Origin of the sequence: Actinomycetospora rhizophila (assembly GCF_042657905.1) — a bacterium.
GTDB lineage: Bacteria > Actinomycetota > Actinomycetes > Mycobacteriales > Pseudonocardiaceae > Actinomycetospora > Actinomycetospora rhizophila.
In genome coordinates, this window is sequence record NZ_JBHSKG010000025.1 from 1 (window position 1) to 56386 (window position 56386).

Annotated in this window: 59 protein-coding genes; 47 read left to right on the forward strand and 12 right to left on the reverse strand. The window is 74.9% G+C overall.

All coding sequences use genetic code 11. From position 1 onward, the window contains the following. The 21 genes from ACFPK1_RS30175 to ACFPK1_RS30275 all read left to right on the forward strand — a co-directional run. Nucleotides 1–767, forward strand: a 767-nt coding sequence (locus tag ACFPK1_RS30175) for a cell division protein FtsQ/DivIB (RefSeq protein WP_378024645.1), incomplete at its 5' end; no start/stop codon positions are given. 414 nt (nt 768–1181) lie between these two features. Next, nucleotides 1182–2543, forward strand: a complete 1362-nt coding sequence (ftsZ, locus tag ACFPK1_RS30180) for a cell division protein FtsZ (protein WP_378024646.1) — start codon at nt 1182–1184, stop codon at nt 2541–2543. Nucleotides 2544–2628: 85 nt separating this feature from the next. Further along, complete coding sequence (gene pgeF, locus ACFPK1_RS30185; protein ID WP_378024724.1) at nt 2629–3321, forward strand: peptidoglycan editing factor PgeF; 693 nt, start codon at nt 2629–2631, stop codon at nt 3319–3321. Continuing rightward, entirely contained in the window at nt 3318–4049 is a 732-nt protein-coding gene (locus ACFPK1_RS30190; protein ID WP_378024647.1) for a YggS family pyridoxal phosphate-dependent enzyme, read from the forward strand. The genes pgeF and ACFPK1_RS30190 overlap by 4 nt, the downstream gene beginning before the upstream one ends. Nucleotides 4050–4130: 81 nt before the next feature. Continuing rightward, a complete protein-coding gene (locus ACFPK1_RS30195; RefSeq protein WP_378024648.1) occupies nt 4131–5018 on the forward strand; it encodes a cell division protein SepF in 888 nt (295 codons plus the stop codon). A 514-nt stretch (nt 5019–5532) separates the two neighbouring features. Further along, entirely contained in the window at nt 5533–6468 is a 936-nt protein-coding gene (gene wag31 / locus ACFPK1_RS30200) for a DivIVA-like cell division protein Wag31 (protein WP_378024649.1), read from the forward strand. A 68-nt stretch (nt 6469–6536) separates the two neighbouring features. Then, complete coding sequence (locus ACFPK1_RS30205) at nt 6537–7952, forward strand: hypothetical protein (protein WP_378024650.1); 1416 nt, start codon at nt 6537–6539, stop codon at nt 7950–7952. 120 nt (nt 7953–8072) lie between these two features. Further along, on the forward strand, nt 8073–9638 hold the full coding sequence (locus ACFPK1_RS30210) for a potassium/proton antiporter (protein ID WP_378024651.1): 1566 nt from the start codon (nt 8073–8075) through the stop codon (nt 9636–9638). Further along, nucleotides 9635–10198 (forward strand): signal peptidase II, encoded by a 564-nt coding sequence (gene lspA, locus ACFPK1_RS30215; RefSeq protein ID WP_378024652.1) that lies wholly within the window; start codon nt 9635–9637, stop codon nt 10196–10198. Before ACFPK1_RS30210 ends, lspA begins: the two co-directional genes overlap by 4 nt. Then, nucleotides 10195–11124: an RluA family pseudouridine synthase gene (locus ACFPK1_RS30220; RefSeq protein WP_378024653.1), complete on the forward strand. Its 930-nt coding sequence runs from the start codon at nt 10195–10197 to the stop codon at nt 11122–11124. Before lspA ends, ACFPK1_RS30220 begins: the two co-directional genes overlap by 4 nt. Nucleotides 11125–11201: 77 nt before the next feature. Then, nucleotides 11202–11822, forward strand: a complete 621-nt coding sequence (locus ACFPK1_RS30225; protein ID WP_378024654.1) for a hypothetical protein — start codon at nt 11202–11204, stop codon at nt 11820–11822. Between the two features lie 153 nt (nt 11823–11975). After that, nucleotides 11976–13256, forward strand: coding sequence for an NAD(P)/FAD-dependent oxidoreductase (locus tag ACFPK1_RS30230; RefSeq protein WP_378024655.1), 1281 nt, complete (start codon nt 11976–11978; stop codon nt 13254–13256). Nucleotides 13257–13355: 99 nt separating this feature from the next. Further along, entirely contained in the window at nt 13356–14336 is a 981-nt protein-coding gene (locus ACFPK1_RS30235; RefSeq protein ID WP_378024656.1) for a malate dehydrogenase, read from the forward strand. 13 nt (nt 14337–14349) lie between these two features. Beyond that, nucleotides 14350–14730 carry a cupin domain-containing protein gene (locus ACFPK1_RS30240; RefSeq protein WP_378024657.1) on the forward strand — a complete coding sequence of 127 codons (381 nt, stop codon included), beginning with the start codon at nt 14350–14352 and terminating at the stop codon, nt 14728–14730. Between the two features lie 34 nt (nt 14731–14764). Continuing rightward, the gene (gene dapA / locus ACFPK1_RS30245; protein WP_378024658.1) at nt 14765–15607 is read left to right on the forward strand and encodes a 4-hydroxy-tetrahydrodipicolinate synthase; all 843 of its coding nucleotides are present in this window, start codon (nt 14765–14767) and stop codon (nt 15605–15607) included. A 152-nt stretch (nt 15608–15759) separates the two neighbouring features. Next, entirely contained in the window at nt 15760–16404 is a 645-nt protein-coding gene (locus ACFPK1_RS30250; protein WP_378024659.1) for a hypothetical protein, read from the forward strand. An 85-nt stretch (nt 16405–16489) separates the two neighbouring features. Next, entirely contained in the window at nt 16490–16936 is a 447-nt protein-coding gene (locus ACFPK1_RS30255) for a hypothetical protein (protein ID WP_378024660.1), read from the forward strand. 293 nt (nt 16937–17229) lie between these two features. Then, nucleotides 17230–17808 (forward strand): hypothetical protein, encoded by a 579-nt coding sequence (locus ACFPK1_RS30260; protein ID WP_378024661.1) that lies wholly within the window; start codon nt 17230–17232, stop codon nt 17806–17808. A 337-nt stretch (nt 17809–18145) separates the two neighbouring features. Then, the gene (dnaE, locus tag ACFPK1_RS30265) at nt 18146–21694 is read left to right on the forward strand and encodes a DNA polymerase III subunit alpha (protein WP_378024662.1); all 3549 of its coding nucleotides are present in this window, start codon (nt 18146–18148) and stop codon (nt 21692–21694) included. A gap of 28 nt (nt 21695–21722) precedes the next feature. Continuing rightward, nucleotides 21723–22109, forward strand: a complete 387-nt coding sequence (locus tag ACFPK1_RS30270) for a VOC family protein (RefSeq protein ID WP_378024663.1) — start codon at nt 21723–21725, stop codon at nt 22107–22109. Beyond that, nucleotides 22102–22917: an SGNH/GDSL hydrolase family protein gene (locus ACFPK1_RS30275; RefSeq protein ID WP_378024664.1), complete on the forward strand. Its 816-nt coding sequence runs from the start codon at nt 22102–22104 to the stop codon at nt 22915–22917. The genes ACFPK1_RS30270 and ACFPK1_RS30275 overlap by 8 nt, the downstream gene beginning before the upstream one ends. A 2-nt stretch (nt 22918–22919) precedes the next feature. Here ACFPK1_RS30275 and ACFPK1_RS30280 read toward each other — a convergent pair whose 3' ends face one another. Then, nucleotides 22920–23384, reverse strand: coding sequence for a group II truncated hemoglobin (locus tag ACFPK1_RS30280; RefSeq protein WP_378024665.1), 465 nt, complete (start codon nt 23382–23384; stop codon nt 22920–22922). A gap of 93 nt (nt 23385–23477) precedes the next feature. On the opposite strand from ACFPK1_RS30280, the gene ACFPK1_RS30285 reads away from it, so the two are divergent. The 5 genes from ACFPK1_RS30285 to ACFPK1_RS30305 all read left to right on the forward strand — a co-directional run bounded on the left by ACFPK1_RS30285 (nt 23478) and on the right by ACFPK1_RS30305 (nt 28698). Further along, a complete protein-coding gene (locus tag ACFPK1_RS30285; protein ID WP_378024666.1) occupies nt 23478–24302 on the forward strand; it encodes a class II aldolase/adducin family protein in 825 nt (274 codons plus the stop codon). Nucleotides 24303–24325: 23 nt separating this feature from the next. After that, on the forward strand, nt 24326–25180 hold the full coding sequence (locus ACFPK1_RS30290) for an amidohydrolase family protein (protein WP_378024667.1): 855 nt from the start codon (nt 24326–24328) through the stop codon (nt 25178–25180). Nucleotides 25181–25267: 87 nt separating this feature from the next. Then, nucleotides 25268–25873, forward strand: coding sequence for a TetR/AcrR family transcriptional regulator (locus ACFPK1_RS30295; RefSeq protein ID WP_378024668.1), 606 nt, complete (start codon nt 25268–25270; stop codon nt 25871–25873). Beyond that, nucleotides 25870–27309: an MFS transporter gene (locus ACFPK1_RS30300; protein WP_378024669.1), complete on the forward strand. Its 1440-nt coding sequence runs from the start codon at nt 25870–25872 to the stop codon at nt 27307–27309. Before ACFPK1_RS30295 ends, ACFPK1_RS30300 begins: the two co-directional genes overlap by 4 nt. Nucleotides 27310–27318: 9 nt before the next feature. After that, on the forward strand, nt 27319–28698 hold the full coding sequence (locus ACFPK1_RS30305) for an NAD-dependent succinate-semialdehyde dehydrogenase (RefSeq protein WP_378024670.1): 1380 nt from the start codon (nt 27319–27321) through the stop codon (nt 28696–28698). 1 nt (nt 28699) lies between these two features. Here ACFPK1_RS30305 and ACFPK1_RS30310 read toward each other — a convergent pair whose 3' ends face one another. Further along, nucleotides 28700–29557 (reverse strand): PaaX family transcriptional regulator, encoded by an 858-nt coding sequence (locus ACFPK1_RS30310; RefSeq protein WP_378024671.1) that lies wholly within the window; start codon nt 29555–29557, stop codon nt 28700–28702. A gap of 49 nt (nt 29558–29606) precedes the next feature. Between ACFPK1_RS30310 and ACFPK1_RS30315 the strand changes: the two genes are divergently transcribed. Together ACFPK1_RS30315 and ACFPK1_RS30320 are read left to right on the forward strand one after the other, a co-directional pair. After that, on the forward strand, nt 29607–30890 hold the full coding sequence (locus ACFPK1_RS30315) for an adenosylmethionine--8-amino-7-oxononanoate transaminase (RefSeq protein ID WP_378024672.1): 1284 nt from the start codon (nt 29607–29609) through the stop codon (nt 30888–30890). A 419-nt stretch (nt 30891–31309) separates the two neighbouring features. Beyond that, nucleotides 31310–33637 (forward strand): SulP family inorganic anion transporter, encoded by a 2328-nt coding sequence (locus ACFPK1_RS30320; protein WP_378024673.1) that lies wholly within the window; start codon nt 31310–31312, stop codon nt 33635–33637. Nucleotides 33638–33687: 50 nt separating this feature from the next. On the opposite strand, the gene ACFPK1_RS30325 is transcribed toward ACFPK1_RS30320, so the two are convergent. Beyond that, on the reverse strand, nt 33688–34782 hold the full coding sequence (locus tag ACFPK1_RS30325; RefSeq protein ID WP_378024674.1) for a TIGR03617 family F420-dependent LLM class oxidoreductase: 1095 nt from the start codon (nt 34780–34782) through the stop codon (nt 33688–33690). Between the two features lie 69 nt (nt 34783–34851). Between ACFPK1_RS30325 and ACFPK1_RS30330 the strand changes: the two genes are divergently transcribed. Then, nucleotides 34852–36009, forward strand: coding sequence for an 8-amino-7-oxononanoate synthase (locus ACFPK1_RS30330; protein WP_378024675.1), 1158 nt, complete (start codon nt 34852–34854; stop codon nt 36007–36009). Here the strand turns inward: ACFPK1_RS30330 and ACFPK1_RS30335 are convergent. Further along, nucleotides 35986–36615, reverse strand: a complete 630-nt coding sequence (locus ACFPK1_RS30335; RefSeq protein WP_378024676.1) for a hypothetical protein — start codon at nt 36613–36615, stop codon at nt 35986–35988. The two genes, ACFPK1_RS30330 and ACFPK1_RS30335, sit on opposite strands and share 24 nt — an antisense overlap. Nucleotides 36616–36695: 80 nt before the next feature. Here ACFPK1_RS30335 and ACFPK1_RS30340 point away from each other — a divergent pair, with 80 nt between their 5' ends. From ACFPK1_RS30340 to ACFPK1_RS30375, 8 genes are all read left to right on the forward strand, one after another. After that, nucleotides 36696–37304: a TetR/AcrR family transcriptional regulator gene (locus ACFPK1_RS30340; RefSeq protein WP_378024677.1), complete on the forward strand. Its 609-nt coding sequence runs from the start codon at nt 36696–36698 to the stop codon at nt 37302–37304. Nucleotides 37305–37407: 103 nt separating this feature from the next. Continuing rightward, nucleotides 37408–38280: an STAS domain-containing protein gene (locus tag ACFPK1_RS30345; RefSeq protein ID WP_378024678.1), complete on the forward strand. Its 873-nt coding sequence runs from the start codon at nt 37408–37410 to the stop codon at nt 38278–38280. Further along, nucleotides 38277–39179, forward strand: a complete 903-nt coding sequence (locus ACFPK1_RS30350; protein ID WP_378024679.1) for an ATP-binding protein — start codon at nt 38277–38279, stop codon at nt 39177–39179. Before ACFPK1_RS30345 ends, ACFPK1_RS30350 begins: the two co-directional genes overlap by 4 nt. Before the next feature lie 22 nt (nt 39180–39201). Next, the gene (gene bioD, locus ACFPK1_RS30355; protein WP_378024680.1) at nt 39202–39912 is read left to right on the forward strand and encodes a dethiobiotin synthase; all 711 of its coding nucleotides are present in this window, start codon (nt 39202–39204) and stop codon (nt 39910–39912) included. A gap of 72 nt (nt 39913–39984) precedes the next feature. Continuing rightward, nucleotides 39985–41019 carry a biotin synthase BioB gene (gene bioB / locus ACFPK1_RS30360; protein WP_378024681.1) on the forward strand — a complete coding sequence of 345 codons (1035 nt, stop codon included), beginning with the start codon at nt 39985–39987 and terminating at the stop codon, nt 41017–41019. Then, nucleotides 41016–41261: a biotin synthase auxiliary protein BsaP gene (gene bsaP / locus ACFPK1_RS30365; protein WP_378024682.1), complete on the forward strand. Its 246-nt coding sequence runs from the start codon at nt 41016–41018 to the stop codon at nt 41259–41261. The genes bioB and bsaP overlap by 4 nt, the downstream gene beginning before the upstream one ends. After that, a complete protein-coding gene (locus ACFPK1_RS30370; protein WP_378024683.1) occupies nt 41258–41860 on the forward strand; it encodes a DUF2567 domain-containing protein in 603 nt (200 codons plus the stop codon). The genes bsaP and ACFPK1_RS30370 overlap by 4 nt, the downstream gene beginning before the upstream one ends. Further along, the gene (locus ACFPK1_RS30375; RefSeq protein ID WP_378024684.1) at nt 41857–42918 is read left to right on the forward strand and encodes a M20 family metallopeptidase; all 1062 of its coding nucleotides are present in this window, start codon (nt 41857–41859) and stop codon (nt 42916–42918) included. The genes ACFPK1_RS30370 and ACFPK1_RS30375 overlap by 4 nt, the downstream gene beginning before the upstream one ends. A gap of 29 nt (nt 42919–42947) precedes the next feature. Here ACFPK1_RS30375 and ACFPK1_RS30380 read toward each other — a convergent pair whose 3' ends face one another. The 3 genes from ACFPK1_RS30380 to ACFPK1_RS30390 form a co-directional block, all read right to left on the reverse strand. Next, nucleotides 42948–43373: an ester cyclase gene (locus ACFPK1_RS30380; RefSeq protein ID WP_378024685.1), complete on the reverse strand. Its 426-nt coding sequence runs from the start codon at nt 43371–43373 to the stop codon at nt 42948–42950. Nucleotides 43374–43496: 123 nt separating this feature from the next. Next, entirely contained in the window at nt 43497–44198 is a 702-nt protein-coding gene (locus ACFPK1_RS30385) for an LON peptidase substrate-binding domain-containing protein (protein WP_378024686.1), read from the reverse strand. Between the two features lie 10 nt (nt 44199–44208). Beyond that, on the reverse strand, nt 44209–44949 hold the full coding sequence (locus ACFPK1_RS30390) for an NUDIX hydrolase (protein WP_378024687.1): 741 nt from the start codon (nt 44947–44949) through the stop codon (nt 44209–44211). Between the two features lie 227 nt (nt 44950–45176). Here ACFPK1_RS30390 and nadA point away from each other — a divergent pair, with 227 nt between their 5' ends. From nadA to ACFPK1_RS30420, 6 genes are all read left to right on the forward strand, one after another. Continuing rightward, on the forward strand, nt 45177–46181 hold the full coding sequence (gene nadA / locus ACFPK1_RS30395) for a quinolinate synthase NadA (protein ID WP_378024688.1): 1005 nt from the start codon (nt 45177–45179) through the stop codon (nt 46179–46181). Continuing rightward, nucleotides 46178–47776, forward strand: a complete 1599-nt coding sequence (locus ACFPK1_RS30400; RefSeq protein ID WP_378024689.1) for an L-aspartate oxidase — start codon at nt 46178–46180, stop codon at nt 47774–47776. Before nadA ends, ACFPK1_RS30400 begins: the two co-directional genes overlap by 4 nt. After that, entirely contained in the window at nt 47773–48648 is an 876-nt protein-coding gene (gene nadC, locus ACFPK1_RS30405) for a carboxylating nicotinate-nucleotide diphosphorylase (RefSeq protein WP_378024690.1), read from the forward strand. Before ACFPK1_RS30400 ends, nadC begins: the two co-directional genes overlap by 4 nt. 36 nt (nt 48649–48684) lie before the next feature. Next, nucleotides 48685–49821, forward strand: coding sequence for an NAD(P)/FAD-dependent oxidoreductase (locus ACFPK1_RS30410; RefSeq protein WP_378024691.1), 1137 nt, complete (start codon nt 48685–48687; stop codon nt 49819–49821). A 10-nt stretch (nt 49822–49831) separates the two neighbouring features. Next, nucleotides 49832–50695, forward strand: a complete 864-nt coding sequence (locus ACFPK1_RS30415; RefSeq protein WP_378024692.1) for a GH12 family glycosyl hydrolase domain-containing protein — start codon at nt 49832–49834, stop codon at nt 50693–50695. Between the two features lie 92 nt (nt 50696–50787). Continuing rightward, a complete protein-coding gene (locus ACFPK1_RS30420) occupies nt 50788–51579 on the forward strand; it encodes a GH12 family glycosyl hydrolase domain-containing protein (protein WP_378024693.1) in 792 nt (263 codons plus the stop codon). A gap of 24 nt (nt 51580–51603) precedes the next feature. Here the strand turns inward: ACFPK1_RS30420 and ACFPK1_RS30425 are convergent, their stop codons facing one another. After that, a complete protein-coding gene (locus ACFPK1_RS30425; protein ID WP_378024694.1) occupies nt 51604–51981 on the reverse strand; it encodes an RNA-binding S4 domain-containing protein in 378 nt (125 codons plus the stop codon). Between the two features lie 44 nt (nt 51982–52025). Here ACFPK1_RS30425 and ACFPK1_RS30430 point away from each other — a divergent pair, with 44 nt between their 5' ends. Then, complete coding sequence (locus ACFPK1_RS30430) at nt 52026–52865, forward strand: LLM class F420-dependent oxidoreductase (protein ID WP_378024695.1); 840 nt, start codon at nt 52026–52028, stop codon at nt 52863–52865. A 2-nt stretch (nt 52866–52867) separates the two neighbouring features. Then, a complete protein-coding gene (locus tag ACFPK1_RS30435) occupies nt 52868–53287 on the forward strand; it encodes a TIGR03668 family PPOX class F420-dependent oxidoreductase (RefSeq protein WP_378024696.1) in 420 nt (139 codons plus the stop codon). Here ACFPK1_RS30435 and ACFPK1_RS30440 read toward each other — a convergent pair. Further along, nucleotides 53284–54204, reverse strand: a complete 921-nt coding sequence (locus tag ACFPK1_RS30440) for an alpha/beta hydrolase (protein WP_378024697.1) — start codon at nt 54202–54204, stop codon at nt 53284–53286. The two genes, ACFPK1_RS30435 and ACFPK1_RS30440, sit on opposite strands and share 4 nt — an antisense overlap. A 276-nt stretch (nt 54205–54480) precedes the next feature. On the opposite strand from ACFPK1_RS30440, the gene ACFPK1_RS30445 reads away from it, so the two are divergent. After that, complete coding sequence (locus tag ACFPK1_RS30445; RefSeq protein WP_378024698.1) at nt 54481–54684, forward strand: type II toxin-antitoxin system HicA family toxin; 204 nt, start codon at nt 54481–54483, stop codon at nt 54682–54684. After that, nucleotides 54681–54899 (forward strand): type II toxin-antitoxin system HicB family antitoxin, encoded by a 219-nt coding sequence (locus tag ACFPK1_RS30450; protein ID WP_378024699.1) that lies wholly within the window; start codon nt 54681–54683, stop codon nt 54897–54899. Before ACFPK1_RS30445 ends, ACFPK1_RS30450 begins: the two co-directional genes overlap by 4 nt. A gap of 19 nt (nt 54900–54918) precedes the next feature. On the opposite strand, the gene ACFPK1_RS30455 is transcribed toward ACFPK1_RS30450, so the two are convergent. The 3 genes from ACFPK1_RS30455 to ACFPK1_RS30465 are packed head-to-tail and all read right to left on the reverse strand — an operon-like array spanning nt 54919 to nt 56385. Continuing rightward, on the reverse strand, nt 54919–55596 hold the full coding sequence (locus tag ACFPK1_RS30455) for an MBL fold metallo-hydrolase (RefSeq protein WP_378024700.1): 678 nt from the start codon (nt 55594–55596) through the stop codon (nt 54919–54921). 10 nt (nt 55597–55606) lie between these two features. After that, nucleotides 55607–55798, reverse strand: coding sequence for a hypothetical protein (locus tag ACFPK1_RS30460; protein ID WP_378024701.1), 192 nt, complete (start codon nt 55796–55798; stop codon nt 55607–55609). Beyond that, on the reverse strand, nt 55795–56385 hold the full coding sequence (locus tag ACFPK1_RS30465; protein ID WP_378024702.1) for a TIGR03086 family metal-binding protein: 591 nt from the start codon (nt 56383–56385) through the stop codon (nt 55795–55797). The genes ACFPK1_RS30460 and ACFPK1_RS30465 overlap by 4 nt, the downstream gene beginning before the upstream one ends. Between the last annotated feature and the right edge of the window lies 1 nt (nt 56386).

Here is a 56386-nt window from a genome sequence, read left to right on the forward strand (position 1 = left end):
CCGGCGGTGCCGGCGCCCGCCCCGAGGGCGCCGCGGCCGGGTCGTCGCGGTGCGCGCGGCGGCCGCGTCCCGCGGTCGGCGGGCCCGCCCGGCGGCGTCGCGGGATCTGGATCGGGCTCGCCGTCGGCGTCCTGCTCGTCGCCGCGCTCGTGTACCTGACGGTGTGGTCGCCGCTGCTCGACGTCCGCGAGGTCCAGGTGGTCGGCGCGGCGCCCGACCAGGTCGAGGCGGTGCGCGACGCCGCGGCGGTCGCGCCCGGCCGGTCCCTGCTCTGGCTCGACACCGACGACGTGGCCGACGGCGTACGCGAGCTGCCCCGCGTGGCGACGGTCGACGTGTCGCGCGAGTGGCCCGGCACGCTGGTCGTCACCGTCGCCGAGCGCGAACCGGTGCTCGCCGCGCCCGCCCCCTCCGGCGGCGTGGTCCTCGTCGACGCCACCGGCTTCGGCTACCGCACCATGCCCGTGCGCCCGCCCGGCGTCCCGGTGCTGACCCTCCCGCCCGGGATGCTGCCCTCGCCCGACGAGCCCGGGACCCGCGCGGCCGCCGACGTCGTCGTCGCGCTGCCGGCGTCGCTGCGCGCCGACCTGCTCGAGGTGCGCGCCAACGGTCCCTACGACGTCGGATTCGTGCTCACCGGCGAGCGCGAGGTCCGCTGGGGCGCCGACGCCGACAACGAGCGCAAGGCCGCCGTGCTCGCCGCGCTGCTGACCCGCCCGGGCTCGGTGTACGACGTGTCGACCCCGGACCTCGCCGTCGTCCGCTGAGCCGTCCGGGATTTTCGAGCGAAGGGTCCCTTCGCGCAGAAGAGCCGCCCAGGGGCGCCCCTCGCCGGATCCCGCGGCGCCGGGCGCATTCCGGCGAGGGGCACCCCTCGGCGATCTGGACGATCGAAGGTGCCCTCCGCTCAGAACCCCCGAGCTCAGAACCCCCGAGCCGGAACCCCAGGCCAAACCGTCGACCGGCACTCGAGGGTTCGCGGCCTGCGACGACCGTCCGGCGAGCGGGTGACGCGAGGTCGGGACACGCCCGGCGCGCCTCGTGGAAATGCGGCGTGGGGCCTGCCTACCGTGCGCGTGTCGCCAGGAATCCTCACCGTAAACCTCCACTCGAGGTCGAGGGTCGCGACACGCCGGACCCGGACGACCACGTCGCCTAGACCCAGCTCGAAAGGCGGATCCATGACGCCCCCGCACAACTACCTGGCCGTGATCAAGGTGGTCGGCATCGGTGGTGGCGGCGTCAACGCCGTCAACCGCATGATCGAGGTCGGCCTCAAGGGGGTCGAGTTCATCGCGGTGAACACCGACGCCCAGGCCCTGCTGATGTCCGACGCCGACGTCAAGCTCGACGTCGGCCGCGAGCTCACCCGCGGGCTGGGCGCCGGCGCCGCGCCCGACGTGGGCCGCCGCGCCGCCGAGGACCACCGCGAGGAGATCGAGGAGGTCCTCAAGGGGGCCGACATGGTCTTCGTGACCGCGGGCGAGGGCGGCGGCACCGGCACCGGCGGCGCGCCGGTGGTCGCGAGCATCGCCCGCAAGCTCGGCGCGCTCACCATCGGCGTCGTCACCCGGCCCTTCAACTTCGAGGGCAAGCGCCGCGCCACCCAGGCCGAGAACGGCATCACCGAGCTGCGCAACGAGTGCGACACGCTCATCGTCATCCCCAACGACCGGCTCCTGCAGCTCGGCGACGTGGGCCTCTCGCTGATGGACGCCTTCCGCAGCGCGGACGAGGTGCTCCTGTCCGGTGTCCAGGGCATCACCGACCTCATCACCACGCCGGGCCTGATCAACCTCGACTTCGCCGACGTCAAGAGCGTCATGTCCGGGGCGGGCAGCGCGTTGATGGGCATCGGCGCCGCGCGGGGCGAGAACCGCGCGGTCGAGGCGGCCGGGAAGGCCATCAACTCGCCCCTGCTCGAGGCGAGCATGGACGGCGCCTACGGCGTGCTGCTCTCGATCGCCGGCGGTTCGGACCTCGGCCTGTTCGAGATCAACGAGTCGGCGTCGCTGGTCCAGGAGGCCGCGCACCCCGAGGCCAACATCATCTTCGGGACGGTCATCGACGACTCGCTCGGCGACGAGGTGCGCGTCACCGTCATCGCCGCCGGCTTCGACTCCGGCTCGCCGACCCACAAGAAGCTCGAGCCGCAGGCGCTCGCGTCGGGCTCGGGCAGCGCCACGGCCTCCGCGCAGGCCGGGCAGGTGCACCGCCCGGAGGCCGGCAACGGGCACGGGAACGGCCACGGCAACGGTGGCGCCCACGCCGGAGGCCCGACGCCCGCGGTGTCGGCCGCCCCGACCATCCCCGCCGCGCCGGCGGTCGACCGCAGCGCCGTCGAGCGCGCGCCCGCCGCCACCCCGGCCGGGTCCGCCGCGCCGGCCGCCGAGACGTCGGGGTCCTCGGGGTCGTCCACCGAGAGCACGACGTCCCTCCCGCGCACGGACGGGGAGCCGTCCGGCGGTGCCGCGCCCAGTTCACCGGCGGCCCGCGCCGGCGACGAGGACGACGTGGACGTCCCGTCGTTCATGAGACGCTGAGGACGTGGCTGCCGGCTCCCGATCCGCGACCGCGCACGACACCGACGGCGGCGCTCCCGCCCCGTCGGTCCGTGTCCGGCGTGTCCTGACCACCCGCGCCGGGGGCCGGTCCGCGCCGCCCTACGACCGGTTCAACCTCGGCGACCACGTCGGCGACGACCCGTACGCCGTCGCCGCCAACCGCCGGCGTCTCGGCGAGGGCATCGGGCTGGGCCCGGAGCGCGTGGCGTGGATGAACCAGGTCCACGGCACCGACGTCGCCGTGGTCAGCGGGGCCGGCGGCGAGACGCCCACCGCCGACGCGCTGGTCACCGACCGCCCGCGCCTGGCCCTGGCCGTGGTCGTCGCCGACTGCGTGCCCGTGCTGCTCGCCGACCCGGGCGCCGGGATCGTCGCGGCCGCGCACGCCGGGCGCCGCGGGGCCGCCGACGGCGTCCTCGAGCGCACGCTGGAGGCCATGGCGGATCTGGGCGCGGAGACCGGGCGGGTCGAGGTGCTCCTCGGCCCGGCGATCTGCGGCGAGGACTACGAGGTGCCCGCCGCGATGCGCGACGAGGTCGAGGCCGCGCTGCCGGGCAGCGCGGCCACCACCCGCATCGGGACGCCGTCGCTCGACCTGCGCGCCGGCCTGCGCCGCCGCCTGGCCGACCTCGGCATCACGCGGGTGGACGTCGACGCCCGCTGCACCTTCGAGGACGACCAGCTCTTCAGCCACCGGCGCGCGCAGCCCACGGGGCGGCTCGCCGCGGTGACCTGGTGGGAGTACCCGCGCCCGTGACGGAGTCGCCGGACGAGGAGAGGCGTCGCGCCGATCTCGCCGACGCCCTGGCCGCCGTGCACGAGCGCGTGGCCGACGCCGCCCGCGCGGCCGGCCGCGACCCCGCCGAGATCGGGCTGCTCGCGGTGACCAAGACCTGGCCCGCGACCGACGTCGCGCTGCTCACCGACCTCGGGCTCGCCGCCTTCGGGGAGAACAAGGAGCAGGAGGGCGCCGCCAAGGCCGCCGAGCTCGCCGCCCTGCGCCCCGACGCCACGGCGCGCTGGCACGTCGTGGGCCGGTTGCAGCGCAACAAGGCCCGCAGCCTCGTGCGGTGGGCGCACGCCGTCGACTCGGTCGACTCGCCCCGCCTCGTCGACGCCCTCGAGGCCGCGGCGGGCAAGGCCGTGGACGCCGGCGAGCGCGTCGACCCGCTGGAGGTGCTCGTCCAGATCAGCGTCGACGGCGACCCGGACCGCGGCGGCGCGCCCGTCGACGAGGTGCCCGCCCTCGCCGACCGCGTCGCCGGCTGCGCCCACCTGCACCTCGGGGGCGTCATGGCGGTGGCGCCGCAGGGGATCGCGCCGGCGGAGGCCTTCGCCACGGTGTGGGAGCTCGCGCAGCGGGTACGCGCGGCGCACCCGCGCGCCACGACACTGTCGGCGGGGATGTCGGGGGATCTCGAGACCGCGGTCGCGTACGGCTCGACGTGCGTGCGTGTCGGAACGGCGCTGCTCGGCCGACGGTAGCTAGCGTTCCGTGTGAGTGAACGACACGGATGTGACTCACCGCGGGCGGCGCGAGGGGTCTCGTCGGACAGGGGAGAGGCCATGACCACTCTGCACCGGGTGAAGGCGTACTTCGGCATGGTCCCGGCCGACGAGCTGGACGACTACGACGGCTACGGCGACGACCGCTACGACCGCGACCGGGTCCCGGCCGAGCGCCACTCCGGCGACCGGCACCGCTACGGCACCGACCGGTACGACGAGCGCTTCGACGACCGCTACGACGGCCGCGACTCCTACGAGAGCGGCTACTACGGGCGCAGCCGGGCCGGCGAGGACGTCCGCGACGTCCGTGACGCGCGGGAGGCCCGCGAGTCCCGGTACGACCGCTACGACCGCTACGAGGACTCCCGCGAGCGACGCACCCCCCGGCCGCGCGACCCGGAGGTCACCGAGATCCGCCGCGACGACGACGCGACCGACGCGGTGTCGCGCGCCGGCCGCGGCCGCAACTGGGCCCCCGCCGGCGGTGCGGGCCACACCTCGGTGCGCCCCACCACGCCGCGCACCCCGCCGTCGCTGTCGTCCGCGTCGTCGGCCGGCTCCTCGGCCTCCCCGTCGGCGGGCACGGCGGCGACCTCGACGCCGGCCGCGTCCGCGCCGGCCGCGCCGGCCAAGGCCGCCGCGGCGGAGCAGGACCCCCAGAGCGGCCCGGCCGAGATCACCTCGCTGCAGCCCAAGAGCTACAACGAGGCCCGGGTCATCGGCGAGCGCTACCGCGACGGCATCCCCGTGATCATCAACCTGACGGAGATGGACGACGTCGCGGCCAAGCGCCTCGTCGACTTCGCCGCCGGCCTGGCCTTCGCGCTGCGCGGGTCGATCGAGAAGGTCACCAACCGCGTGTTCCTGCTCTCACCGCCGAACGTCGAGGTGTCCGCGACCGAGCGCCGGAAGCTCGCCGAGACCAACTACGCCTCCACGTCCTGACGGTCGGCGCACCCGGAGCACTTCGCTCCGCTGACATCCGCTACGTTTCGCGTCCTCCTCGCGTGCTCGGCCCACGGCGGTGGGCCGGCGAGCGACGGACGTCACGACGGGTCGACGAGAGTGATCGTCAGGGGTCCGAGCGGTGCGCCGCGCGGCCGATCGGGCGACGACGGGCGCGGCGCGCCGGATGGGCACCCCCGTGCGCCGAGCGTGTCCCTCCCGCTACCCGGAGCCCGGCCGGCCCGGGATCCCCTCCTGTCACCGCATGTAGAGGGTCACGGATCGTCACGACCCGACCGGCGGATCGCCGTCCGGCCCGGGGATCGGTAGGTGTGTGGGTTTCCGCGGGCCCGCTCGTGGCGCTGCGTCACCATTCGGGCGGCGAGGGCAGCGCGTCACTGGACCCGTCCATTATGGTTCTGTCGCCCGCAGAGGTCATACTCTGCGGGTGGCGGAGCTCGAAGAGCCCGAGGTACCTGGGGTTCCGCAGCCGAGGAGTGCTTGAGGAGATCCGATGCCGCTGACCCCCGCCGACGTTCACAACGTCGCGTTCAGCAAGCCACCGATCGGGAAACGGGGCTACAACGAGGACGAGGTCGACGCTTTCCTCGACCTCGTCGAGGCCGAGCTCGGCCGGCTGCTCGAGGAGAACAACGACCTCCGCGAGCAGGTGGAGCAGCTCGAGCAGCAGCTCTCGTCGGCGCACGCCGACCTCGATGACGCGCGCAGCAAGGCGAGTGCGGCCCCGAGCAGTTCGGGCCCGCAGACGCAGGTCTCGGCCCCGCCGCCGAGCCGACCGGTCGAGGACGCTCCCCGCACCGTCCAGCAGCCGATGCCGCCGCAGCAGCCCCAGCAGCCCCCGATGCCCGCCCAGACGCAGCAGGCCGTCGTGCCGCCGCCGTTCGGGATGTCGGAGCAGAGCCAGGGCGGCGCCAACGGTGGTGACCACCACGTCCAGGCCGCGAAGGTCCTGGGGCTCGCCCAGGAGATGGCCGACCGGCTCACCGCCGAGGCCAAGTCCGAGGCCGACGGGATGCTCGCCGACGCGCGCACCAAGTCCGAGCAGCTCCTCTCCGAGGCGCGCACCAAGTCGGACAGCATGGTCAACGAGGCGCGCACCCGCGCCGAGACGATGCTGAACGACGCGCGCACCCGCGCGGAGACCCTCGAGCGCCAGGCCCGCGACAAGGCCTCGACCCTCGAGCGCGACGCGCAGCGCAAGCACAACGAGACGATCAGCCTCATCGAGCAGCAGAAGGGCGGGCTCGAGAAGAAGATCGACGAGCTGCGCACCTTCGAGCGGGAGTACCGCACCCGGCTGAAGACCTACCTGGAGTCGCAGCTCCGCGACCTGGACGGACGCGGCTCGGCCGCGCCCGACAACGGCCGCAACGGCTCCGGCGGGTACGCCACCAGCGGCTACGGCTCCCGCGCCGAAGCCGGCAGCTGACGGACGCCGCGCAGCCCGTCCCGCCCTGTGGCGGGGCGGGCTCGTGGCCCTGATCGGGGGTCCGACCGTTGCTGCTCCTCGTCCTGCTCTGCGTCCTGATCGCCTTCGGGCTCCTGGCCGTCGCGGTGGTCACCTCGGTGGCGACGTGGGCCTGGGGGTCCGTGGTCGCCAGCCTGCTGGCCGCCGCGCTCCTCGTCGCCGACGTCGTCCGACGGCGCCGGCGCGAGCGCGAGGGCCGCAGCCAGGCCGCCGCCGCACCGGCGGCGTCCGGCTCCTCGGGACCGATCGCGTCGAGCTCGTCGCCCTCCGGGTTCGCCCCGGGTCCGCACTCCTCGGGTCCGGGACAGGGCTCCCCGGAGGCGGCGCCGACGTCGGTCACCGCGGGGTCCGGACCGCCTCCGGGCGGTCCGGGCGCGCAGGGTCAGACGGGTCAGCCGGGCCAGCCGGGCTCCCCGCCCCCCGGGGCGCAGGGTCCCGGTGGCCCGCCGCCGGGGCAGGGGCCGGGCGCACCCACCGAGACGGCGGGTGCCGCCGCCTCCCGGGCCGGCACGGACGGCCAGCGCCCCGACGCACACGCCGGTCCCGACGGCCAGGGACCGCCGCCCGGGCAGTCCGGCTCCGGCGACCGCAACGGTGACCGCTCGGGCGGCGCCGCGGCAGCCGTCGGCGGTGCCGCCGCTCTCGGGGCCGCGGGCCTCGCCGCCGGTGCGGCCTCACGCCCGTCCGGACCGCCCGCGTCCGGAGCACCGGCCGGTTCGTCCCCTGCCGGCTCCCGCTGGGCCACCACCACCGCCCGTCCCGGGGCCGACCCCTCCCGCGTGGCGGGCGCGCCCCAGGGCTCGCGTCTGCTCGGGATGCTGCCGATGCCGGGCACGCCCGCGGAGGCCCGCCTCGGCGGCGCGGCCGCGGCAGGGCCGGCAGCGGCGGCAGCGTCCGCACCGACCGGCGCCCCGCCCGCGGGACGCCCCGGCGGCGAGGGCGGCGACGACGCGGCCACCACCCGCATCGACATGAACGACATCTCCCGGATGCGTCACCAGGGTGGGTCCGCGCAGCAGGCCCCCGCCGACGCCGCCGCCAACGGGGCGCCCGGTCGGCCCCCGCACGGCGGGCCCGGGCAGCCGCCGCCCGGCGGACCGGCGATGGGGCAGGTCCCGGGTGGACCCCCACCGGGACAGCCTCCCGGCGGCCGTCCCCCCGGCGGGCCGCCGCCCGGCGCCCCGCCGCCCCCGCCTCCCGCGGCCCAGCCGGAGGAGGAGGTCGTCGACGACGCCACCCGCCAGGCGGTGGCCGGCCTCGACGACGAGGTCCTCGTCATCGACGAGGAGCCGCTGTTCCACCTCGGGCGCTGCAGCTACCTCTACGGCCGCGAGGTGATCCCGCTGCCCGTCGGCGAAGCCGTCGATCTCGGGTTCACGGGGTGCTCCTGGTGCACACCGGTCGGGGCGCTCACCGGCGCGCAGGGCGCCGACAGCCGCCGCTGACGTCCCGCCCGTCCACGCCGGGCGAGCGGTGAGCAGGATCATGGACCGGAGATCCCGGGCCGTTCCGGGCGCGTCCGCTCGCTAGGGTCGTCCCCTCCACCAGGGGAGGGGGGACGACGCATGGACCAACTGCCCTTCCTGCTCGGGATCGGCGCGGCCGTCGTGCTCGTCTCCGTCCTCGCCGTCCGGGTGTCGACGCGGGTCGGGCTGCCCTCGCTGCTGATCTACCTCGGGATCGGCGTGGCGCTGGGGGAGTCGGGGCTCGGCATCCGCTTCGACGACGCGGGGCTCACCCAGGCCCTCGGCGTGGCCGCGCTGGTGCTCATCCTCGCCGACGGCGGTCTCTCCACCCGGTGGACCACCGTGCGGCCCGCGCTGGGCCTGGGCATCGCGCTGTCGACGATCGCGGTCGCGGTGAGCATCGGCGTCACCGGCCTCGCGCTCTGGGCACTGCTGGACCTCGACCTGCGTGTCGCGTTCCTCTGGGGCGCCGTCCTGTCGTCCACCGACGCGGCCGCGGTGTTCAGCGTGCTGCGCAACCTGGGGCTCAGCGGGCGGCTGGTCGGCTCGCTCGAGCTGGAGTCCGGGCTCAACGACGCGCCGGTGTTCCTCGCCGTCGTGATCCTGTCCTCGACCGCCGCCCTGAGCTGGCTGGACCCGCTGCTCGTGGTCTACGAGCTGCTCGTCGGCGGCCTGCTGGGCGCCGCGCTGGGCCGGGTCGGCGCGCTCGGGCTGCGCCGCGCGGCCCTGCCCGCGACCGGGCTCTACCCGCTGGCCACGCTCGCCGTCTGCATCCTCTCCTTCGCCTCGGCGCAGCTGCTGCACGCCTCGGGGCTGCTCGCGACCTACGTCGCCGCCCTCGTGCTCGGCAACTCCACGCTGCCCCACCGCGAGGGCTCCCGGTCGTTCGCCGAGGGTCTCGGGTGGCTCGCCCAGATCGGGCTCTTCGTGCTCCTCGGGCTCTACGTGTCGCCCGAGCGCCTCACCGACGCCGCGGTCCCCGCCCTCATCGCCGGCGCCGTCCTGCTCTTCGCCGCCCGGCCGCTGTCGGTGGCCGCGGCCGCGATCGGGTTCCGGGTGCCCTGGCGCGAGCAGGTGTTCCTGTCGTGGGCGGGCCTGCGCGGCGCGGTGCCCATCGTGCTCGCCCTCGTCCCGCTCACCTCGGGGCTGCCGGGTGCGCAGGCGCTCGTCGACGCCGTGTTCGTGCTGGTCGTGGTGCTGGTGCTGATCCAGGGCACGACCCTGCCGTTCGTGGCGCGCCGGCTCGGGCTCGCCGGGGACTCGAAGGTCGAGCAGATCGAGGTCGACGCCGCGCCGCTGGACACGCTGCGCGCCGACCTCCTGCAGATGACAGTCCCCATCGGCTCGCGGATGCACGGCGTCTACGTCCGCGAGCTGCGCCTGCCCGAGGGCTCTGGGCTCAGCCTCGTCGTCCGCGACGGGACGAGCTTCACCCCGCAGGGCGAGAGCCGGATCCAGGAGGGCGACCAGCTGCTCGTCGTCACCACCGAGACCGCCCGCGACGCCGCCGAGGAACGTCTGCGCTCGGTCGACCGCTCCGGGCGCCTGGCCCGGTGGCGCGGCGACACCGGCGGCACCCCGCCGCTGCGTTCCGGCGACGGGCGGACCGGCGAGCGCGGCACCCCGCCGAGGGACGGCGGCGGCCCTGGGACGATGGGACGGTGAGCAGCGCACCCACCGAGCCCGAGAGCGCCCCCGAGGCGCCGGGGGGCCCCCCGCCCAAGCGCATCGGGATGCTGGTGGCGATCGCGGTGACGATCGTGCTCCTCGACCTCGTCACCAAGATCATCATGGTCTCGTGGCTGGCCGACGGCGAGCGGGTGCCGCTGATCGGCGACCTGGTGTCGTTCACGCTGATCCGCAACCCCGGGGCGGCCTTCTCCTTCGCCACCGGCATGACGTGGGTGCTGACGCTGGTGGCGCTGGCCGTGGTCATCGGGATCGCCCGCTTCGCCCGCCGCCTGCGCTCGAAGGGCTGGGCGCTCGCGCTCGGGCTCGTGCTCGGCGGGGCGCTCGGCAACCTCGTCGACCGGTTCTTCCGCGGTCCCGGCCCGCTGCAGGGCCACGTCGTCGACTTCGTCTCGGTCGGCTGGTTCCCGGTGTTCAACGTGGCCGACTCGGCGATCACGGTCGGCGGCGTGCTGCTCGTGCTCCTGGCCCTGCTCGGTCGTGACCTCGACGGCACCCGTGCCGGCGCCCGGACCGAGGAGGAGGACGCCGCATGAGCCTGCGCACGCTGCCCGTGCCCGACGGGCTCGACGGGATGCGCCTCGACGCCGGCCTGTCGCGGATGCTGGGCCTCTCGCGCACGGTGGTGGCCGAGCTCGCCGCCGGCGGCGCGGTGCGCGTCGACGGCTCGACGGCGGGCAAGTCGGACCGGCTCGTGGCCGGCGCCTGGCTCGAGGTCGAGCTGCCCGAGCCCGCCGACGCGACGCCGATCGTCACCGCCGAGGCCGTCGAGGGCCTGGTGGTGCTGCACGAGGACGAGGAGATCGTCGTCGTCGACAAGCCGGTCGGCGTCGCCGTGCACCCGAGCCCCGGCTGGTCGGGCCCGACGGTCGTCGCCGGCCTGGCCGCGCTGGGCATCCGCATCGCCACCAGCGGCGCCGCCGAGCGCCAGGGCATCGTGCACCGCCTCGACGCGGGCACCACCGGCGTCATGGTGGTCGCCAAGTCCGAGCGCGCCTACTCGGTGCTCAAGGACGCCTTCCGCGCGCGCACGGTGTCGAAGGTCTACCTCGCGACCGTGCAGGGCCACCCGGACCCCAGCGAGGGCACGATCGACGCCCCGATCGACCGTCACCCCAAGCACGACTGGCGCTTCGCGGTGATGCGCGACGGCCGGCCCAGCGTCACCCACTACCGCACGCTCGAGGCGTTCCGGGCCGCGTCGCTGCTCGAGGTGGAGCTCGAGACCGGGCGGACCCACCAGATCCGCGTGCACTTCTCGGCCGTGCGCCACCCCTGCGTCGGCGACGTCACCTACGGCGCCGACCCGGTGCTCGCCCGCAGCCTCGGGCTGACCCGGCAGTGGCTGCACGCCCACCGGCTCGGCTTCCACCACCCCGCCGACGGCCGTTGGGTGGAGTTCGTCAGCGAGCCGCCGGCCGACCTCGCACAGGCGCTCGAGACGCTGCGGGCGGCGAGCTGAGCACGCCCGACGAAGAGCCGCGCCTGCGCTGGCCGACCGTCGCGATCGTCCTCGCGGTCGTCCTCGTCGTCGCGCTCGTGACGGCCTGGGTGGCCGGGTCCGGCTCGTCGGGGCCGTCGGACGGCGTCCCCGGGAGCACCGACGCGACGCGCCTCGGGCCGGCGCCGGGGGAGTCGGTGGCCGGCTACCTGGCGCGTACGCGGGACGTGCCCCCCGGGCCGGGTCCGCGGCCGGTGCTGGTCACCTTCGCCGCGGAGCAGGACGTCGCCGGGGCCGCCGCGCTGGTGGCGGGCGCGACCCCGCGCGAGGCGGTGTTCCGGGTGCCGCTGCCGCGGGTGCAGACCGCGCTGCGCACGGTGACCCTGGGACCGGTCGCCCCGGCCGAAGCCCTGCGCCTGGCCGAGGCGCAGGCGGCCAACCGGGCCGGTGAGCAGGCCCGGACCACGGCGGGACGGCCCGCGGCCATCGCGGCCACCGAGTCGGCGCGGCTCGCGGCGGGCTGCGCGTGCGTGCTCGCGGTGGTGGTGGAGACCGACCCGGCGACGGCACCCGCGCTCGCCGCGCGGCCCGGGGTGCGGGCCGTCGAGGTGGCGCCCGCCGGCGCCCGGTTCGCCGCGCTCGCGGTGTCGCCGCTGCTGCCCGAGCAGACGGGGACCGTCGGTCCCGTCCCCGACGACGGGCCCGTCCCCCCGCCGTGACCGACCCGACAGGTCACGCAGCGGGGTCGGCTCCCCGGGCGCGGCGTGGGGGAGGACGATGGCGGGTAGGACGGTGAGGAACCGCCCGCCGGGCCGGCCCTGAATCGTCACGGCCAGCACCGACGAGTCCGACGCGAGAGGAGTGCGGACACCATGACCGCCGACCCGTCGTCCCGCGACGAGCCCGCGGGCACGTCGATCACGGACGCCGACCCGCGGCCGCACGTGGTGGTCCTCGGTGCCGGGTTCGCCGGCCTCTCCACCGTGCGCGCGCTGCGCAAGGCCCCGGTGCGGGTCACGCTCGTCGACCGGCACAGCTACAGCACGTTCCAGCCGCTGCTCTACCAGGTGGCGACGGGCGCGCTGAACCCCGGCGACATCACCTACGGCGCCCGCGGGTTCGCCGCCCACACCGGCGCGTTCTTCCGCAAGGGCGAGGTCACCACGGTCGACCCCGCGACCCGCACGGTCTCCCTCGACGTCGGCCCCGACCTGCACTACGACTACCTGGTCATCGCCAACGGCGTGACCACCAACTACTTCGGTGTCCCGGGCGCCGCGGAGCACGCGTTCCCGATCTACACCCGCGGCGAGGCGCTGGCCGTGCGCGACCGCATGACCGGCTACCTCGACCGCATCGCCGCCACCGGCGAGGCGCGCGGCGCCTCGGTCGTCGTGGTCGGCGGCGGCGCCACCGGCGTCGAGATGGCGGGCACGCTCGCCGAGCTGCGCAACACCGTCCTGCCCGACCGCTACCCGGAGCTGGACCCGAGCGGGGTCCACGTGGTGCTCGTGGAGATGACCGACAAGGTCCTCCCGCCGTTCGCGCCCCGGCTGCGCGAGTACGCCGCCGAGCAGCTGCGGGCCCGCGGTGTCGAGCTGCGCCTGGAGGCCGCGGTCAAGGAGGTGCGGCCCGACTCGGTGCTGCTCGCCGACGGCACCGAGCTCGCGGCGCAGATGACCGTCTGGGCGACCGGCGTCGCCGCCCACGACCGGGTGAAGGGCTGGGGCCTGCCGCAGGGCAAGGGCGGGCGCATCGTCGTCGGCGGCGACCTGCGCGTGGCCGAGCACCCCGAGATCCTCGTCGCGGGCGACATCGGGGTCATCGAGGACGACGCGCTGCCGCAGCTCGCCCAGCCCGCGCTGCAGACCGGGCGGCACGCCGGCCGGACGATCGCGCGGCTCGTCGCGGGCGAGCCCACCGAGCGGTTCCACTACAAGGACAAGGGCACGATGGCGACGATCGGGCGGCTCTCGGCCGTCGCGGACATCGCCCACGGGCCCAAGCTCACCGGGGTGCTCGCCTGGCTGGCCTGGATGCTCGTGCACATCTTCGCGCTGCTGGGCAACCGCAACCGGGTGATGGTGTCGCTCGGGCTGGCGTTCCGGTACCTCGCGCAGCGGCGCGGGGTCATGGTCGTCGGCGACGACTGACGTCACACCCGCGACCGGGCGGCCTGGCTACGCGTGCCCTGTCACGACGTGCAAGGCTCCCCGACCGACATCTCCCTCGACGACTGCAGGAGCGAAGGCATGGCGCCCACCCCCGTCAACGTCACCGTCACCGGAGCGGCCGGACAGATCGGCTACGCGCTGCTCTTCCGCATCGCCGCCGGCGACCTGCTGGGGGAGGGCGTGCCGGTCCGGCTGCGGCTGCTGGAGATCCCGCAGGCCGTGAAGGCCGCGGAGGGCACCGCCCTGGAGCTCAACGACGGCGCGTTCGAGCTGCTCGACGGCATCGACGTCTACGACGACGCCACCAAGGCGTTCGAGGGCACCAACGTCGGCCTGCTCGTCGGCGCCCGGCCCCGTACCAAGGGCATGGAGCGCGGCGACCTGCTCGAGGCCAACGGCGGGATCTTCAAGCCGCAGGGCGAGGCCCTCAACGGCGCCGCGGACGACGTCAAGGTGCTGGTCGTCGGCAACCCGGCCAACACCAACGCGCTCATCGCGCGGTCGAACTCCGACGTCCCCGCCGACCGGTTCACCGCGATGACCCGCCTGGACCACAACCGCGCCGTCGGCCAGCTGGCCGCCAAGTTCGGCGTGCGGGTCGGCTCGGTCTCCAAGCTCACGATCTGGGGCAACCACTCGGCCACCCAGTACCCCGACGTCACCTACGCCGAGGTCGACGGCAAGCGCATCGCCGACCAGGTCGACCAGAGCTGGCTGACCGACGAGTTCATCCCGCGCGTGGCCAAGCGCGGTGCCGAGATCATCGAGGCGCGCGGCGCCTCGTCGGCGGCGTCGGCGGCGGCCGCGGCGATCGACCACGTCTACACCTGGGTCAACGGCACCAAGCCGAACGACTGGACCTCGGCGGCGATCGTCTCCGACGGCTCCTACGGCGTGCCCGAGGGCCTGGTCTCGTCCTTCCCGGTGACGGCGTCGAACGGGAAGTTCGAGATCGTCCAGGGCCTGGAGATCAGCGACTTCTCCCGCGAGCGGATCGACGCCTCGGTGAACGAGCTCGCCGAGGAGCGCGACGCGGTGCAGAAGCTGGGCCTCGTCTGAGATTCTGTCCGCCGTGAGCAGCGAACCCGTCGAGGTCTTCCACGGCGACGAGCTGGCCGAGGGCGACCCGACCCCGGGGATGCGGCGCCAGGTGGCGTTCTCGTCGGACTCGTTGTGGGCGGGACTCGTCCACACCGAGCCCGGCGCCGCGTCCGGCTGGCACCACCACGGCGACCACGAGACCAGCCTGTACGTGGTGCGCGGGGCGATGCGGCTGGAGTTCGGCCCCGGCGGCGAGGACGTCGTCGAGGCCGGACCCGGCGACTTCCTGCGGGTCCCGCCGCACACCGTGCACCGCGAGTCGAACCCCACCGGCGAGCAGTCCACCGCCGTCATCGGGCGCGCCGGTGACGGCCCGCCCACGATCAACGTCGAGGGCCCGGACCCGGCGTAGACCGTTCCGGGGGCCGTCGGGCAATCTGGAGGTCATGACCCTCGGAGCCGTGCTGACCGCCATCGTGACCCCGTTCGCCCCCGACGGCGCGGTCGACGAGAAGGCCTTCGTCGACCTCATGGGCCACGTGTACGCGAACGGCTCCGACGGGCTCGTGGTGTGCGGGACCACCGGCGAGGCCTCGACGCTGTCGACCGAGGAGCACCTGCGCCTCGTCGAGCTGGCCGTCGAGCACCGGCCGGCGGGCGCGTCCGTCGTCGCCTCCACCGGCTCGAACGACACCCGCCACGCCTGCGAGATGACCGAGCGGGCCACCGAGCTGGGCGCCGACGCGATCCTGTCGGTCACCCCGTACTACAACAAGCCGAACCGGCGGGGGATGCTCGCGCACTACGGCGAGGTCGCGCGGGCCACCGACAAGCCCGTCGTGCTCTACAACATCCCCTCGCGCTGCGTGGTCGACATCCCCAACGACCTCCTCGCCGAGCTCGCCCAGATCGAGCGGATCGACTACGTCAAGCAGGCGAACAACGCCAACCTCGCGCCCGTCGACGGGCTCGGCATCTACGCGGGCAACGACGACCTGTTCGGCTCGGTCCTCGAGATGGGCGGCTGCGGCGGCATCCTCGTCGCGAGCCACGTCGTGGGCACCGAGATGCGCCGCATGGTCGACGAGCCCGACCAGCGCGCCGAGATCGAGGCGTCGCTCAAGCCGGTCTTCGACGCCCTCGGGGTCACCACCAACCCGATCCCGATCAAGGCGGCCCTCGACCTGCTCGGCCACCCCGTCGGCGGCCTGCGCCTCCCGCTCGTCGAGGCGGACGAGCACGAGCGCGACGTCGTGCGCGCCGCGCTCGCGGGTGTCGGGCTGCTCTGACGGCGGTCGCCGGCGCACGTCGGGTGATCAGGAGAGCGGTGTGCACCTCGTGGCGCCGGTCGGGGTGTCTGACGCGCTCCTGATCTCCGCGCGCCCCGGCGTTGTCGGGGGTCCGTTGCATGCTCCCCGACGGGACGACCCGAGGAGGAGCCATGGGCAGGCGCAGGCGCGACGGGCAGCGGCGGGCGGCGAAGGTCGAGGCACGGCGGCTGCGGCGGACACGCCCGCCGCACACCCGGGCGACGCGGGGTGTCGAGCCCCGGGTCACGGCCCCGTTGCTGAGCGACTGCGAGCTCATCGAGCAGTTCCCGCACGCGTTCGACGACGCCTGGGACGACGAGCTCGACCTCTGGGACGAGGAGGACGAGGAGGACGTCGAGGACGAGGAGGACGACGCCGCCCTCGACGAGCTCCGGGACAGAATCCGCGAGATCGTCGTCGCCACGGTCGAGCAGCGGGACCCGGGGATCGCCCGGGCGGCCGTCGGCTGGCGCGAGCGCGTCCTCGTCGACGTCTTCGTCGGCGCCTGGCTGTCGAAGGCGCGGCGACGCTTCCGCGAGCGCGCCTCGCCGAGCCAGGCCGTCGCGTGGGTCGCCGCGAACCTCGGCGAGACCGGGCCCGCCGTCGACGACGCGGCGCGCCTGCTCGGCCCGGAAGCGCCGGTGGCGCTGCGCGAGCACTTCCTCCGGGTGCCCGACGACGTCTCGGTCGCCCGGATCTGGCTGCTCGCCGCGGTGATCGCGCCGAGCACCGACGACGCCGTCGTCGACCTGCTGCTCGCCGACGACCACCGGTGACGGTGAGGGGCGCGTCCTGACGGTGCTCGTCCCGCCTCGGCGTCACACCCGAGCTCGCCGCCGCAGGTGAGCTCGGGTACCCGAGATGCTCGACCACATCAGCGACCAGGTGCGAGCAGTCCTGGTGGCCACGCTCGAGCAGCTGGATCCAGATGTCGCCCGTGCCTGGTACGCGCGGCTCGCGGCTGCCGACGAGCACGTCAGCGACGAGGACGACCGTTCGCCAGGGCAGTGGTTCGCGGACCTCGCCCTGACGGCTCGGCTCCTGCGCGTCGGGCTGATCAACGAGAGCGACGGTCTCGCGGGGCGCGTGGTCGCCTGGGTGGCCGAGCTCGGCGAGTCCGCACCCGCGCTCGAGCCCCTGGCCGTCGCCCTGCTCGACAAGCCACAGGACGTGGAGGTCGTCGAGCCGTGCGCCGAGCAGCTCGGCGAGGATTACCTGCCGGCGATGGCCTGGCTGCTCGCCGGAGCGGTGGCCGTGGCCGGTGAGGGCGACATCCGCTGGCTGGACGCGCTCGATCCCGGCGAGTGAGGCTCCCCCGTCGCCGGAGCCCAGCAGGAAGATCAAGAGAGCGAGAAGCACCGTTCTCGCCCGGGTCGAGGTGCGTCGCGCACTCCTGATCTTCGTGGGGCCCGGCGCTGTCGGGGGTCCGGCGCATCCTCCTCGCACGGCGACCCCGAGGAGGAGCGATGGGCAGGCGCAGGCACGACGGGCGGCGGCGAGCGGCGAAGGTCGAGGCGCGGCGGAGGCAGCACACGGGTCCACAGCTCACCCGCGCGTCGCGTGCGGACACCGGAACCGGGTCCGTGGCGCCTGACGCCGACGTGGACACACCGGCTCGGTCGGCACACGGCGACCCCGGTGCGACGAGGCCGCCCAGCGAGTACGACCGCTACACCATCGAACCGCTGTGGATCGCCCGCCAACGTGTCCGTGCGGCCGTCTCCGACACGCTCGACAGCGGGTCCAGCTTCGCCGGACGCGTCTGTGGCGCCGACGTCGACGCCGCCGACGACCGAGCGGTCGCGCAGCGGCCGTACCGGGGGCTGTCGGCCATGATGCTGGGGGGCTGGCTGTCCCGGGCGCAGCAACGACGACCCGACGGCCGGCTCGGCGAGGAGGCCGCGTCCTGGATCGCGTCTCGCCTCGGACCGTCCGGCGACGGCATCGACCGGGCGGCCGCCGTGCTGCTCGCCACGCCGGACACGTCCGACGCAGCAGTCGACGAGATCGAGCGCGAGCTGGGCGCGGAGTTCCTCGCCGTGCTGGTGTGGCTGACCGCGGCGGTCGTCGCGCTCCTCGACGACGCGGACGTCCGTCGGCTCGACATCGACGACTTCGGCAGCGAGGCGGATGCCGAGCGGGTCCGCAGGCGGTGGGAGACGCCGTGGGCCTCGGCGTGACCGGCCCGGCTCGCGAGAGGCACATTCCTGATGCGCAACGGCGCCCGGCGCCCGCAGAACGCGCCCCTCGTCTCGCCGCCGCTCGATCGTCACCGAATCGGTGATCTTCCTGCGACGACTTCCCCTCGTCACGCAACGGAAGGGACACCCGTGACGGCTGTGACGAGCCCGGATCCGGGCGACACGCCGGGTCGGCGGAGGTGAGCAGCGACGACGGGCGAGGCTCTCGGGGAGGGGCGGCGCTGTCGGGGGGCGCGGTTACCGTGTACCTGCACGCCGACCACGTCCCGCACCCCCGGGGCCGGTCGACGGCACCCCGATCCCGGCCCTGGAAGGGATGTCCCGCGACGTGACCGGCGACTCGTTCGTCCACCTGCACACGCACACCGAGTTCTCGATGCTCGACGGTGCCGCGCGGCTGGACGATCTGTTCGCCGAGGCCGCGCGGATGGGCATGCCGGCCCTGGCGATGACCGACCACGGCAACACGTTCGGCGCCTACGAGTTCTGGAAGAAGTCCAAGGCGCACGGGGTCAAGCCGATCATCGGCATGGAGGGCTACCTCGCGCCCGGCAGCCGCCACGAGCGCAAGCGCGCGACGCTCGGCGGCCAGGTCATCAGCGATGACAACCCGGGCCAGATGTACACCCACATGACGCTGCTGGCCGAGAACACGGAGGGGATGCACAACCTCTTCCGGCTCTCGAGCCTGGCCAGCCTCGAGGGCTACTACTACAAGCCGCGCATGGACCGCGAGCTGCTCGAGACCTACGGCAAGGGCATCATCGCGACCACCGGGTGCCCGTCGGGCGAGGTCGCGCGCTACCTGCAGCAGGACGACTTCGACGGTGCCTGCCAGGCCGCGAGCGACTACCGCGACATCTTCGGCGCGGACAACTTCTTCTGCGAGCTGATGGACCACGGCATCGAGATCGAGCGCCGGGTCCGCGACGACCTCTACGACCTCAAGAAGAAGCTCGACCTGCCGGGGCTCGCCACCAACGACCTGCACTACACGTACGCGAAGGACGCGAAGCCGCACGAGGTCCTGCTGTGCGTGCAGACCGGCAAGACGATGAACGACCCGAACCGTTTCCGGTTCGACGCGCAGGACTTCTACCTCAAGAGCGCGCAGGAGATGCGCGCCCAGTGGGACGGCGTGTTCCCGGAGGCCTGCGACAACACCCTCGCGATCGCCGAGCGGGTGAACGTCGAGTTCACCGAGGGGCGCGACCTGCAGCCGGTGGCCCCGGTGCCCGAGGGCGAGACCGAGGGCAGCTGGCTGGTGAAGGAGGTCGAGCGGGGGCTGCACTGGCGGTTCCCGAACGGCTTCTCCGAGAAGTACCGCAAACAGGCCGACTACGAGGTGTCGGTCATCATGCAGATGGGCTACCCGGGCTACTTCCTGGTGACGGCCGACCTGCTCAACTACGCGCGCTCGGTCAACCTGCGCGTCGGCCCGGGCCGCGGGTCCGCGGCGGGCAGCCTCGTGGCCTACGTCCTGGGCATCACCGACCTCGACCCGATCCACCACAAGCTGATCTTCGAGCGGTTCCTCAACCCCGAGCGCGTCTCCATGCCCGACATCGACATGGACTTCGACGAGCGCCGGCGCGGCGAGATGATCCGCTACGTCACCGAGAAGTACGGCGAAGAGAAGATCGCGCAGATCATCACCTACTCCACGATCAAGGCGAAGGCCGCGATCAAGGACTCCGCGCGCGTCCTCTACGGGCAGCCGGGCTACGCGGTGGCCGACCGCATCACCAAGTCGATGCCGCCGGCGGTCATGGGCAAGGACATCCCGCTCTCGGGCGTCTTCGACCCCAGCCACAAGCGCTACTCCGAGGCCGCCGAGATGCGGGCGCTCTACGAGTCCGACGCGCAGGTCAAGGAGATCGTCGACACCGCCAAGGACCTCGAGGGCCTCAAGCGGCAGTGGGGCGTGCACGCCGCCGGCGTGATCATGTCCAAGGAACCGCTGATCGACGTCATCCCGATCCAGCGGCGCGAGGCCGACGGCGCCATCATCACGCAGTTCGACATGGGGGTGTGCGAGACCCTCGGCCTGCTGAAGATGGACTTCCTGGGCCTGCGCAACCTCACGATCATCGACGACGCGCTCAACAACATCCCGCTCAACGGCAAGGAGCCGCTCGACCTCGACCAGCTCGGGCTCGACGACAAGGCGACCTACGAACTGCTGTCCCGCGGCGAGACCCTCGGGGTGTTCCAGCTCGACGGCGGCCCGATGCGCGACCTGCTGCGGCGCATGGCGCCCACCGAGTTCGACGACATCTCCGCGGTCGGCGCGCTCTACCGGCCGGGCCCGATGGGCGCCAACGCGCACAACGACTACGCCGACCGCAAGAACGGGCGGCAAGAGGTCACGCCGATCCACCCGGAGCTCGAGGAACCCCTCAAGGAGGTCCTCGGCGAGACCTACGGCCTGATCGTCTACCAGGAACAGGTCATGGCGATCGCCCAGGTGCTCGCGGGCTACTCGCTGGGCAAGGCCGACCTGCTCCGTCGCGCCATGGGCAAGAAGAAGAAGGAGATCCTCGACAAGGAGTACGAGGGTTTCGCCCAGGGCATGAAGGACAACGGCTACTCGGCCGCGGCGATCAAGACGCTCTGGGACATCCTGCTGCCGTTCTCCGACTACGCGTTCAACCGCGCGCACTCCGCGGCCTACGGCGTCGTCTCCTACTGGACGGCCTACCTCAAGGCGAACTACCCCGCCGAGTACATGGCCGCGGTGCTCACCAGCGTCCGCGACGACAAGGACAAGGCCGCGATCTACCTCGCCGAGTGCCGGCGGATGGGGATCACGGTGCTGCCGCCGGACGTCAACGAGTCGGTGCTCAACTTCGCCCCGGTCGGCGCCGACATCCGCTTCGGCCTCGGCGCCATCCGCAACGTCGGCACCAACGTCGTCGACGCCATCGTCGCGACCCGGCGCGAGAAGGGGAACTTCACCGACTTCTCCGACTTCCTGCGCAAGGTGCCCCAGCAGGTCTGCAACAAGAAGACGGTCGAGTCGCTGATCAAGGCCGGCGCCTTCGACTCGCTGGGCCACCCCCGCAAGGGCCTCGCGCTGGTGCACGCCGAGGCCGTCGACGCGGTGATGACCACGAAGAAGGCCGAGGCCGACGGGCAGTTCGACCTGTTCGGGAGCTTCGACGGGCCGGACGAGGAGTCCGCCGACACCACGGGCATGTTCGACGTCAAGGTGCCCGAGGGCGAGTGGGAGTCCAAGCACCGCCTCGCCCTGGAGCGGGAGATGCTCGGGCTCTACGTCTCGGGCCACCCGCTCAACGGCATCGAGCAGGTCCTCGCCAGCCGCGCCGACACCCAGATCACGAAGATCCTCGAGGGCGACGTCGCCGAGGGCGCCCAGGTCACCGTCGGCGGCATCCTCGCCAGCGTCACGCGCCGCGTGAACAAGAAGGGCGAGCCCTGGGCGTCGGCGCAGATCGAGGACCTCGCCGGCGGCATCGAGGTGCTGTTCTTCCCTCGCACCTACGCCGCGGTGTCGATCGACGTCGCCGAGGACGCGATCGTGCTGGTCAAGGGCAAGGTCAACAAGCGCGACGACCGGGTGAGCCTGTTCGTCGAGGACCTCGCGGTGCCCGACCTGTCCGGGGGCGTCGGCGGGGCGCCCGTCAAGGTCGTCATCGAGAGCGCGCGCTGCACGCCCGAGCGGGTCGGCAAGCTCAAGGAGGTCCTCGTCGCCCACCCGGGCCCCAGCGAGGTCCACCTGACGCTGCTCGCGGCCAACGGCGCGAGCCACGTGCTGCGGCTCGACGACGGGCTCAAGGTCACCAACTCGGGCGCGCTGATGGGTGACCTCAAGGCTCTCCTGGGTCCACGCTGTCTGGGCTGAACACGGTCCGCGGCGGGAGGAGCCGAACATGACCGGCCGGGTGGTGCACTTCGAGGTCCCGTTCGACGACGGCGAGCGCGCGCGGGCGTTCTACTCCCGGGTGTTCGGGTGGCACCTGCAGGAGATGCCCGGGATGGACTACACGATCGCCGTCACGGGCCCGGTCGGCGACGACGGCATGCCCACCGAGAACGCCTACATCAACGGCGGCATGTTCCAGCGGGGGAGCGACGAGCCCCGCAGTCCGGTGCTCGTGGTCGACGTCGACGACATCGACGCCGCCCTCGCCCAGGTCACCGAGCACGGCGGCAAGGTCGCCGCCCCGACGATGCCCGTCGGCGAGATGGGGTTCGCCGCTTACTTCCACGACCCGGAGGGCAACGTCATCGGGCTGTGGCAGACCGCGGGTGGCTGATCGCGGGGCCGACGGGGTCTACGTCGCCCTCGGGAGCTCGTTCGCCGCGGGGCCCGGCATCCCGCCCCAGGTCGACCGCGGGGCGCTGCGCTCCGGGCGCAACTACCCGAGCCTGCTCGCCGAGGAGCTCGGGCTGCCGCTGGTCGACGTCTCGTGCTCCGGCGCGACGACCGCCCACCTGCGCCACGACCGCCAGCCCACGCTGCGCGGACCGGTCCCGCCGCAGGTCGAGGCGGTCACCGCGCGGACCGCGCTCGTCACGGTGACCGCGGGCGGCAACGACGTCGGCTACCTCGGCATGCTCGTCTCGGCCGGTCTGCGCGGGACGCTCACGGCCCGGCTGCCGTGGTTGCCGGCGCCGGTGCGCCGACGTCTCGGCTACACCGTCGAGGTGCCGCCGCCCGTGGCGTTCGCCGGGGTCCGGGCGTCGCTGACCGCGCTGGTGGACGACGTGCGTCGCCGCGCGCCGGGCGCCCGGGTCGTCCTCGTCGACTACCTCACCGTGCTCGGCGAGCACGCGACGCCGGAGACGGTGCCGCTCACCGCCGAGCAGATCGGCGAGGGCCGGCGGGTCGCCGCCGGGCTCGCCGCGAGCTTCGCGGCGGCCGCGACCGACGCCGGCGCCGACCTCGTTGTCGTCTCCGCGGCGAGCGAGGACCACGGGGTGGGCGCGCCGGACCCGTGGGTCGGGGGCCTGGCGATGGGTGTCCCCGGGTTCGGCGGCCCGCGCCCGTTCCACCCCACCGCGGCCGGGATGGCGGCGGTCGCCGACCTGGTCGCGAAGCGGCTCCGGTCCGACGGCCTCTGACGTCAGCGAACGAGACCGTCCCAGCTCCATCGGGGCATGGGCACCCCGTCCGGCACCACCGCGTCGGTCGGCGACCAGGCGAGCACGTCGGCGACGGCCCACTCCATGTACGCCCGCAGGCAGGCGCGCAGCCGTGGATCGGCGGGGATGCCGGCGTCGTCGAGCGCGGCCACGAAGCACGCGAGGAAGCGGCGGCCGAGATCGTCGATGTCGCCGTTGCCGCTGTGCAGCCACAGGACGTACGACTGGTCGGCGCACTCCCGCGAGTAGCGCGGCGGCCCGCCCATCACCTCCGCCCAGTACGCGCCGAGGCGCTCGACGTGCCGCGGGTGCTGGTCGAGCTTCGAGAAGGGGTGCTCGAGCTCGGCGTCCGCGAGGCAGCGCCGGTGGTGCGCCCGGGCGAGGGCGAGGAACGCCTCGTCCCCGCCCACGGCCTCGTGGACGGAGGGTGGTCCGGTCGACGTCACGGCACCCGAGACTGGCCTGCTCGACGCGGCGAGGGAACCCGCCCGTGACCCGGGGTCTTGACCCGGGCCCCGGGTGCGGCGCACGGTCGGGACATGGCCGCCCCCACGCAGGACCGCAGCTCCGACGACGAGATGTCCGCCTTCCGACCGTCGCAGGAGGGCATCCGGATGCCCCAGCCGCCGACGTTCGCGACGAGCGCGGAGGAGCGGCTGCACCGCAAGCAGCAGCTCGCGGGCGCCTTCCGCATCTTCGGGCGCTTCGGGTTCGGCGAGGGGATCGCCGGCCACATCACGGTGCGCGACCCCGAGGACCCGCACATGTTCTGGGTCAACCCGTTCGGGATGAGCTTCCGCCACATCCGGGTCTCGGACCTCATCGCGGTCAACCACGAGGGCGACGTCGTGCACGGCAGCAAGCCCGTGAACCAGGCCGGGTTCGTCATCCACTCCGCGGTGCACCACGCCCACCCCGAGGTCGTCGCCGCCGCGCACGCCCACTCGGTGTACGGCAAGGCGTGGTCGTCGCTGGCCCGCCCGCTCGACCCGATCACCCAGGACGCCTGCACCCTCTACGAGAACCACGGCGTGGTCACCGAGGGCCGCGGCGCGGTCGTGCTCGACCCCGAGGTCGGGCGCGCGCTGGCCACCGGGCTCACCGGCCGGCGGATGGTGTTCCACCAGAACCACGGCATCTTCACCGTCGGCGACACGGTGGCCGAGGCCGCGTGGTGGTTCATCAACACCGAGCGGAACTGCCAGGCCGCGCTGCTCGCCGAGGCGGCCGGCACGCCGACGCAGATCGACCACGTGAACGCCAAGTTCACCGCCGAGCAGACCGGCACGCCCTACGCCGGCTGGTTCTCCTACCAGCCGCTGTGGGACGAGGTCGTGCGCACCGACCCCGATCTGTTCGACTAGCGCCCACCGGCGAAGATGGCGCCGTGATCGTCGACGCCCACGTCCACGTCGCCCACCTCGCCCGTCTCAAGGTGCCGTGGGACCAGTGGATCGGGCCGGCCGGGACGGGTGAGGCCTGGTCGGCCTGCTACGACAGCGACGGCGCGGCGATCCCCGAGAAGGTGTCGGCGCTCTTCGCCGGCGCGGGGGTCGACCGCGTCCTGCTGTTCTGCGAGTACAGCCCGAAGGCCACCGGGTGGCAGACGATCGAGGACATGCTGCCGCTGGTGGACGCGGACGCCGACCGGTTCCGGATCGTCGCCAACGTCAACCCGCACGTGCACCACCCGGTGGCCGCCGAGGTCGACCGCCAGCTCGACCTCGGTGCCGTGGCGCTGAAGGTGCACCCGGTGCACGCCGGCATCGCGCCCAACGACCGCGAGCTCTACCCGGCCTACGCCCGCTGCCTCGAGCGCGGGGTGCCGGTGATCGTGCACACCGGGCCGTCGGTGTTCCCGGGCGCCACCGGCCGCCACGGCGACCCCGTCCTGCTCGACGACGTCCTGCGCGACTTCCCGGGCCTGACGCTCGTGCTCGCGCACGGCGGGCGCGGCTGGAGCTACGAGGCGGCGGCCTCGCTGGCGCTGACCCGCGAGAACGTCTGGCTCGACCTCGCCGGCCTCCCGCCGCACAAGCTGCCCGTGTACTACGAGCGGTTCGGCTTCGAGCGCGTCGCGGCCAAGTCGGTGTTCGGCACCGACGCGCCGTCCGCCGACCCCGCCCGCAACATCGCCGCGGTGCGGGCGCTCGGGCTCGGCGACGAGCTCACCGACGGCGTGCTCGGGGGGCACGCCCTGCGGGTCTACCCGGGTCTGGTCGACCCGCCCTCGCGCGTCTGACCTTCCGTCATGCCCCCGCGGCGGGGTACCGTGCCGAGGCGGACCGATCGGTCCGGGACCGTATGGTCCGCTTCGGAGGGAGCCGCCGTGGCCCGCACGCCCGCGCCCGACACCCGCGACCGCATCCTCGCGACCGCATCGCGCCTGTTCTACGAGCACGGGGTGCGCGCGGTGGGCATGAACCAGGTGATCGCCGAGGCGGGCACCGGCAAGAACCTGCTCTACACCCACTTCCCGGCGAAGGCCGACCTCGTCGCGGCCTACCTGAAGCGCGCCCGCGACCTCCGGGCCGCGCAGGGCCGCCGCGCCCGCGAGGCCGCCGCGGACGACCCTCGCGCGCAGGTGCTCGCGGTCGTCGAGGAGGTGGCGGCCTTCACCGCCCGACCGGCGTTCCGCGGCTGCGCCTTCCGCAACTACCTCGCGGAGTTCCCCGACGACGCCGACCTCGGCGACGGGGACCGGCCCACGCCCGCCGCCGTGGCCCGCGACGTCCTGGCCGAGGGCCACCGCCGGCTCGCCGGGCTCGTCGCGGCCCTCGGCGTCGCCGACCCCGAGCGCCTCACCGAGGAGCTCTGGCTCCTCATCGACGGCCTCTACCTGCAGGCCGCCTACCGCGATCGCCTCGACGCGGCGGTCGCCGCCGAGACCGCCGTGGACCTGGCCCGCCGGCTCGTCGACGAGCGCACGTCGTGAGCGCGAGCCCGCGCACCGTCCTGCTGATCACCTCGGCCGCGGCGTTCCTGTCGAGCCTCGACCTGTTCATCGTCAACCTGGCCTTCCCCGCCATCCGCGCCGACTTCCCGGGCAGCGACCTCGGGGCGCTCTCGTGGGTGCTCAACGGCTACACGGTGGTCTTCGCGGCGTTCCTGGCCCTCGCCGGACGCCTGGCCGACCGCCTGGGCCACCGGCGGGTCTTCCTCGTCGGGCTCGCGGTGTTCACGCTCGCGTCCGCCGCCTGCGCCGCGGCCCCGTCGGTGGGCCTGCTCGTCGCCGGGCGGGCCGTGCAGGCGCTCGGGGCGGCGCTGGTGACCCCGACATCGCTGTCGCTGCTGCTCGCGGCGTTCCCCGCCGAGCGCCGCGCCCACGCGGTCGGCGCCTGGGCGTCGATCGGCGCCGTCGCCGCGGCGCTCGGGCCGCCGCTGGGCGGGCTGCTCGTCGAGGCGTCGTGGCACTGGGTCTTCCTCGTCAACGTCCCCGTCGGCGTCGTCGCCCTCCTCGCCGGCCTCCGGGCGCTGCCGGCGGGGACGACCCAGCGCGACACCGGCCTGCCCGACGTCCTGGGCGCGGTGGGGCTGGTGGTCGGCGTCGGCGCGCTCGCCTACGCGCTGGTCCGCGCCCCCGACCTCGGGTGGTCGTCGGTCCCGGTGCTCGTGGCCCTCGCCGTCGCGCTGCTCGGGCTCGCCGGGGTGGTCCTGCGCTCGCGGCGCCACGCCGTGCCGGCGCTGGACCTCGCCGTGGTGCGCACCCCGGTGGTCGGGTTCGCCGCCCTGGCGATGATCGCCTTCACCACCGGCTTCGCCGGCATGCTCGTCGCCAACGTGCTGTTCCTGACCGGGACGTGGGGCTGGTCGGCGCCGGTCGCCGGGCTCGCGCTGGCGGTGGGACCCGCCGTGGTCGTGGGGGTGTCGCGGCTGTCGGGCCACCTCACGGGCCGGTTCGGGATCGGGCGGGTCGTCGCCGTGGGCGGGCTGGTGTTCGCCGCGGGACCGGCCTGGTGGGCGCTGTGGCTGGGCCCGGTGTCGTCCGGGGCCCACTACGCGGCCGGCATGCTGCCCGGCCAGATCGCGACCGGCCTCGGGGTCGGCCTGATCCTGCCGGCACTGTCGTCGGTGGTCGGGGTGGCGCTGCCGGCGCACCGGTGGGGCACCGGCTCGTCGCTGATCACCACGGCGCGCCAGGTCGGCTCGGTGCTCGGGGTGGCGGTGCTCGTGTCGGTGATCGGCACTCACACGACCGGCCGGCCCGAGGAGCTCGGGCTGCTGCGGGCGGGATGGGTGGTGCTGGCGCTCGCCGGGGTCGTGGCGTCGGCGTTCGCGGTGGCCCTCGCGCGCGCGGAGACCCGCGCGCAGACGACTGCGCGCCCGGAGCCCGTCCTCACGGCGGATTGCCCGGCCGGGCGAGCGGGGTAGACACCTCTCATGGCCATCGCAACGACGAACCCCGCCACGGGGGAGACCGTCAAGGAGTTCGACGCCCTCACCGAGGCGCAGCTGGAGGAGAAGCTCCAGCGCGCCTGGGACGCGTTCCAGAGCTATCGCGACACCACGTTCGAGCAGCGTGCCGGCTGGCTGCGGGCGGCGGCGGACATCTTCGACGCCGAGAACGAGCGCCTGGCCGAGCTCGCCACCCTCGAGATGGGCAAGACCTTCGCCGCGGCGAAGGCCGAGGTCACCAAGTGCGCGCTGGGCTGCCGCTGGTACGCCGACCACGCCGAGGAGGACCTCGCCGACGTCGAGTGGCCCAAGCCGAAGTCGGCGCCCGAGCACGCGCGGATCTTCACCCGCTACCAGCCGCTCGGGCCGGTGCTGGCGATCATGCCGTGGAACTTCCCCTACTGGCAGGTGCTGCGCTTCGCCGCGCCCGCGCTCATGGCCGGCAACGTCGGCCTGCTCAAGCACGCGTCGAACGTGCCCCAGGTGGCCCTGGCCATCGAGGACGTCCTCACGCGCGCCGGCTTCCCCGAGGGCGCGTTCCAGACGCTGCTCGTGGGCTCCTCGGTGATCGAGGGGATCATCGACGACGACCGCGTCCGCGCCGTGACGCTCACCGGCAGCGAGCCCGCGGGCCGCGAGGTCGGCGCCCGCGCCGGCCAGAACGTCAAGACCAGCGTGCTCGAGCTCGGTGGCAGCGACCCGTTCATCGTCATGCCGTCGGCCGACGTCGATGCCACCGTCGAGGCGGCGGTGGCGAGCCGCATGCTGAACAACGGCCAGTCGTGCATCAACGCCAAGCGGTTCATCGTCCACGAGCAGATCGCCGACGAGTTCACGCAGAAGCTGGTCGAGAAGATGGAGTCGCTGACGATGGGCGACCCCATGGACGAGAACACCGACCTCGGCCCGATGAGCCAGGGCAACGGCGTGACCGACCTCGACGAGCAGGTCCAGGACTCGATCAAGGCGGGCGCGAAGCTGCTCACCGGCGGCAAGCCCGCGGACGGGCCGGGCAACTACTACCCGGCGACGGTGCTGGCCGACATCCCCAAGGAGGCCCGCGCGTACCGCGAGGAGCTGTTCGGGCCCGTGGCGCTGGTGTTCCGCGCGCAGGACGCCGACGACGCCATCCGCATCGCCAACGACTCCGACTTCGGGCTGGGCGGCAGCGCCTGGACCGAGGACGAGGACGAGAAGATCAAGTTCGCGACCCAGGTCGAGTCCGGGATGGTCTACATCAACAAGATCACCGAGTCGACGCCCGAGGTGCCGTTCGGCGGAGCGAAGAACTCCGGCTACGGCCGCGAGCTCGCGAGCTTCGGACCCCAGTCGTTCGTCAACGCGAAGACGATCTGGATCCAGTGAGCTAGAGACCCAGCCCGGCGGCGGCCCGGCGCGCGGCCTCCGTCCAGGCCGTGTGCCGGCCGTGGAACACCTCCGCGGCCCGGTGCCCGACCCACGGCGACGGCAGCAGCGCGTCGGGCAGCCCCGGGTCGAGGAACGGGAAGCGGCGCCACGCGTCGACCAGGCGGATCTGCGCGGCGAGCACGGCGGCGTCGTCGGCGGGCTCGAGGTCGGCGAAGGCCCCGACGAACTCCTCGTACCGCGCCTCGAGGTCGCCGAGGTCCCACGCGCGGGCGGCGAGCTCGGCCGCGGTGAGCCCGCCGTGGTACTCGCCGGTGACCACGTGGGCGTCGGTGGGCCCGTTCTCGGCGAGGACCTCGCGCACCTCGTCGAGGCGCCCGGTGTCGGGGGAGACCCACATGCCGGCGGCGGGGGAGCCGAGCCCGGCCCAGGCGAGGCGGGTGCGTAGCCGGTGGCGCCGCGCCCGCTGCTGCTCGGGGACGCTGGCGACGACGACGAGCCACTGCCCGTCCCACGCCGCCCGCGCCCGGCCGTGCGCGTAGATGCGCGCTGCGCCCTCGGTGAGCAGGCCGCGGCCCCACGGCGTCAGGTCCCAGCGCACGCGCCGCCCGACCCGCTCGGAGACGAGCATGCCGTCGGCCGCGGTGCGCGCCAGCGCCTGGCGCGCCGACTTCTCCTCGACGCCCACGAGGCCGAGCACGTCGACGACGGTCTGCGTCCACACCGGCTCGCCGCCGGGCAGCACGACCTCGCCGAGCACGGTGACGAGCAGCGAGCGCGCGCTGGTGGCCGCGACCTCGCGCCGCCGCGAGAACGGGTCGGGCCTCGCGTCGGGGGCGCTCTCGTCGGCGGTGGACATCACCGGTGATCCTAGGGCCCGCCCCGACCTGCGCCGTTACGGTGCGCGGGTGACTGCGCGAGCGACAGGGAGCCGGCCGCTGCGGGACGTCGACCGGGCGCACGTCTGGCACCCCTACGGGCCGATGCCCGGGCGGACCGACCCGCTCGTCGTGCGCTCGGCCCGGGGGGTCCGGCTCACCCTCGACGACGGCCGCGAGCTCGTCGACGGCATGTCGTCGTGGTGGGCGGCCGTGCACGGTTACCGGCACCCCGCGCTCGACGACGCCGTCGTGCGGGCCACCGGCGCGATGAGCCACGTGATGTTCGGCGGGCTCACCCACGACCCGGCGGTGGCGCTCGCCGAGCGGCTCGTGGCGCTGACCCCGGAGCCGCTGCAGCACGTCTTCCTCGCCGACTCCGGGTCGGTGTCGATCGAGGTCGCGCTCAAGATGTGCCTGCAGTACCAGCGGGCCCGGGGCCGCCCGGGCCGGACGCGGATGATGACCTGGCGCGGCGGCTACCACGGCGACACCTTCGGCGCGATGAGCGTGTGCGACCCCGACGGCGGCATGCACAGCGCGTGGACCGGGTTCCTGCCGCAGCAGGTGTTCGCCGACCGGCCGCCGTCTGCCTTCGACCCCGCCTACGACGACCACCTGCGCGCGGTGGCGGCGGCGCACGTCGACGGGATCGCCGGGATCGTCGTCGAGCCGGTGGTGCAGGGCGCGGGCGGGATGCGCTTCCACGACCCGCGCCACCTGCGCATCCTCCGCGAGATCGCCGATGCGCACGACCTCGTGCTGGTGTTCGACGAGATCGCCACCGGGTTCGGGCGCACCGGGACGCTGTTCGCCGCCGAGCAGGCGGGGGTGTCCCCGGACGTGATGTGCCTCGGCAAGGCGCTGACCGGTGGCTACCTCACCGCGGCCGCCGCGCTGTGCACGCCGGCGGTGGCGACGGCGATCAGCGAGGGCGAGGCCGGCGGGCTCATGCACGGGCCGACGTTCATGGCCAACCCGCTGGCGGCGACCGTGGCGGCCGCGAGCATCGACGAGCTGCTGCGCCGCGACTGGGCCGGCGAGGTCGCCGCGCTCGGGGCGGGCCTGCGGGAGGGGCTGGCGCCGGCCCGGACGGCGCCCGGGGTGGCGGACGTCCGGGTGCTCGGCGGCATCGGGGTGATCCAGCTCGACCACCCCGTCGACGTGCCCGCCGCCCAGGCCGCCGCCGAGGCGCACGGGGTCTGGCTGCGCCCGTTCCGGGACCTCGTCTACGCGATGCCGCCCTACGTGACCCCGGCCGAGGACGTCCTGCGGATCGGGGAGGCGATGGTCGCCGCGGCCTCGGCCGGGTGAACACTCCGTAACGAGCGCATGAGGCGGACGTGAGACCGTCATGAGGCGATGTGACGTGGACGCCCGTATCGCCCGATTCGTTCCTTTTCACTCGGCCGGACCAACGACCCGTCCGGATCGGAACGGACCGAGCGTGGTGGTCGCGTCGCCGATGCCCTGCTCCGGGCCGGATCACACTCGGATGTGGGACCGCGGGTACCGCGTGACCCCGGTTGATCGGAACGCAGCGTCACGATCAACTCCGCGAGGTCCGGACGGCGTCCGGGCGGTGGTGCACAGTGATCACTGCGCCTCCGGCACGCGGCGACGTCGTCCGGCCGATGACGCCGGGTGACCGGCGTCCGGGGCGCCCCCAGCCGCCGGTGATCGTCGCCGATCACCCCCCGCCGGGCCGTCGCACGGCCCTCGACGGAGGACCCATGACCACCGGAGCGACCGCTGTCCCGGGCACCGACCGGGACTCCCCGACCTGGCGCGAGAAGCTGCGCGCCGATCTCCCCGCCTCACTCGTCGTCTTCCTCGTCGCCGTCCCCCTCTCGCTCGGGATCGCGGTGGCCTCCGACGCGCCGCTGACCGCGGGGCTGATCGCCGCGGCGGTCGGTGGCCTCGTCGCCGGGGCCCTCGGCGGCTCCCCGCTGCAGGTCAGCGGGCCCGCCGCCGGCCTCACCGTCGTCGTCGCCGACCTCGTCGGGCGCTTCGGCTGGGGCGTGACCTGCGCGATCACCGTGGCCGCCGGTGTGCTGCAGGTGCTGTTCGGCCTCACGAGGACCGGGCGCGCGGCGCTGGCGATCTCGCCGGCCGTCGTGCACGGGATGCTCGCCGGCATCGGCGTGACGATCGTGCTCGGCCAGCTGCACGTGGTGCTGGGCGGCGAGCAGCAGGACGACGCGATCGCGAACGTCCTCGCCCTGCCCGAGCAGCTGCTCTCCCTGCACGGCCCGGCGACGGCGCTCGGTCTCGCCGTCATCGCGATCCTGCTGGCCTGGCCGCGCCTGCCCGCGAGCCTGCCTGGCTGGGTGCGCGGCATCCCGGCGCCGCTGCTCGTCGTCGCGCTCGTCACCGTCGTCGCGTCGGCGTCCGCGCTGCCCGTCGAGCGGGTCGAGATCGGCGGGTCGGTCCTCGAGGCGCTGACGCCGCCCGTGCTGCCCGACGGGCAGTGGGGGGCGTTCGCCGTCGGCGTGCTGACGATCGCGATCATCGCCAGCGTCGAGAGCCTGCTGTCGGCGGTGGCCGTCGACCGCATGCACTCCGGCGCCAAGTCGGACCTCGACCGCGAGCTCATCGGCCAGGGCGCGGGCAACACGCTGTCGGGCCTGCTCGGCGGCCTGCCGATCACCGGCGTCATCGTGCGCAGCTCGACCAACGTGGCCGCGGGTGCGAGGAGCCGCGCCTCGGCGATCCTGCACGGCCTCTGGATCGTCGTGTTCTCCGTCGCCCTGCTGGGGCTCGTGGAGCAGATCCCCATGGCCGTGCTCGCGGGCCTGCTCGTGGTGATCGGCGCGCGGCTGGTGAAGCTCGCCCACATGCGCGAGCTGCACCGCCACGGCGAGCTGCCGGTGTACGCCGTGACGATCCTCGGCGTGGTGTTCACCGACCTGCTCACCGGCGTGATCGCGGGCCTGGTGCTCGCCCTGCTGCTGGTGCTGCGGCGGGTGGTGTGGGCGTCGATCGACGTGCAGGCGCCGGTCACCGACGGGCCCTGGCATGTCGTCGTCGAGGGCGCGCTGTGCTTCCCGTCGATCCCGCGCCTGGCCCGCCGCCTCGGCCAGGTGCCCGCCGGGGCGCCGGTGGTGATCGACCTGGTCACCGACTACCTCGATCACGCCGCCTACGACCACCTCTCGGAGTGGGTCGAGCGCCACGAGCAGGGCGGCGGGGACGTGCGCGTCGACGAGGTCGGCACGATGGGCCTGCTCGACCGGCGCGCGGCCGCGAACGGCGGTCCCGGCGACCGCCGCCCCGGGCCGGTGCCGCGGTTCCTGTCGCCGTGGTCGGTGTGGCAGGCGGGGCACGACGAGCGCTACGGCGTCGGCGCGGGACACGGGCACCCGCAGGACGAGGCGGGCGACCCCATCCTCACCGGGCTGCGCGAGTACCACCGGCGGGCCGCCGGGCTGGTCGCGCCGTACCTGTCCGACCTCGCCGACGGGCAGTCGCCGTACGCGTTCTTCCTGACGTGCTCGGACTCGCGGGTCGTCCCGAACGTGCTGACCTCGAGCGGGCCGGGCGACCTGTTCACCGTCCGCAACGTCGGCAACCTCGCGCCGGTGGAGGGCGCCGACGACTCGGTCGGCGCGTCGGTGGAGTACGCGCTCGACGCGCTCGAGGTCCCGACGCTCGTGGTCTGCGGGCACTCCGGGTGCGGCGCGATGACCGCGGCGCTGCGGGGCACCGGCGGCGACGGCGTCCTCGGGCGCTGGCTCGACGGGGCCGGCGACAGCGTCGCGCGGTGGCGGGCCGGACATCCCGTGGCGGCCGAGGCCGCGGCGCGCGGCGCGTCGGACGTCGACCAGCTGGCGATGGTCAACGTCGCGGTGCAGCTCGAGCGGCTGGCGCGCCACCCCGCCGTCGCCCGGGCGCTCGACGAGGCCCGGGTGCGCCTGGTCGGGCTGTACTTCGACATCGCCACCGCGCGCATGTCGGTGCTCGAGGGCGAGCGCTTCGCCCCCGCCTCGCGCGACCGGCTCGGGGCCGGCGCCGCCGGCACCCCCGGCGACCCCGCGACCTCGGCGATCCCGATCCCGTAGGCCGACCGGACCATGTGAGCGAACTTCGGGGCTATAGCCCCGAAGTTCGCTCACATACCCCGGATGGTGGCGCGGGCCGGGGTGTCGTCGGCGCCCTGGATCGTCGCGGCGAGCCCGCGCAGCGTCTCGCGGTCGGCGTCCTCGCGGACGGCGATCGAGAACTCGACGTCGGTCACCACGTCGCCGAAGCGCTCCAGCAGCCGCTCGCCGATGACGTCGTACGTCCCGATCACCGCGAACCGGTCGAGGGTCTCGTCGTCGATCATCTCCGGCAGCTCCTCCCAGCGCTGGGCCTTCGAGAGCTCCTTCGCCTCGCTCGCGAGGTCGGACAGGCCCAGGTGGTCGAACGCGGCGCGATACCCCGGCGTCGAGGCGTAGAAGGCGATGCGGGCGCGGGCGTCGCGGACCTTGACCGCCAGCTCGGAGTCCGTGCGCGCCGAGGCCACCAGCGGCTTCATCGCGACCCGGAAGTCGTCGAGCGGGCGCCCGCTGCGGGCGGCGCCGCGCCGGACCGCGGGGAGCATCACCTCGCGGATGTACGACGGCGTGCACACCGGGTGCGGGCGCACGCCGTCGGCGACCTCACCGGCCACCGCGCACATGTTCGTGTTGACCGCGGCGAGGTGCACCGGGATGTCCGGGTGCTCGATGGGGCCGGCGTCGAACAGCGGGACCATGAGGTCGAGGTCGTAGTGCTCGCCGTGGTGCTCCAGCGGCGCGCCGGTCTGCCAGGTGGCCCACACCGCCCGCATCGCCTGCACGTACTCGCGCATCCACGGCGCCGGCGGCGACCACGCCATCCCGTAGCGGCGCCGGATGTGCCCGCGCACCTGCGTGCCCATCCCGAGCGTGAACCGACCGCCGGAGAGCTTCTGGAGCGTCCAGGCCTGCAGCGCCATCACCGTGGGACTGCGCGGGAACGCGATCGCCACCGCGGTCCCGAGGCACAGGGTGCGGGTGGCGGCCGCGGCGAGGGTGAGGACGGCGAACGGGTCGTCCTTGGTCTCCTCGACGGCCAGGCCGCCGTAGCCGATCTCCTCGAGCAGCGCCGCGCTCGCGCCGACCGCGTGGATGTCCAGCGGGGTGTCCGGGGTCCGCAGACCCGGGTCGACCTTGCCCAGCGGCAGGAGCGTCTCGAGGCGCATGACCCACACCACCATGTGCGTGGTTTCCGGCGCTATAGCGCCGGAAAGTACGCACGTAGGGTGGCCGCCGTGAGCTGGCTGGGTGCGTGGCTGGAGGAGACGGCGGCGGTGCGCGCGCAGGCGGGGCTGCGCCGGACGCTGCGGCCTCGGGAGGCCGTCGACCCCGTCGTCGACCTCGCCTCCAACGACTACCTCGGCCTCGCCCGCGACCCGCGCGTCGTCGAGGCGGGCGCGGCCGCCGTCCGCACGTGGGGCGCCGGGTCGACCGGATCGCGGCTGGTCACGGGCTCGACGCGACTGCACGGCGAGCTCGAGGACGCGCTCGCCGACTTCACCGGCAGCCCGGCGGCGCTGGTGTTCTCGTCGGGCTACACCGCGAACCTCGGCGCGGTCACCGCGCTCACCGGGCGCGGCGCGCTGGTGGTCTCCGACGTCGCCGCGCACGCCTCGCTCGTCGACGCCGCCCGGCTCTCGCGCGCCCGCGTCGAGGTGGCCCGCTGCACCGACCCCGCCGCCGTCGACCGGGTACTGGCCGCGCGCGCGGAGCCCCGCGCCCTGGTCGTCGTCGACGGCGTGGACAGCGTCGACGGGGGCCTCGCGCCGCTCGCCGAGCTGCACGCCGTCTGCCGGGCCCGCGACGCCGTCCTGCTCGTCGACGACGCGCACGGCCTCGGCGTCCGCGGTCCCGGCGGGAGCGGGACGCTCGCCGAGGCCGGGCTCGCCGGGGCGCCCGACGTCGTGCTCACCGCGACACTGTCGAAGTCGCTCGGCGCCCAGGGCGGCGTGGTGCTGGGCGACCGCGCCGTCGTGGAGCACCTCGTCGACACCGCCCGGCCCTTCATCTTCGACACCGGGCTCGCCCCGGCCGCGGCGGGCGCGGCGCTGGCCGCGCTGGAGATCGTGCGCGCCGAGCCCGAGCGGGTCGCCGCGCTGCACACGGCGGCGGCGACCGTGGCGGCCTCGGCGCGCGCCGCCGCGCCGGCCCTGGACGTGCCGGTGCCCACCGCGGCGATGGTGCCGGTGGTGCTCGGCGACCCCGAGGTCGCCGTGGCCGCCGCCGCGGCGTGCGCCGAGCACGGCCTGCGCGCCGGCTGCTTCCGCCCGCCCTCGGTGCCGCCGGGCACGTCGCGCCTGCGGCTCACGGCCCGCGCCGACCTGACCGCCGACGACCTCGCGCTCGTCGACCAGGTGCTGCACAAGGTGCTATCGGGGGCGGGCCAGCCGTAGCGCGATGACCACGGCCGCGCCGGCGGCGACCACCGCCGACACCGGCTGCACGGGGTGCACGACGAACCCGACCGCGAGGAACCCGACCATCGCGACGGCGTAGACGACGCCGGCGGCCCGGAGCCCGGCGCGCGCCACCGCGACCCCCAGCGCCACGCTGCCGACCAGGAGCAGCAGCACCCCGACCAGCGCGGTCGACACCAGCGCGGGCCCGTAGACGTCGGCGTCGATCGCGGGCGCCTCGGCGACGCCGCGCAGGTGGGCCCGCCCGATCGCGGGCTGGGCGAACGCGGCGGCACCGAACACCGCCGCGGTCACCACGTTGCCGGCCACGAGCGTCGCCACGGCGAGCACCGCCGGGCGCGCGCCGCGCACGACGACGGCCAGCGCGACCGCCCCGAGCGCGCCCAGGGCGGCGCCCGCGATGCTCGCGCCGAGGTGGCCGGCCAGGAACGGCGCGGTGGTGACGTAGCGCGCGTAGGCGTCGAACCGCGTCGCGGGATCGGGCTGGTGGGTGAGCGTGCCCAGCGCCAGGAGCAGGGCGTGCAGCGGCAGCAGCCAGAGGCCCGTCCGGGCGACGGCGGGAGCGGCGGAGGAAGGCTGCACGGCCTCGGGGGGGGGTGACCATCGCGACGCTCCTTTTCGTCAGACCGACTGTATGTCGGAATGTCGGTAACCTCAACGCGGTGAGCCCCCGCCCGTACCGCCTCGGTGAGCGGGCCGTCGCGGTGGCCGACACCCGGCGGCGCATCGTCGGCGCCGCGCGCGACCTGCTCTGTGCGGGAGGTCCCCAGGCGTCGCTCGACGAGGTCGCCCGGCGCGCCGACGTCGCCCGGGCCACCGTCTACCAGCACTTCGGCTCGAAGCTGGGGCTCGTCGAGGGGGTGCTCGCCGACCTCGAGGAGCGCGCCGACCTCGCCGGGCTCACCCGGGTCGTCACCGACACCCCGCCCGCGCAGCTCGTCGGCGCGGTGATCGCCGACGGCTGCCGCTACTGGGCCACCGACCCGGTGCTCGCGCGGCGCATCCTGGGTCTCGCGGCCGCCGACCCCGGCGCCGCCGCGCTCGTCGCCCGCCACGACGAGGGCCGGCTCGCGCTGCTGCGCACGGTCGTCGACCGGCTCGCGGCGGCCGGTCTGCTCGGGGTCGGGGCCGACGAGGCCCTGGACGTGCTCTGGCTGGTGACGAGCTTCGACGCCTACGACACGCTGGCCTCGGCGCGGGGCCGCACGACACGGGCGGCCGCCGCCCTGCTGACGGACATCGCGTACCCCCGCCTGGCGCGGCGCGACTAGCCCGAATCACCCAGCGTGGCACAGGTGGTCACGCAACGTGTCACCGCGGTACCGTTCGGGTACTGGACTCGGTGCTCACGACGGTGCGACCGGGGAGGACGGCATGACGACGGTGCTGGGCCCCGGGCGTGACGAGGCCCCCTCCCGGCACACGCTGCTCGTCTCCGACGCGGTCGTCCAGGGCCGGCGGGGCGCGGCGTCCTGGGTCGAGCGGGAGCTCTCCCTCGGGTCGAAGGTCTTCTACAAGGGCTGGCCGCCGAGCGGCGGGCGCGCCGACCAGCACTGGCTGACCGGCCCGGCCGGCCCGCGCGGCGCCCGGGACGCCCTGTCCACCGGGCAGCTCGAGTTCCTCGACTTCCCGACCCTCGTCGAGCGCTCCGGGGCCACGGCCGACGGCGTGCTCGCGGTGTACCGCGGCGAGGTCGAGCGCGCCCTCGACGACCTGTGGCCCACCGTGGCCATGACCCAGGAGAGCCCCGAGCTCCCCATGGCCGACGACGCCGGGCTCGTCTCGGAGTACGCCCGCTGGGAGTCGGGCTTCGACGACCTCACCCACCGGTGGCCGGTCCGGATGCTCTGCCAGCTCTGCGCGGCGACCGAGAGCGAGCGCTCGGTCTGGGAGACCGTCGCCGTGCACCACCGCGACGTCGTCGACGGCTTCTGGTCGGCCACCGCCGACGACGGGCACTGGCAGCCGCGCGGCGACCTCGACGCCCGCGTCGCCCGCCGCTTCGGGGCCGCGGTGCACGGCGCGCTGCGCACGGCGCGCGAGGGCGAGCACGGCCCCGACCTGCACCTCGACCTCTCCGGCATCGACTTCATGGACGTCGCCTGCGCGGAGATCCTCATGCTCGCGGCCCGGTCCGCGCCCGCCGGCCAGCACGTGGTGCTCCACGGCGGGCCGCGGTTCCTGCGGCGGCTGTTCGACGCCGTCGGGCGCCCGGGGTCGGTCCGGGAGAGCGGGGACACCCCGTGACCCCCGGGCCCCTCGACCCCGTCCCGTCCGGCCTCGTCCACCTGGGGCTCGAGTTCGACGGCCCCGACGACCTCACCGCGAGCGCCCTGCCGACGCTGCGGCGCGCGATCGACGGCGGCGACGAGGTCGTGGTGGCCGCCGACCGCGCCACCGTGCGGCGCCTGCGCGAGGCCCTGGGCGCCGACGCCGGGCGCGTCGCGTTCCCGCCGCCGGCCACCCTGATCCGGGCGTCGGAGCCCGACTTCCTCGCCGGCGTCCTCGACTGGGTCCGCCCCGGACGGCGCACGACGGTGCTCGGCCAGTACCCGCCGTGGATGTCCGTGCGCGACTGCGCGTTCGGCGAGGACGCGGTGGGCGTGGTCCGCGGCGACCTGCCGCTGACCCTGATCTGCTGCGCCCGCCGCGACCTCGACCCGGACCTGCTCGCCGTCCTGCGCCGCACCCACCCGCAGCTCGCCACGGCCATCGGCGTCGTCGACAACCCTGACCACCGCGCCCCCGCGACGGCGAGCCCGACGCCCGCGGCGCTGTGGGGCGCGGTCGCGGGCCGCGTCGGGGTCGAGGGGCTCGGCGACCTCGCCGCCCTGCGCCGCTGTGTCGCCGAGGTCGCCGCCCGCGCGGGGCTGGAGGGCGACGCCGTGCGCGCCGCCGTGCTCGCGGTGCACGAGGCGGCGGTGCTCGCGGTCCGCCGCGGCGAGCCGGACCACGCGCACCTCACCCTCGAGGTCCGCGCGCGGCCCGGGCAGACGCTGTTCTCCGAGCTGACCGGGCCGCACGGCATCCCGGTCCAGCCGGGCCCGCACGGCGACCCGCTCGCGCACCTGCGCCCGTTCTGCGCCCGCGCGGCGGTCCACGACGAGGACGAGCGCCGGGCGGTCCGGGTCCTGTCGACCGTCTGAGCCGCGGCTACGGTCCCGCACCGTGCGGACCCTGATCGTCACCGGCACCGGTACCGACGTCGGCAAGACGGTGGTGGTCGCCGCCGTCGCCGCCCTGGCGCGGGCGGCGGGCGAGCGCGTCACCGTGGTCAAGCCGGCCCAGACCGGCGTCGGGCCCGGCGAGGACGGCGACCTCGCCACCGTCGCGCGCCTGGCCGGGGACGTCGACACCCTCGAGCTCGCCCGGTTCCCCGAGCCGCTGGCGCCCGCGACGGCGGCCCGCCGCGCCGGGGCGACGCCGGTGACGGCCGCGCAGGTGGTGGACGCGGTGCGGGCGCTCGACGCCGACCTCATGATCGTCGAGGGTGCCGGCGGGCTGCTGGTGCGCCTCAACGACGGCGCCGGGACCTACCCGCCCGAGACGCTCGCCGACGTCGCGGCCGGCCTCGGGGCGCCGGTGCTGCTGGTCGCGAGCGCCGGGCTCGGCGTGCTCAACACCGCCGCGCTGACCGCCGAGGCCCTCGCCCGCCGCGCGGTGCCGCTGGCCGGCACGGTCGTCGGCGCCTACCCGGAGCACCCCGACCTCGCCGAGCGGACCAACCTGGCCGACCTGCCCGTGGTCACCGGGGCGCCGCTGCTCGGCGTGCTGCCCGCCGGGCTCGGCACCGCGACACCGGCGCGTTTCCTCGAGGCCGCGCGGTGTGGCCTGGGTCCCCTCCTCGGCGGTGGGTGGTCCCCCGGGCACGACACGTGAGGCACACTGCGGCGAGCCCGAACAGGGCGCGACAGTGCCCGACAGAAGAGCGCCCGACGAAGGGAGCCGTGCGTGACGGCCGTCGATACCGGCACCACCGCCGAGGACACCGGCGGGGACATCCTCGCCGTGGCCCGCGAGCAGGTGCTCGAGCGCGGGGAGGGCCTGTCGCAGGAGCAGGTCCTGGCCGTCCTGCAGCTGCCCACCGACCGCCTGCACGAGGCGCTCGCGCTGGCCCACGAGGTGCGGATGCGCCACTGCGGGCCGGAGGTCGAGGTCGAGGGCATCGTGTCGCTCAAGACCGGCGGCTGCCCCGAGGACTGCCACTTCTGCTCGCAGTCGGGGCTGTTCGAGTCGCCGGTGCGCGCGGCGTGGCTCGACGTCGACCGCCTGGTGGAGGCGGCGAAGCAGACCGCGAAGACCGGGGCGACGGAGTTCTGCATCGTCGCCGCCGTGCGCGGGCCGGACGCCAAGCTCATGGAGCAGGTGCGCGCCGGGATCGCCGCGATCCGCGCCGAGGTCGACATCAACGTCGCCTGCTCGCTGGGGATGCTGACCCAGGAGCAGGTCGACGAGCTCGCCGCGATGGGCGTGCACCGCTACAACCACAACCTCGAGACCGCCCGATCGCACTTCCCCGAGGTCGTCACCACGCACTCCTGGGAGGAGCGCTGGGAGACCCTGCAGATGGTGCGCGCGGCGGGCATGGAGGTCTGCTGCGGCGGCATCGTCGGCATGGGGGAGACCCTCGAGCAGCGCGCGGAGTTCGCCGTGCAGCTCGCGGAGCTCGAGCCCGACGAGGTGCCGCTGAACTTCCTCATCCCGAACCCCGGCACCCCGTTCGCGCACCTCGAGGTGCCCCAGGGCGCCGACGCGCTGATGACGGTGGCGGCGTTCCGTCTCGCGCTGCCGCGCACCGTGCTGCGCTTCGCGGGCGGCCGCGAGCTCACCCTCGGCGACCTCGGTGCCGAGCAGGGCATGCTCGGCGGCGTCAACGCGATCATCGTCGGCAACTACCTGACCAACCTCGGGCGCCCGGCCGAGCAGGACCTCGACATGCTCGAGACCCTCAAGATGCCGATCAAGGCCCTGAACGACACGTTGTGAGCGCCGTCGTGGAGCCGCCCGCCGACGCCGACCTCGCCGTCGAGCGGCCGTTCTGCGCCTGGTGCGGCGCCGCGCGCACCGTCGGCGACCACGCCGGCTGCGACCGCCGGCTCGCCACCGTCGACCCGCCGCGCCACTGCCCGCTCTGCGCGCGGCGGATGGTCGTGCAGGTCGACCCGGTGGGCTGGACGGCGCGGTGCAGCCGGCACGGCGAGTCGGCGGGGGCGAACGGGTTCTCGTGACGGCGCTCGACGAGGACTTCCTGCCGACCGAGCCGGAGGGCCGGCTGACCCGCGGCGAGCTGCGCGGCGACGTGCCCGCGGCGCTGCGCCTCGCGGCGATCCTGGCCGTGGTCGGGCTCCCGCTCGGCGCGCTGTGGGCGTTGCTGGCGCCCGACACGAACGTCGTCGCCCTGCCCGGTGCCGGCACCGGCACCCCGGCGGGGGAGGCCGACCACGCGTTCGACGCGGTGGCGATCTTCCTGCTGATGATGACCGCGTTCGGCGTGGTCGCCGGCGCCGTCGCGTGGCGCCGCCGACACCGGCGCGGGCCGGTGGTGCTGGTCGCGGTGGTGCTCGGGTCGCTGGTCGGGGCCGTGCTGGCGGGGCGGGTCGGGGCGCTGTTCGCCTGGTCGGCGTCCCCGGTGCCGGTGCTCGTCGACCCGGCCGCCATCGGGACCGCGGGGGCGCCGGGCGCGCCCGTGCCCGCGGTGCTGACGAGCGTGCCCGCGTCGCCGGGACCCTGGTGGATCGCGCTGGTCGCCGGGCTCGGGGCGGCGCTGACGTACGTGCTCGCCGCGATCGTCGACGGGCACGAGGACATGGGGAGGGACACCGCATGACCGCTCTCGACCTCGCGGGCGAGCTGGTCCGCCTCGACACCCGCGGCGGCGGGGAACGCGTCGCCGCCGACCTGCTCGCGAACCGCCTCGAGGACGCCGGGCTGGTCGTCGACGTCCACGAGACGCGGCCCGGGCGGGCGAACCTCGTGGCGCGCCACGGTGACGCGACGCCGGTGACGCTCACCGGGCACCTCGACACCGTGCCCGCCGACGAGACGGTGTGGTCGTTCGACCCGCTCGCCGGCGACGTCGTCGACGGGCGGCTGCGCGGGCGGGGCGCGAGCGACATGAAGGCGGGCGTCGCCGCCGCCGTCGTCGCGGCCGCCGAGCACGTCCGCGGCGGCGGCACCGGCGTGCAGGTCGTGCTGACGTTCGGCGAGGAGACCGGCTGCGAGGGCGCCCGCGAGATCCCGGCCGGCGCGCTGCGGCCGTCCGGGACGCTGCTGGTGGCCGAGCCGACGAACAACCGCGTCGTGCTGGGCCACAAGGGCGTGCTGTGGCTGGTCCTGCACGCGACGGGGATCCCCGCGCACGGGTCGCGGCCCGACCTCGGCCACAACGCGCTGGTCGACCTGGCCCGCGCCGCGGTGCGCATCCACGAGCACGACGCCTGGCCGACCAGCCCCACCCACGGCGCGACCACCGCGAACGTCGGGATGATGCGCGCGGGCATCCAGCCCAACGTCGTGCCCGACCGCGCCGCGCTGACCGTCGACCTGCGCCTGGTCCCCGGCGACACCGCCGACGCGGCCGAGGCGACGGTCGTCGACCTGGCCGGCGTCGCGGTGGCGACCGAGCGCCTCGTCGAGCTGCCGCTGATCGACACCGACCCGCAGCGCGTCGCCCGGGCCGTCGAGCTGCTCGGCGGGGGCACGCCGAGCTACGCCACGTACTTCACCGACGCGAGCGTGCTCGCCGGCGCCCTCGGGGGCGCCGACACGATCGTCTGCGGCCCCGGCGAGCCCGAGCAGTGCCACGTCACCGACGAGTGGGCGCCGGCCGACCTGGTCGACCCCGCCGCCGAGGCCTACCGCCGGGTGCTGGCCGAGCTCACCTGACCGCTCACGGTCCAGACCTCACCACGGCGTCAACCGACGGGGGCCCCGACCAGCCCGAGCTGGGTCAGGAGATCGACCTGGTCGAAGTACAGCCCGAAGTCGGTGAAGCGATCCCCGGAGACGTTGCCGATGTTGATGAAGGGGACGCTGACCCGGCGACCCGTGGACGGCAGATCGCCACTCGGCGCGTGGAGCGTCTCGGTGTGGGTCCCCTCGAACACCGCCTCGACGACGCCGCTGCCACCTCCGTCGACGATCCGCAGGACGCGGCACCGGTTGTCGGGGAAGGCCTCCTGCCACAGGCGGTAGAACATCGCCACGATCTCCGGCCCCGCGCCGCCGACCCCACCCGGCGCCGACAGTGTCGCGTCCTCGGTGAAGAGGGCGGACCACCCCGCCTGGTCCTTGGCGTTCCACCTCTCGATGCTCAGCTGCATCAGTTCGCCCGCGTTCACGTGACCTCCCGCTCTCGCCTCCGGACGCCGGGAGCCGGCGTCGAGGGCTGCAGGATCGGCGCGCGGCATCACTCCTGGGTGCCGGGCGGGCGGAGGTCTGGTCTCGGCGGCGGGGCCGTGCGCCTAGTTGAGGCTGTGCTCGACCGCGAACTTCGCGCTCGGCGCCCACACGGCCCGCAGCTCGTCGAGCAGCACCGCCTCGCGGGTCATCGACTGGCGCACGAGCTGCAGGCGCTTGATCGGGCAGGTCTGCTCGAGCAGCTCCTGGCGATCGGCGAGGGGCAACAGGCAGTCGCCGGCGAGGAGGTGGGCGAGCTCGGGGTCGGCGACGTCGGGGGCCGGCTCCTCCGCGAGCTCGGCGGGCAGCTCCCCGTCGCCGCCGCCCTGCTGGCGCCAGGCCGTGGTGCAGTAGCGGCGGTGCGCGGCGCGGGCGGCCATCGCCAGCGGCGCGAGGTCCTGCGTCCCGCCGTCCTCGTCGTCGGGCAGCCACTCGACGGTCCCGACGAGGTAGGGCGCGCTCGCGTCGTCGACGTCGACGAGGCGGAAGCGCCGGTCGCCGGTGGTCTGGATGTCGAAGCGCCCGTCGGGCAGCCGGCGGACCTCGCGCAGCGTCGCGGTGCAGCCGACGTCGTGCAGGCCGTTCCGGCCGTCGTCGGGGCTCCAGCCCTCGCGGACCGCGACCACCCCGAACTGCTTGCCCGGCAGCGTGCCGGTGACCAGGTCGATCGTCAGCTGGCGGTAGCGCGGCTCGAAGATGTGCAGTGGCAGTGAGGCGCCCGGGAGCAGCACGGTCCCCAGCGGGAACAGGGGCAGCGTCTCGACCACGGCGCCCACGCTACGACCCCGGGCGCGTCGCCGCCGGGTGGGTTTCGCCGGTGGGCTCACCGGGTGGTCGCAGCGCGGCGAACGGATCGGTCACGCGCAGTCCGCGGTCGGAGAACCGGAAGACCGCGGCCGGGCGACCCCCGGCGGGCCCCGGAGCCGCCGTCTCGCCGGTGGGCACGAGCACGCCGCGGCGGGTCAGCACGCGCTGCAGGTTGGTCGCCGACACCCGGTGCCCGAGCGCGGCGGCGTAGAGATCGCGCAGCTCGGAGACGGTGAACGCGGCCGGCGCGAGCGCGAAGCCGATGTTGGTGTACGACAGTTTCGCGCGCAGCCGGTCGAGGCCGTCGCGGGTGATGGCGCCGTGGTCGAAGGCCGTCCCGGGGAGGCGGTCGACCCGGTGCCAGGCGGTGTCGTCGGGAACGGCCGGATCGGCGTCGGTGGGGACGAGGCCGAGGAACGCCGTCGCGATCCGGCGCGGGGGCGGGCCGCGGTGGGGGTCGGAGAAGACGCCGAGCTGCTCGACGTGCGCGACCTCGCCGAGGTCGACCTTCTCGGCGAGGTGGCGGCGCACGGAGGCCTCGACGTCCTCGTCGGGCCCGAGCCGCCCGCCCGGCAGCGCCCAGCGCCCGGCGTGCGGCTCCCGCGCCCGCTGCCAGAGCAGCACGCTCGGCACGGCCCCGGTGATGCGCAGGACGACGGCGAGCACGTCGTGCGCGTACGTCCCCGCCTCAGCGACCTCACCGCCCTCCACGGAGCGTGATCGTAGGCCGTGTCAGCGGCGGCACTCCGCTGACGCCCAACGTCCGTATCGCCACGCGCTCGACGGCGGGCGAGGTGGCGCGCACCACGCCGCGTGACCGGGCCCTGGCGCGGGGGCGGAGCGGGCGGGTACGGTCGGCCACGTTTTCGACCATCAGGCGAAAACCACCGAGACCGGTCGCCCTCGACGCCGAGGGGCTGCCGGGGGAGGAGACGGCGATGACCGTCACCGCTGCCACGGACCTCGTCGAGCCGCTCGTCGCCGGCCCGGACTGGGCGGACGAGGTGCGCCGGCTCGCGCGCGAGCGCGACGCCGTGGTTCTCGCGCACAACTATCAGCGCCCCGAGATCCAGGACGTCGCCGACCACACCGGCGACTCGCTGGCGCTCTCCCGCATCGCCGCCGCCAGCGACGCGAGCACGATCGTCTTCTGCGGCGTCCACTTCATGGCCGAGACCGCGAAGATCCTCGCCTCGGAGAAGACGGTCCTCATCCCGGACGCGCGCGCCGGCTGCAGCCTCGCCGACTCGATCACCGCCGACGAGCTGCGCGCCTGGAAGGCGGAGCACCCGGGTGCGGTCGTCGTCAGCTACGTCAACACCACGGCCGCGGTGAAGGCCGAGACCGACGTCTGCTGCACGTCGTCGAACGCCGTCGAGGTGGTCGAGAGCATCGACGCCGACCGCGACGTGCTCTTCCTGCCCGACCAGTTCCTCGGCGCACACGTCCGGCGCGTCACGGGGCGGAGCAACCTGCACATCTGGGCGGGCGAGTGCCACGTCCACGCCGGCATCAACGGCGCCGAGCTCACCGCCCAGGCGCAGGCCGACCCCGAGGCCGACCTGTTCGTCCACCCCGAGTGCGGGTGCGCGACGAGCGCGCTCTACCTCGCCGGTGCGGGCGCGGTACCCGCCGACCAGGTCCACATCCTCTCGACCGGCGGGATGCTCGACGCCGCGAAGAACACGACGAAGCGCAGCGTGCTGGTGGCCACCGAGGTCGGGATGCTCCACCAGCTGCGCCGCGCCAACCCCGACGTCGACTTCCGGGCGGTCAACGACCGCGCCGCCTGCTCCTACATGAAGATGATCACGCCGGGCGCGCTGACCCGGGCGCTGCGCGACGGCCGGGACGAGGTCCACGTGGACGCGGCGACGGCACAGAAGGCCCGCGGCGCCGTCCAGCGCATGATCGAGATCGGGCAGCCCGGGGGCGGGGAGTGAGCCGGCCGGACTGGGGGACGGCCGCCGACCTGGTGGTCGTCGGCTCCGGGGTCGCCGGCCTGACCGCGGCGCTCACCGGGCAGCGCGCCGGCCTGCGCGTCGTCGTCGTCACCAAGGACACCCCCGACGCCGGGAGCACCCGCTGGGCCCAGGGCGGCATCGCCGTGGTGCTCGGTGACGTGCCCGGCGACTCCGTCGCGACCCACCTCGCCGACACCGTCGCCGCCGGCGGCGGCCTCGTCGACCCGCTCGCCGCCCGCACGATCCTCGCCGCCGGGCCCGCGGCGGTCGCGGCGCTGCGCGGCGAGGGCGCGGTGTTCGACGGCCACCCCGACCGCCTGGCCCGCACCCGCGAGGGCGGGCACACCGCGCTGCGCGTCGTGCACGCCGGCGGCGACGCCACCGGCGCCGAGGTCGAGCGCGCCCTGCTCGCGGCCTCGCGGCGCGAGGAGCTGACGGTGCTCGCGGGCCACGCCGCGTCGTCGGTGCTCACCGGGCCGGACGGCGCCGTCGAGGGCCTGGAGGTCCGCGACGACGAGGGCCGCGCCGGGGTCCTCGCCGCGCCCGCCGTGCTACTCGCGACCGGCGGCGTCGGCGGGCTCTACGAGACGACGACCAACCCGGAGGTCGCGACCGCCGACGGCTGGGCGCTCGCCCTGCGCGCCGGGGCGGCGCTCGCCGACGTCGAGTTCGTCCAGTTCCACCCCACCGCGCTGTACACCGGGGCCGCGCTGAGGGGCCGCGCGCCGCTGGTCACCGAGGCCCTGCGCGGCGAGGGGGCGGTGCTGCGGGACACGAGCGGGGGGTCGGTGACCGCCGGGGTGCACCCGCTCGGCGACCTGGCTCCCCGCGACGTCGTCGCCGCGGCCATCACCCGGCGCATCGGGGCCCTCGGCGCCGAGCACGTCTGGCTCGACGCCACCGGCATCCCCGACGTCGCCGCCCGCTTCCCGACGGTCGCCGCCTCGTGCGCCGCCATCGGCGTCGACCTCGCGCGCGACCCCGTCCCGGTCCGGCCGGCCGCGCACTACTCGTGCGGCGGTGTGGTCACCGACGACCGCGGGCGCACCGGGGTCCCCGGGCTCTGGGCCGCCGGCGAGGTCGCCCGCACGGGGCTGCACGGCGCCAACCGCCTCGCCTCGAACAGCCTGCTCGAGGGCTTGGTCATGGGCCGGCGGGCCGCCGAGGACGTCGCCGCCACGCTGGCCGGGCCGCGGCGCCTGGCCGATCCGGCCGACCCCGAGCCGCGGCCGGCGCACGTCGCCGCCCGCGCCCTCCTGCAGGCCGCCATGACCCGCGGCGCGGCGATCGGGCGCGACGCCGCCGGGCTCGCCGCCGCCTCGGACGCCGTCGAGGCCGCGAGCACCGAGCGCGTCGCGACCACCCGCGCCGAGGTCGAGGACGCCGCCTTGACCCTCGCCGCGCACGCCCTGCTCGCGGCCGCGGGCTCGCGCACCGAGAGCCGCGGCTGCCACGTCCGCACCGACCACCCGCGCACCGACGACCACTGGCAGCGCGCCTCGTCCACCGTCGTCCTGTCCGGGGACCGCCTGCACGTCGGGACCACCGACGCCCGTCACGGAGGTGTCGCATGACCGCCTCGCTCACCCTGCCCGCGGGGCTCGACCCGGCCGAGGTCGACGCCGTCGTCACCCGCGCGCTCGACGAGGACCTGCGCGACGGCCCCGACGCCACCACCGCCGCGTGCGTGCCGGAGGGCACCGTGGCCGTCGGCGAGTTCCGCACCCGCCCCGCCGGGACGCTCGCCGGGCTCGGCGTCGCGGTCCGCGTGCTCGAGCGGGTGTGCGGGCCGGACCTCGAGGTGCTGGCCGCGAGGACCGACGGCGATCGGCTCGACCCCGGCGACGTCGCCCTCGCCGTCCGCGCGCCCCTGCGCACCCTGCTGACCGCCGAGCGGACCGCGCTCAACCTGCTCGGCCAGCTCTCCGGGGTCGCGACGGCCACGTCCGCGTGGGTCGACGCCGTCGCCGGCACCCGCGCCCGCATCCGCGACACCCGCAAGACCGTGCCGGGGCTGCGCGCGCTGCAGAAGTACGCGGTGCGCTGCGGGGGCGGGGTGAACCACCGGATGTCGCTCGGCGACGCGATCCTGATCAAGGACAACCACGTCGCGGCGGCCGGCTCGGTCACCGCGGCGCTCGCCGCCGCCCGGGCGTACGCCCCCGACCTGCCCTGCGAGCTCGAGGTCGACTCGCTGGCCCAGCTCGACGAGGTGCTCGAGCTCGGCGTCGAGCTGGTCCTGCTCGACAACTTCACCCCCGACCACGCGGCCGAGGCCGTGGTGCGCCGCGACGCCCGCGCGCCGGGCACCGGCCTCGAGGTCTCCGGCGGCCTGACGCTCGACACCGCCGCCGCCCACGCCGCGGCCGGCGTCGACTTCCTCGCCGTCGGCGCTCTCACCCACTCCGCCCCCGTCCTCGACCTCGGGCTCGACCTCGCCACGTGAGTGAAATTCCCGGCCGTAGCCGGGAAGATCGCTCACATGGGAGTGGTCGTCGTCGGCGGCGGGATCGCCGGGGTCTCGGTGGCCGCGGAGCTCGCGCGGGACGGTCCCGTGGTGCTGCTCGAGGGCGAGCACGAGCTCGCCCGGCACACCACGGGCCGCTCGGCGGCGAGCTACATCCCCGGCCACGGCCCGCCGCCTGCCCGCGCGCTCGTCACCGCCTCGCGCGCCCGGTTCGACGCCCTCGCCGACGAGGCCGGCCACTCGTTCCTGCGCCCGCGCCCCGTCCTGCACGTCGCCCACGACGAGCACGAGGAGCTGGTGCTCCGGACCGAGATCCTGCCCCTCGACGCCGTCGACGAGCTCGCCCCCGACGACGCCGTCGCCCGCTGGCCCGCCCTGCGCCGCGACCTCCTGCGCGCCGCCGCCGTCGTCGAGACCGCCCAGGACGCCGACCCGCTCGGGCTGCACCAGCACTACCGCCGCGCCCTGCGCGCCCGGGGCGGCGAGATTCGGACGGGCACCCCGGTCACGTCGCTCGAGCGCCGGACCACCGGCTGGCGCGTCGGGACCGGCCACGACCACCTCGACACCGACACCGTCGTCCTCGCCGCGGGGGCCTGGACCGACCGCCTGCTCACCCTCGCCGGCGTCGACCCGGTCGGCCTGCGCCCGCTGCGCCGCACCATCGCGATCGCGCGCGTCCCCGCGGGCGCGCCGGTGCGCCGCGACGACCCGTTCGTCGTCTCCGCCGGCGAGCGCTGGTACGCCAAGCCCGAGGGCGAGCACCTGCTGGTCTCCCCGTCGGAGGAGACCCCGGCCGAGCCCGGCGACCCGCGCCCCGACGAGCTGGACGTCGCCCGCGCCCTCGAGCACGTCAACGCCGTCACCACCCTGGGCCTGCGCTCGGTGGCGACGAGCTGGACGGGTCTGCGCACCTTCGCCCCGGACCGCTCGCTGGTCATCGGCGACCGCCCCGGGCATCCCGGCCTGCACCTCTTCGCCGGTCAGGGCGGCTCGGGCATCGAGACCGCGCCCGCCGCGGCCGCCCTCGCCGCCGCCGTGATCCGCGGCGACACCCCGCCGGCCGACGTCCTGGCCGCCCTGGAAGACCAGGGCACGACCCTCGACGCGGTGCTCGCCACCCGCCTCGGGGCCGCGGGGAGCCCCCGCTAGCCTCGCCCGTATGGGGGACATGCGGCGCGTGCTCGCCGTGCTGCTGACCGTGCTCGCGCTCGCCGGCGCCGGGTGCTCGACGGGCTCGACCGACGGTGACCCGGCGCCCCCGGCGGCGACCGCCGCCCCGGCCCCGCCCGCGGGCACCGGCGACCCCGCCCTCGGCGTCCTCGCGCCCCTGCCCCCGCAGGGCTCGCGGGAGGGGCCCCGCATCTGCGGGAAGACCGAGTCGGTGCCGGTCGCGGGCGGGCGCTACGAGGTCCAGAACAACGCCTGGGGCGCGGACACCCCGCAGTGCACCACCGCCTTCGACACCGGCTTCACCGTCGAGGCCCGCCACGCCAAGGACTCGGGGCCCGCCGCCTACCCCTCGATCGTGGTCGGCTGCAACTACGGCACGTGCACCCGCGACTCGCCGTACCCGCTACCCCTGGCGGAGATGGGCGACATCCGCTCCAGCTGGGCGGTGACCGTGCCCCGCCGCGGCGACTTCAACGTCGCCTACGACGTCTGGCTCGACCCGACCCCGCGCCGCGAGGGCGCCAACACCGGCGCCGAGCTGATGATCTGGCTCGACCGCACCGACCGCGTGCAGCCCATCGGCTCGGAGCGCGCGACCGTCGAGATCGCCGGCGCCCGGTGGGCGGTGTGGACGGGCGAGAACCACGGCACGCCGGTCATCTCCTACGTCCGCGAGGAGCCCACCGACACCGTCGTCGACCTCCCGATCAGCGAGTTCGTCACCGAGGCCACCCGCCGCGGCGTCGTCGAGCCGGACTGGTTCCTCACCAACATCCAGGCCGGCTTCGAGCCCTGGATCGGCGGCGGGGGCCTGTCCACCGACGCCTTCTCCCTCACCCGGAACGGGGTCTGAGCGTCCCGAACGAGGGAGATGACCTCCCGTCACCCACACGCCCACCGTACGTTTCAGCGCGACGAACGGTCGAGCGACGAGGGCGGCGGCGGATGAACGGTCGGAAGCGAGCGACGAGCGGGCTCATGGTGGCGATCCTCGCCGTGCTCGCGATGCTGGTGGGGGTGAGCCCAGCGCTGGCCACCGCGCCGCCGGCACCGGAGTCGCCGCGGGTCGAGGGCAAGCGGGTGTGCGGCAAGACCGAGTCGACGCCGGTGGCGGGCGGGCGCTACGAGGCCCAGAACAACCTCTGGGGTGCGGACACGCCGCAGTGCATCACGGCCTTCGACACGGGCTTCGTCGTCGACCCCGCCGACCACCGCAACGAGGACGGGCCGGCCTCCTACCCGTCGATGGTGTGGGGCTGCAACTACGGCAACTGCACCAAGGACACCCCGTTCCCGCGGCCGGTCTCCCAGCTCGCCGGGCTGAAGTCGTCGTGGACGGTCGAGGTGCCGCCCACCGGCGACTACAACGTCTCCTACGACCTCTGGATGGACCCGACGCCGCGCCGCACCGGCCGCCCGACCGGCCTCGAGCTGATGATCTGGCTCAAGAACACCCCGCGCGTCCAGCCGATCGGCGAGAAGAAGGCCGAGGTGGAGATCGGCGGCACCCGATGGGACGTGTGGCTGGGCGCCATCGACCTGCCGACCATCAGCTACGTGCGCCAGGAGCCGACGCTGCAGGTCACCGACCTGCCGCTCGACCAGTTCGTCGCCGACGCGCAGCGCCGCGGCGTCGCGAAGCCCGAGTGGTACATGACGAGCGTGCAGGCCGGCTTCGAGCCGTGGATCGGCGGCCGGGGCCTGACGACGCGGTCGTTCTCCGCGACCCTGCCCTGATCGCTGGCCTGATCGCTGCCCTGATCAGTCCTCGGCGGGGTGCTCCCGCAGGGCGTCGATCATCCGGCGGTCCCGCTTGGTCGGACGACCCGCGCCCCGGTCGCGCACCGCGACCGGGGCCGGGCGCTCCTCCGGCGGCGGGGGCGGCGGGGTGTGGTCGACGTAGCAGGTGACGGCGACGGGGGCGCCGACCCGCTTCTCGATGACCTTCGTGACCTCGACGGTCCTCGCGATCTCGTAGACCCGCGTGCGCACGGTGTCGCCCGGCTTCACCGGTGTCGCGGGCTTGGCCGGGGTGTCGTTGACTCGCACGTGACCGCCGCGGCAGGCGTCGGCGGCGTCGGCGCGGGTCTTCGTCAGCCGCACCGCCCAGAGCCAGCGGTCGACACGCGTGGAGTCCATCGCCGACCAGTGTGCCGCCCCTCGCGACGGGATAAGACTGCTGCGTGGACCACGGCATCATGATGTTCCCGACCGACTACGCCATCGACCCGGCCGAGCTGGCCCGGGAGGTGGAGGCCCGGGGGTTCGACTCGCTCTGGTTCCCCGAGCACAGCCACATCCCCACCGAGCGCGCGTCGCCGTACCCCGGCGGCGGTGACCTGCCGCGGATGTACATCCACACTTACGACCCGTTCGTCGCCCTCACCGCGGCGGCCGCCGCGACGACGACGCTGAAGGTGGCGACGGGCATCTGCCTGGTCATCCAGCGCGACCCGATCCACACCGCCAAGCAGGTCGCGAGCCTCGACCGCCTCTCGGGCGGGCGCTTCCTCTTCGGCATCGGCGCCGGCTGGAACCGCGAGGAGATGGCGCACCACGGGGCGAACCCCAAGACGCGCATGCGCCTCATGGGCGAGCAGGTCAAGGCCATGAAGGAGCTGTGGACGAAGGACGAGGCGGAGTTCCACGGCGAGTTCGTCGACTTCGCGCCGAGCTGGGCCTGGCCCAAGCCGACCCAGCAGCCGCACCCGCCGGTCTACGTCGGCGGCATGGGGCCGGGCGTCGAGGACCGGATCCTCGAGTACGGCGACGCCTGGCTGCCGCAGCGCGTGGGGCCGGACAACATCGGCGAGTTCGAGCAGCGCGCGGACGCCCTGCAGCAGCGCGCCGCCGACGCCGGCCGGGGCCGCATCCCGATGTCCCTGTTCGGCGCCGAGACCTCGTCCGAGGCCCTCGACGGCTACCGGCGCATCGGCCTGGAGCGCGCCATCTACGGCGTGAGCTCGTCCGACCGCGACACCGTGCTCAAGGAGCTCGACGAGCTGGCCAAGGTCATCGGCTGACGATGCCGACGCTCGACGAGGACGACGCGCGCCGCCGGTTCGCCGCGTCGCGCGTCGCGCGTCTCGCCACGGTCTCGGCCGACGGGCAGCCGCACCTCGTGCCGGTCGTGTTCGCGGTGGACGGCGACCGGGTCCTCATGGCCGTCGACCAGAAGCCCAAGCGCCACCGCGCGCTCAAGCGCCTGCGCAACATCGACGACAACCCCGCCGTCTCGCTGCTCGTCGACCGCTACGACGAGGACTGGAGCACCCTGTGGTGGGTGCGCGCCGACGGCGTCGCGACCGTCTCCGACGCCGAGCCCGACCTCGTCCGGGCCCGCGCGGCGCTGGGGGAGCGCTACCCCCAGCACCGCGCGGAGCCTCCGGAGGGCCCGGCGTTCACCGTCGAGGTGTCCCGCTGGACGGGGTGGTCGGCGGGCTAGTGCTTGCCGGCCCGCAGGTGCTCGACGAACCAGTCGCGCGCGGCCGCCGAGGTGATCTCGAACCCGGGGCCGGTGTAGGCGTCGAAGTGGCCGCCCGGCGCGATCACGATCTTCTTCGGGTGCACGGCCGTCTCGTAGGCGGCGGCCGCGAGCTCGCCGGCGATGAGCCGGTCGTTCGGGGTCACGACCATCTGCACCGGCGTCGGGGAGATCAGCGGCAGGAACGCGCGCGGCTCGTAGCCCTGGAGCAGCTCGACCGACCGCAGCGTCACCTCGTTGCGCCACGCCGGCGCGCGGTCGCGCTGGGTGCGGGTGAACCACTCGTAGGAGTCGGCGGTCGGCAGCGCGGCCGGGGCCGCCGGGTCGTCGGTGACCACCGGCATCATCGCCGGCTCACCCCCGCGGGCCCGCTCGAGGCGGTCGGCGGCGAAGGCCTCCCACGTCGGCCCCCAGGCGTCGATCCGGACGAGGGACTCGAAGCCCCGGCGTCCCGACACCAGCGGGGCCTGCCCGGACACCGCCTTCACGCGGCGGTCGATCGCGCCGAGCACGTAGACGTGGCCGCCCGAGTAGCTCGAGCCCCAGGCGCCGATCCGGTCGGCGTCGACATCGGGGCGGCTCTGCGCGTAGGTGACCGCGTGCTGGTAGTCGCGGATCTGCTCCCAGGGGTCGATCTCCTGGCGCGGCTTGCCCGGGGCGGCGTCGGAGGCGCCGAACCCGCGGTTGTCGTAGACCACGCACGCCAGCCCCGCGGCGGCGAAGACCTCGGCGTAGTCGTCGAGGTGCTGCTCCTTGACCGCCGAGAAGCCGTGGGCCATGACCACACAGGGGTGCCCGCCGTTCGCGTCACCGTCGGGTGCGTAGAACCACCCGCGCAGTGTCGCGCCCTCGGCGTCGAAAGAGATGTCCTCGCGCATCGGTGCGCTCCCGTCGTCGTCGATACCGACGACGCCCGAGCCTGGCGGAGCTCCCGCATCCGCGGGGTAACGGTCCGGGAACGACGGTCCGGGCACGGCGCTCGGCCACCGACCCTCCGCCGAGCACTCACGCGCTGCCCCACGAGGAGTTCTCGACCTCGAAGCGTCGTCACGCGGGCGCCCTCGGCCGCCGTCTCGCTCTCGAGCCCACGCTCGTGGCCGGGGTGTCGGTGCCCCGTCCTACCGTGCGGGCGTCGTCCGAGGGAGGAGAACGATGTGCCCCGCAAGGTCTCCGAGATCATCAAGATGATCGAAGCCGACGGTTGGTACCTCGTCGTCACACGCGGCAGCCATCGTCAGTACAAGCACCCGACGAAGGCCGGCCGCACCACCGTCGCGGGGAAGCCGAGCGACACGTTGCACCCGCGCACCGAGCGGAGCATCCTCGACCAGGCCGGCCTGGAGCGGAGGACGTCGTGACTGGTTATGTCGTCGTGGTCGAGCGCGACGAGAGCGGCGGCTACAGCACGTGGAGTCCTGACCTGCCGGGATGCGTCGCCGCCGCGACCGACTACGACGAGTGCCTGCGCCTGATGACCGACGCCGTGCAGATGCACGTCGAGGGCCTCCGCGAGGACGGCGACCCCGTCCCGCCGCCCACCGCGTTGGCCGCCCTGGTCGTCCCGGCCGCCTAGCGGCCGCGGCTGGTGGCGCTCACCAGCCCCGTTCGCGCCACTCCGGAAGGGAGGGGCGCTCGGCACCGAGGGTCGTGTCGTCGCCGTGGCCGGGGTAGACGTGCGTGTCGTCGTCGAGCTGTCCGAAGACCTTGGCCTCGAGGTCGTCCATCAGCGAGGCGAACTCCGTCGGGCCCGCCGTCTTGCCCGGGCCGCCGGGGAACAGCGAGTCGCCGGTGAAGAGGTGGCCGTGGCCCGCGGGGTCGCGGTAGAGCAGGGCGATCGAGCCGGGGGTGTGGCCGTCGAGGTGGATGATCTCCACCCGCGAGCCGCCGAACGGCACGGAGTCGCCGTCGCCCACGGTCCGGTCGGGCGCCACCGGCAGCTCGGGGGCGTCGGCCTCGCCGGCGTAGGTGGTGGGGGAGAGGGCCTTCACGGCGTCCTCGAGGGACTGCACGTGGTCCCAGTGCTTGTGGGTGGTCGCCAGCTGCTTCACCCGGCCGCGCTCGGCGACGGTGTCGACGGTGTCGAGCAGGCGGTCGATCTCGTTGGCGGCGTCGATGAGCAGCGCCTCGCCGGACGCGCGGTCGACGAGCAGGTAGGCGTTGTTGTCCATCGGCCCGACCGACACCTTGGTGATCGAGACGTCCTGCAGGTCGCGCCGCGCGGCGGGGCCGCCGGGCTCGACATGGCCGGTGTACTGGTCGAGGAGGTCCACGGACCGGAGCCTAGCGCCGGACGGGCTTGTGGCCCGCCTTCCGCAGGGCGTCGGGGCTGAGCGTCGCGCCGCAGTCCTCGCAGTGCGGCACCTCGTCCTCGCCCATCACCACGGCACGGTGCCGGCACGCGGCGCCCGTGCCGGCGCTCCAGCCCTTCCGCGCGCGCAGCCGCGCCAGGTCCGCCGGGTCGACCTCGCTCATGACCCCATGCTGCCCGAGGGGCGCCAGGACGGGTCCCGGCCGGCGATCCCGACGACGCGGTCGAGCAGCGGCGCGCCGTCGGCGACCTCGACGGCCGGGCCGAACGCGCCCATCTGCCGCCCCAGCGGCGTGAGCTGCCCCAACGCCTCGAGCGCCTCCTCGAGCAGGGCGTCGTCCCAGCTCACCGTCTCGCCGAGCCCGCGCGCGAGGTCCCACGCGTGCAGCACGAGCTCGCACAGCGTCATCGTGCCGACGACCGTGGCGGGGAGCTCCGTGCTCGTCATGGTCGTCGTGCCCCGCCAGCTCGCCGGGTCGCTCCACACCGCGACGAGGTCGTCCCGGGCGGCGCCGAGGTCGGCGGGCCAGTCGCCGGCGAGCGAGGGGGTGCCGGGCTCCGGTGGCGCGCCGCGGCCGGCGCCCGCGAGCACGGGCGTCCAGGTCATCATGTGCTCGGCGAGGTCGCGGACCGTCCAGTCCGCGCAGGGCACGGGGGCGTCCAGGTGCTCGGCGGCGCGGGCGACGAGCTTCTCGTGCGGGACCGCGGCGGCGGCGACGAGGTGGGGCCGGGGCGTGAAGTCGGGGAACACG

Excerpts from the sequence above, each read along its gene's own strand:
- ACFPK1_RS30345 (WP_378024678.1), top strand. The coding sequence starts at position 37,408 with ATGACGACGGTGCTGGGCCCCGGGCGTGACGAGGCCCCCTCCCGGCAC.
- ACFPK1_RS30325 (WP_378024674.1), bottom strand. The coding sequence starts at position 34,782 with ATGCGCCTCGAGACGCTCCTGCCGCTGGGCAAGGTCGACCCGGGTCTG.
- ACFPK1_RS30435 (WP_378024696.1), top strand. The coding sequence starts at position 52,868 with ATGCCGACGCTCGACGAGGACGACGCGCGCCGCCGGTTCGCCGCGTCG.
- ACFPK1_RS30420 (WP_378024693.1), top strand. The coding sequence starts at position 50,788 with ATGAACGGTCGGAAGCGAGCGACGAGCGGGCTCATGGTGGCGATCCTC.
- ACFPK1_RS30410 (WP_378024691.1), top strand. The coding sequence starts at position 48,685 with ATGGGAGTGGTCGTCGTCGGCGGCGGGATCGCCGGGGTCTCGGTGGCC.
- ACFPK1_RS30305 (WP_378024670.1), top strand. The coding sequence starts at position 27,319 with ATGGCCATCGCAACGACGAACCCCGCCACGGGGGAGACCGTCAAGGAG.
- ACFPK1_RS30195 (WP_378024648.1), top strand. The coding sequence starts at position 4,131 with ATGACCACTCTGCACCGGGTGAAGGCGTACTTCGGCATGGTCCCGGCC.
- ACFPK1_RS30310 (WP_378024671.1), bottom strand. The coding sequence starts at position 29,557 with ATGTCCACCGCCGACGAGAGCGCCCCCGACGCGAGGCCCGACCCGTTC.
- ACFPK1_RS30255 (WP_378024660.1), top strand. The coding sequence starts at position 16,490 with ATGCTCGACCACATCAGCGACCAGGTGCGAGCAGTCCTGGTGGCCACG.
- nadC (WP_378024690.1), top strand. The coding sequence starts at position 47,773 with ATGACCGCCTCGCTCACCCTGCCCGCGGGGCTCGACCCGGCCGAGGTC.
- ACFPK1_RS30375 (WP_378024684.1), top strand. The coding sequence starts at position 41,857 with ATGACCGCTCTCGACCTCGCGGGCGAGCTGGTCCGCCTCGACACCCGC.
- nadA (WP_378024688.1), top strand. The coding sequence starts at position 45,177 with ATGACCGTCACCGCTGCCACGGACCTCGTCGAGCCGCTCGTCGCCGGC.
- ACFPK1_RS30425 (WP_378024694.1), bottom strand. The coding sequence starts at position 51,981 with ATGGACTCCACGCGTGTCGACCGCTGGCTCTGGGCGGTGCGGCTGACG.
- ACFPK1_RS30250 (WP_378024659.1), top strand. The coding sequence starts at position 15,760 with ATGGGCAGGCGCAGGCGCGACGGGCAGCGGCGGGCGGCGAAGGTCGAG.
- wag31 (WP_378024649.1), top strand. The coding sequence starts at position 5,533 with ATGCCGCTGACCCCCGCCGACGTTCACAACGTCGCGTTCAGCAAGCCA.
- ACFPK1_RS30210 (WP_378024651.1), top strand. The coding sequence starts at position 8,073 with ATGGACCAACTGCCCTTCCTGCTCGGGATCGGCGCGGCCGTCGTGCTC.
- ACFPK1_RS30415 (WP_378024692.1), top strand. The coding sequence starts at position 49,832 with ATGGGGGACATGCGGCGCGTGCTCGCCGTGCTGCTGACCGTGCTCGCG.
- ACFPK1_RS30440 (WP_378024697.1), bottom strand. The coding sequence starts at position 54,204 with ATGCGCGAGGACATCTCTTTCGACGCCGAGGGCGCGACACTGCGCGGG.
- ACFPK1_RS30460 (WP_378024701.1), bottom strand. The coding sequence starts at position 55,798 with ATGAGCGAGGTCGACCCGGCGGACCTGGCGCGGCTGCGCGCGCGGAAG.
- ACFPK1_RS30230 (WP_378024655.1), top strand. The coding sequence starts at position 11,976 with ATGACCGCCGACCCGTCGTCCCGCGACGAGCCCGCGGGCACGTCGATC.
- ACFPK1_RS30285 (WP_378024666.1), top strand. The coding sequence starts at position 23,478 with ATGGCCGCCCCCACGCAGGACCGCAGCTCCGACGACGAGATGTCCGCC.
- dnaE (WP_378024662.1), top strand. The coding sequence starts at position 18,146 with ATGTCCCGCGACGTGACCGGCGACTCGTTCGTCCACCTGCACACGCAC.
- ACFPK1_RS30220 (WP_378024653.1), top strand. The coding sequence starts at position 10,195 with ATGAGCCTGCGCACGCTGCCCGTGCCCGACGGGCTCGACGGGATGCGC.
- ACFPK1_RS30320 (WP_378024673.1), top strand. The coding sequence starts at position 31,310 with ATGACCACCGGAGCGACCGCTGTCCCGGGCACCGACCGGGACTCCCCG.
- ACFPK1_RS30270 (WP_378024663.1), top strand. The coding sequence starts at position 21,723 with ATGACCGGCCGGGTGGTGCACTTCGAGGTCCCGTTCGACGACGGCGAG.
- ftsZ (WP_378024646.1), top strand. The coding sequence starts at position 1,182 with ATGACGCCCCCGCACAACTACCTGGCCGTGATCAAGGTGGTCGGCATC.
- ACFPK1_RS30235 (WP_378024656.1), top strand. The coding sequence starts at position 13,356 with ATGGCGCCCACCCCCGTCAACGTCACCGTCACCGGAGCGGCCGGACAG.
- dapA (WP_378024658.1), top strand. The coding sequence starts at position 14,765 with ATGACCCTCGGAGCCGTGCTGACCGCCATCGTGACCCCGTTCGCCCCC.